The organism is Streptomyces sp. NPDC086777, from assembly GCF_040702065.1.
Taxonomy (GTDB): domain Bacteria; phylum Actinomycetota; class Actinomycetes; order Streptomycetales; family Streptomycetaceae; genus Streptomyces.
In genome coordinates, this window is the sequence record NZ_JBFBJI010000024.1 from 84530 (window position 1) to 131763 (window position 47234).

At 73.1% G+C, this 47234-nt stretch carries 49 protein-coding genes; 31 read left to right on the forward strand and 18 right to left on the reverse strand.

Going from position 1 to position 47234, the window contains the following annotated elements:
* Window positions 1–49: 49 nt before the first annotated feature.
* Both AB0472_RS29975 and AB0472_RS29980 read right to left on the reverse strand, forming a co-directional pair.
* Window positions 50–460 (reverse strand): rodlin, encoded by a 411-nt coding sequence (locus AB0472_RS29975; protein WP_366360888.1) that lies wholly within the window; start codon window positions 458–460, stop codon window positions 50–52.
* Between the two features lie 155 nt (window positions 461–615).
* On the reverse strand, window positions 616–1029 hold the full coding sequence (locus AB0472_RS29980; protein WP_362582709.1) for a rodlin: 414 nt from the start codon (window positions 1027–1029) through the stop codon (window positions 616–618).
* Window positions 1030–1295: 266 nt separating this feature from the next.
* Between AB0472_RS29980 and AB0472_RS29985 the strand changes: the two genes are divergently transcribed.
* The gene (locus tag AB0472_RS29985) at window positions 1296–1712 is read left to right on the forward strand and encodes a rodlin (protein ID WP_366360890.1); all 417 of its coding nucleotides are present in this window, start codon (window positions 1296–1298) and stop codon (window positions 1710–1712) included.
* Window positions 1713–1993: 281 nt separating this feature from the next.
* Window positions 1994–2221 (forward strand): chaplin, encoded by a 228-nt coding sequence (locus tag AB0472_RS29990; RefSeq protein WP_366360991.1) that lies wholly within the window; start codon window positions 1994–1996, stop codon window positions 2219–2221.
* A gap of 146 nt (window positions 2222–2367) precedes the next feature.
* Here AB0472_RS29990 and AB0472_RS29995 read toward each other — a convergent pair whose 3' ends face one another.
* Both AB0472_RS29995 and AB0472_RS30000 read right to left on the reverse strand, forming a co-directional pair.
* Window positions 2368–3624 (reverse strand): FAD-dependent oxidoreductase, encoded by a 1257-nt coding sequence (locus AB0472_RS29995; RefSeq protein WP_366360993.1) that lies wholly within the window; start codon window positions 3622–3624, stop codon window positions 2368–2370.
* Window positions 3624–4979: an ATP-grasp domain-containing protein gene (locus tag AB0472_RS30000; RefSeq protein WP_366360892.1), complete on the reverse strand. Its 1356-nt coding sequence runs from the start codon at window positions 4977–4979 to the stop codon at window positions 3624–3626. Before AB0472_RS30000 ends, AB0472_RS29995 begins: the two co-directional genes overlap by 1 nt.
* Window positions 4980–5140: 161 nt before the next feature.
* Here AB0472_RS30000 and AB0472_RS30005 point away from each other — a divergent pair, with 161 nt between their 5' ends.
* Window positions 5141–6466, forward strand: coding sequence for a glycosyl hydrolase (locus AB0472_RS30005; protein WP_366360894.1), 1326 nt, complete (start codon window positions 5141–5143; stop codon window positions 6464–6466).
* A 23-nt stretch (window positions 6467–6489) separates the two neighbouring features.
* On the opposite strand, the gene AB0472_RS30010 is transcribed toward AB0472_RS30005, so the two are convergent.
* The 9 genes from AB0472_RS30010 to AB0472_RS30050 all read right to left on the reverse strand — a co-directional run bounded on the left by AB0472_RS30010 (window position 6490) and on the right by AB0472_RS30050 (window position 16882).
* A complete protein-coding gene (locus AB0472_RS30010; RefSeq protein ID WP_366360896.1) occupies window positions 6490–7608 on the reverse strand; it encodes a GNAT family N-acetyltransferase in 1119 nt (372 codons plus the stop codon).
* A complete protein-coding gene (locus tag AB0472_RS30015; RefSeq protein WP_366360898.1) occupies window positions 7605–8246 on the reverse strand; it encodes a lipopolysaccharide biosynthesis protein in 642 nt (213 codons plus the stop codon). Before AB0472_RS30015 ends, AB0472_RS30010 begins: the two co-directional genes overlap by 4 nt.
* A complete protein-coding gene (locus tag AB0472_RS30020; RefSeq protein WP_366360899.1) occupies window positions 8243–9382 on the reverse strand; it encodes a glycosyltransferase in 1140 nt (379 codons plus the stop codon). Before AB0472_RS30020 ends, AB0472_RS30015 begins: the two co-directional genes overlap by 4 nt.
* A gap of 1 nt (window position 9383) precedes the next feature.
* Entirely contained in the window at window positions 9384–10139 is a 756-nt protein-coding gene (locus tag AB0472_RS30025; RefSeq protein WP_366360901.1) for a polysaccharide deacetylase family protein, read from the reverse strand.
* Window positions 10123–11718 (reverse strand): lipid II flippase MurJ, encoded by a 1596-nt coding sequence (locus tag AB0472_RS30030; RefSeq protein WP_366360903.1) that lies wholly within the window; start codon window positions 11716–11718, stop codon window positions 10123–10125. Before AB0472_RS30030 ends, AB0472_RS30025 begins: the two co-directional genes overlap by 17 nt.
* A gap of 92 nt (window positions 11719–11810) precedes the next feature.
* Window positions 11811–13121, reverse strand: coding sequence for an O-antigen ligase family protein (locus AB0472_RS30035; RefSeq protein WP_366360905.1), 1311 nt, complete (start codon window positions 13119–13121; stop codon window positions 11811–11813).
* A 2-nt stretch (window positions 13122–13123) separates the two neighbouring features.
* A complete protein-coding gene (locus tag AB0472_RS30040) occupies window positions 13124–14545 on the reverse strand; it encodes an exopolysaccharide biosynthesis polyprenyl glycosylphosphotransferase (RefSeq protein ID WP_366360907.1) in 1422 nt (473 codons plus the stop codon).
* Complete coding sequence (locus AB0472_RS30045) at window positions 14542–15720, reverse strand: glycosyltransferase (protein WP_366360909.1); 1179 nt, start codon at window positions 15718–15720, stop codon at window positions 14542–14544. The genes AB0472_RS30040 and AB0472_RS30045 overlap by 4 nt, the downstream gene beginning before the upstream one ends.
* 58 nt (window positions 15721–15778) lie before the next feature.
* Window positions 15779–16882 carry a DUF3344 domain-containing protein gene (locus AB0472_RS30050; RefSeq protein WP_366360911.1) on the reverse strand — a complete coding sequence of 368 codons (1104 nt, stop codon included), beginning with the start codon at window positions 16880–16882 and terminating at the stop codon, window positions 15779–15781.
* 268 nt (window positions 16883–17150) lie between these two features.
* On the opposite strand from AB0472_RS30050, the gene AB0472_RS30055 reads away from it, so the two are divergent.
* The 7 genes from AB0472_RS30055 to AB0472_RS30085 all read left to right on the forward strand — a co-directional run bounded on the left by AB0472_RS30055 (window position 17151) and on the right by AB0472_RS30085 (window position 21351).
* Window positions 17151–17390 (forward strand): chaplin, encoded by a 240-nt coding sequence (locus tag AB0472_RS30055; RefSeq protein ID WP_366360913.1) that lies wholly within the window; start codon window positions 17151–17153, stop codon window positions 17388–17390.
* 234 nt (window positions 17391–17624) lie between these two features.
* Window positions 17625–17915: a hypothetical protein gene (locus AB0472_RS30060; protein WP_366360995.1), complete on the forward strand. Its 291-nt coding sequence runs from the start codon at window positions 17625–17627 to the stop codon at window positions 17913–17915.
* 140 nt (window positions 17916–18055) lie between these two features.
* The gene (locus AB0472_RS30065) at window positions 18056–18556 is read left to right on the forward strand and encodes a DUF5949 family protein (RefSeq protein WP_366360915.1); all 501 of its coding nucleotides are present in this window, start codon (window positions 18056–18058) and stop codon (window positions 18554–18556) included.
* Window positions 18556–19140 (forward strand): vitamin K epoxide reductase family protein, encoded by a 585-nt coding sequence (locus tag AB0472_RS30070; RefSeq protein WP_366360917.1) that lies wholly within the window; start codon window positions 18556–18558, stop codon window positions 19138–19140. The genes AB0472_RS30065 and AB0472_RS30070 overlap by 1 nt, the downstream gene beginning before the upstream one ends.
* A gap of 236 nt (window positions 19141–19376) precedes the next feature.
* Window positions 19377–19898, forward strand: coding sequence for a hypothetical protein (locus AB0472_RS30075; protein WP_366360919.1), 522 nt, complete (start codon window positions 19377–19379; stop codon window positions 19896–19898).
* Between the two features lie 123 nt (window positions 19899–20021).
* Entirely contained in the window at window positions 20022–20501 is a 480-nt protein-coding gene (locus AB0472_RS30080) for a tyrosinase cofactor (RefSeq protein WP_366360921.1), read from the forward strand.
* Entirely contained in the window at window positions 20485–21351 is an 867-nt protein-coding gene (locus tag AB0472_RS30085) for a tyrosinase family protein (RefSeq protein WP_366360923.1), read from the forward strand. The genes AB0472_RS30080 and AB0472_RS30085 overlap by 17 nt, the downstream gene beginning before the upstream one ends.
* A gap of 66 nt (window positions 21352–21417) precedes the next feature.
* On the opposite strand, the gene AB0472_RS30090 is transcribed toward AB0472_RS30085, so the two are convergent.
* The 4 genes from AB0472_RS30090 to AB0472_RS30105 form a co-directional block, all read right to left on the reverse strand.
* A complete protein-coding gene (locus AB0472_RS30090) occupies window positions 21418–21702 on the reverse strand; it encodes a chaplin (RefSeq protein WP_366360925.1) in 285 nt (94 codons plus the stop codon).
* A gap of 104 nt (window positions 21703–21806) precedes the next feature.
* Window positions 21807–22796, reverse strand: coding sequence for a D-2-hydroxyacid dehydrogenase family protein (locus tag AB0472_RS30095; RefSeq protein ID WP_366360927.1), 990 nt, complete (start codon window positions 22794–22796; stop codon window positions 21807–21809).
* Between the two features lie 252 nt (window positions 22797–23048).
* Window positions 23049–23978, reverse strand: a complete 930-nt coding sequence (locus tag AB0472_RS30100; protein WP_366360929.1) for an NAD-dependent epimerase/dehydratase family protein — start codon at window positions 23976–23978, stop codon at window positions 23049–23051.
* A gap of 26 nt (window positions 23979–24004) precedes the next feature.
* A complete protein-coding gene (locus AB0472_RS30105) occupies window positions 24005–24961 on the reverse strand; it encodes a ScbA/BarX family gamma-butyrolactone biosynthesis protein (protein ID WP_366360931.1) in 957 nt (318 codons plus the stop codon).
* Window positions 24962–25426: 465 nt separating this feature from the next.
* Here AB0472_RS30105 and AB0472_RS30110 point away from each other — a divergent pair, with 465 nt between their 5' ends.
* Window positions 25427–26248: a response regulator transcription factor gene (locus AB0472_RS30110; RefSeq protein WP_366360933.1), complete on the forward strand. Its 822-nt coding sequence runs from the start codon at window positions 25427–25429 to the stop codon at window positions 26246–26248.
* A 157-nt stretch (window positions 26249–26405) separates the two neighbouring features.
* Window positions 26406–27014, forward strand: a complete 609-nt coding sequence (locus AB0472_RS30115) for a ScbR family autoregulator-binding transcription factor (RefSeq protein WP_366360935.1) — start codon at window positions 26406–26408, stop codon at window positions 27012–27014.
* A 23-nt stretch (window positions 27015–27037) separates the two neighbouring features.
* Here the strand turns inward: AB0472_RS30115 and AB0472_RS30120 are convergent, their stop codons facing one another.
* Window positions 27038–27622 (reverse strand): TetR/AcrR family transcriptional regulator, encoded by a 585-nt coding sequence (locus AB0472_RS30120; protein ID WP_366360936.1) that lies wholly within the window; start codon window positions 27620–27622, stop codon window positions 27038–27040.
* Window positions 27623–28021: 399 nt separating this feature from the next.
* On the opposite strand from AB0472_RS30120, the gene AB0472_RS30125 reads away from it, so the two are divergent.
* The 19 genes from AB0472_RS30125 to AB0472_RS30215 all read left to right on the forward strand — a co-directional run bounded on the left by AB0472_RS30125 (window position 28022) and on the right by AB0472_RS30215 (window position 47138).
* Entirely contained in the window at window positions 28022–28651 is a 630-nt protein-coding gene (locus tag AB0472_RS30125) for an OvmZ protein (RefSeq protein WP_366360938.1), read from the forward strand.
* Complete coding sequence (locus tag AB0472_RS30130; RefSeq protein WP_366360940.1) at window positions 28648–28860, forward strand: hypothetical protein; 213 nt, start codon at window positions 28648–28650, stop codon at window positions 28858–28860. The genes AB0472_RS30125 and AB0472_RS30130 overlap by 4 nt, the downstream gene beginning before the upstream one ends.
* Window positions 28861–29234: 374 nt before the next feature.
* On the forward strand, window positions 29235–29606 hold the full coding sequence (locus AB0472_RS30135) for a dehydrogenase (RefSeq protein ID WP_220214763.1): 372 nt from the start codon (window positions 29235–29237) through the stop codon (window positions 29604–29606).
* Window positions 29603–30613, forward strand: coding sequence for an ester cyclase (locus tag AB0472_RS30140; RefSeq protein ID WP_366360941.1), 1011 nt, complete (start codon window positions 29603–29605; stop codon window positions 30611–30613). The genes AB0472_RS30135 and AB0472_RS30140 overlap by 4 nt, the downstream gene beginning before the upstream one ends.
* A gap of 97 nt (window positions 30614–30710) precedes the next feature.
* On the forward strand, window positions 30711–31121 hold the full coding sequence (locus AB0472_RS30145) for a nitroreductase family deazaflavin-dependent oxidoreductase (protein ID WP_366360942.1): 411 nt from the start codon (window positions 30711–30713) through the stop codon (window positions 31119–31121).
* On the forward strand, window positions 31118–31708 hold the full coding sequence (locus AB0472_RS30150; RefSeq protein ID WP_366360943.1) for an NAD(P)H-dependent oxidoreductase: 591 nt from the start codon (window positions 31118–31120) through the stop codon (window positions 31706–31708). Before AB0472_RS30145 ends, AB0472_RS30150 begins: the two co-directional genes overlap by 4 nt.
* Window positions 31709–31927: 219 nt before the next feature.
* The gene (locus tag AB0472_RS30155) at window positions 31928–33232 is read left to right on the forward strand and encodes a cation:proton antiporter (protein ID WP_366360944.1); all 1305 of its coding nucleotides are present in this window, start codon (window positions 31928–31930) and stop codon (window positions 33230–33232) included.
* Window positions 33233–33388: 156 nt separating this feature from the next.
* Window positions 33389–34048: a hemerythrin domain-containing protein gene (locus AB0472_RS30160; RefSeq protein WP_366360946.1), complete on the forward strand. Its 660-nt coding sequence runs from the start codon at window positions 33389–33391 to the stop codon at window positions 34046–34048.
* 65 nt (window positions 34049–34113) lie between these two features.
* On the forward strand, window positions 34114–35583 hold the full coding sequence (locus AB0472_RS30165; protein WP_366360948.1) for an MFS transporter: 1470 nt from the start codon (window positions 34114–34116) through the stop codon (window positions 35581–35583).
* A 154-nt stretch (window positions 35584–35737) separates the two neighbouring features.
* Complete coding sequence (locus AB0472_RS30170) at window positions 35738–36658, forward strand: MarR family transcriptional regulator (RefSeq protein WP_366360996.1); 921 nt, start codon at window positions 35738–35740, stop codon at window positions 36656–36658.
* 184 nt (window positions 36659–36842) lie between these two features.
* Window positions 36843–38558 carry an FAD-dependent monooxygenase gene (locus tag AB0472_RS30175; RefSeq protein WP_366360950.1) on the forward strand — a complete coding sequence of 572 codons (1716 nt, stop codon included), beginning with the start codon at window positions 36843–36845 and terminating at the stop codon, window positions 38556–38558.
* A 30-nt stretch (window positions 38559–38588) separates the two neighbouring features.
* Window positions 38589–39158, forward strand: a complete 570-nt coding sequence (locus AB0472_RS30180; protein WP_366360951.1) for a flavin reductase family protein — start codon at window positions 38589–38591, stop codon at window positions 39156–39158.
* A gap of 1 nt (window position 39159) precedes the next feature.
* Window positions 39160–40923: a biotin carboxylase N-terminal domain-containing protein gene (locus tag AB0472_RS30185; RefSeq protein WP_366360953.1), complete on the forward strand. Its 1764-nt coding sequence runs from the start codon at window positions 39160–39162 to the stop codon at window positions 40921–40923.
* 27 nt (window positions 40924–40950) lie between these two features.
* Window positions 40951–41910, forward strand: coding sequence for a hypothetical protein (locus AB0472_RS30190; RefSeq protein WP_366360955.1), 960 nt, complete (start codon window positions 40951–40953; stop codon window positions 41908–41910).
* Between the two features lie 62 nt (window positions 41911–41972).
* Window positions 41973–43430, forward strand: coding sequence for an FAD-dependent monooxygenase (locus AB0472_RS30195; RefSeq protein ID WP_366360956.1), 1458 nt, complete (start codon window positions 41973–41975; stop codon window positions 43428–43430).
* A gap of 173 nt (window positions 43431–43603) precedes the next feature.
* Window positions 43604–43933, forward strand: coding sequence for a TcmI family type II polyketide cyclase (locus AB0472_RS30200; protein ID WP_366360958.1), 330 nt, complete (start codon window positions 43604–43606; stop codon window positions 43931–43933).
* Window positions 43930–45204, forward strand: a complete 1275-nt coding sequence (locus tag AB0472_RS30205) for a beta-ketoacyl-[acyl-carrier-protein] synthase family protein (RefSeq protein WP_366360960.1) — start codon at window positions 43930–43932, stop codon at window positions 45202–45204. Before AB0472_RS30200 ends, AB0472_RS30205 begins: the two co-directional genes overlap by 4 nt.
* Window positions 45201–46409 carry a ketosynthase chain-length factor gene (locus AB0472_RS30210; protein ID WP_366360961.1) on the forward strand — a complete coding sequence of 403 codons (1209 nt, stop codon included), beginning with the start codon at window positions 45201–45203 and terminating at the stop codon, window positions 46407–46409. Before AB0472_RS30205 ends, AB0472_RS30210 begins: the two co-directional genes overlap by 4 nt.
* A 456-nt stretch (window positions 46410–46865) precedes the next feature.
* The gene (locus AB0472_RS30215) at window positions 46866–47138 is read left to right on the forward strand and encodes an acyl carrier protein (protein WP_366360963.1); all 273 of its coding nucleotides are present in this window, start codon (window positions 46866–46868) and stop codon (window positions 47136–47138) included.
* The last annotated feature ends 96 nt before the right edge of the window (window positions 47139–47234 follow it).

The following is a 47234-nucleotide window of genomic DNA, read 5'->3' on the forward strand; positions in this document are numbered from 1 at the left end:
CGCAGTGTCTCGGGAGAACCGGTGGCCCGCCGCCCGCGGCGTCCGAGGACTACTGGTTCGCGGTGCCGTTCGCCGACAGCGCGGAGATGTCGTCCAGGATGTGCGACAGCGGCTCGTCGCCCTTGGCCTGGGTGGAGTTCTCCACGCACTGCTGGTTCTGCGGCGCGGACAGGATCGGCACGTCCTGGGCGACGCCCACGGCGACCGCACCGACGAGACCCTGCAGGTTCGCCTTGAGCGGAAGGCCGACGCACGGCTTGTTCAGCGATCCCTGGACCAGCGAGAGCTGCGGGCTCATGTCGCCGAACGTGGCCGAGTTGCCGAACTCGGACTTGGCATCGTTGCCGCTGGCCGAGGTGGTGCCGTTGTCGTTACCGGTGGCCAGGGCCTGGGGAGCGGCCGTGGCAGCGAAACCGGCGACGGTGACGGCGACAGCCGCGGTTGCCCACAGCTTCTTCATGTTTGTTCCCTTTCGAAAGGCGGACTCCGGGGAGGAGCTGCGTGATCGTCAACTTACCCGGATTCGCCAAGGTTGCGAGATATGCCCCGATTGGCGGAGCGCAGTCCGATCAGTCGACCGGCGCGCCCCGAACCGGATCCCGGAGTGCTTCCGGACTACTTGTTGCCGGTACCGTTCGCCGACAGCGCGGAGATGTCGTCCAGGATGTGCGACAGCGGCTCGTCGCCCTTGGCCTGGGTGGAGTTCTCGACGCACTGCTGGTTCTGCGGCGCGGACAGGATCGGCACGTCCTGCAGGACGCCGACGGCGCCCAGGCCGACCAGGCCCTGGAGGTTCAGCTTCGCCGGGAGGCCGATGCAGGGCTTGTTGAAGGAGCCCTGGATGAGCGCCAGCTGGGGGCTCATGTTGCCGTACGTGGCGGAGTTGCCGAACGCCTGCTGGGCACCGTTGCCGCTGGCGGAGGTGGTGCCGTGGTCGTTGCCGGTGGCCAGGGCCGGCGAGGCGGCGGCAGCGGAGGCGCCGACGACGGAGGCGGCGACTGCGGCGGCGGCCAGAACCTTCTTGATCACTTGTCAGTTCCCTTCTGAGGACACCCCGTCCACCGGAGCGCACTGGTCAACTGCGTCCGCCCGGGTTGGTTGCTCCGCTTCACTCCAACGGCCCACAGCCGGGAAATCCCCGAGGGGGGAGAGGCCCGGAGTTTTCGGGGAATTCCGCGAGACCGTCGGTCCGAACGGGTGACATGGCGCGCGGTGCCGGAACCATTCCGGATGCGGGCGGTTGATGCCGGGCAGGAACGTCCGTCTTGGCCTGAGAGCCGGGAAAGGAAAGCGAAATGCTGAAGAAGGCAATGGCCGCGGCGGCGGTCGCCGTGTCCGTCGTAGGCGTGTCGGCGGCGGCCGCCCCCCAGGCGCTTGCCACCGGGAACGACCACGGCACCACCTCCGTCAGTGGCAACGGGGCCCACGAGACGTTCGGCAACCAGGTGACCAAGGGCAAGATGAGCCCGCAGGCGACCCTGGTCCAGGGCTCGCTCAACAAGCTCTGCGTCGGCCTGCCCGCGAAGGCGAACGCCCAGGGCATCCTCGGTCTCATCGCCGCCGTCGGGGTGGCTCAGGACATCCCGGTCCTGTCCGCGCCGCAGAACCAGCAGTGCGCCGAGAACTCCACCCAGGCCAAGGGTGACGAGCCGGTGTCGCACGTCCTGGACGACATCGCGGTCCTCGCGGCCAACGGCGTCGCCAACCAGTGACCCCGGTCCTGTGAAAGCCCGCCCGGGCGGTGCGCGTTTCTGCGCCACCCGGGCGGGCTTTGTTGTGCTCCCGAAATTCCCGCCGCAAGGCGAAGCGTTTCCTCTCTCCGTGTCAATTCTGGGCGGGCGTTCGAGTGAATTGATCGACGATGCACGTTCCGTAGTTTCTTCGACCGTCTATTCCTCGTTCTACAGCCTGCCGGTCATGGTGCGAGCCGTTCATGCTGTGCTCGCTCGGTTTCGGCCGACATACGGGCATGACCGCAGAGAAGGGAAAGTTCATGAAGAAGACCGCTGCTGTGGTCGCCGGCGCGCTTCTGGCGCTGGGCGGTGCCGTCCCCGCTTTCGCCTCCGCCGGTGCGGAGGGCGCCGCCGCCAACTCCCCGGGCGTCGTCTCCGGCAACGTGATCGAGGTCCCGGTGCACGTCCCGGTCAGCGCCTGCGGCGACACCGTCGACGTCATCGGGCTGCTGAACCCGGCGTTCGCCGGCACCTGCGCCAACGGCTGACGACCTCGCACGGCGCACCAGCCCTCCCGGCTGTGGCACGGCCGGCCCCGGACCGCAGATCCTTCGCATCCGCGTTCCGGGGCCGGCCCTTGTGCTCCTCGGCCGGGAGAGCGGGGCCGGACGCCGCCAGGCCCGGCACCCGGCCGTCAGCCGCGCACCACGTCCGGCGCGGACTCCCGCCGCCCGGCCGGGACCCCCCAGCCGGCCGGCCCCGAGCGCAGCCGCCGCCGTACCCCGCGCACCAGCGTCCCGGCGGTGAAGCCGGCCCCGTGCACGAAGCGCATCGCCGGACCGAAGCCCGCGGCCGTGACCAGACCGGCCAGGAACAGCCCGGGATACGACGACTCGAAGTCCCGGCCCACCTCGGGCGCCCCGTCGGCCCCGGTCACCAGGTTCGTCCGCAGGTCCTCGGCGAGCGGCGCGAGCCGACCGCGGGTCGCCCTGAACCCCGTTGCCGCGATGACGTGTCCGGTCTCCAGGACGGCCGACCCGCCACCGCGCACCGCGGTCTCCAGGCGCACCCCGCCCGCCGTCGCGCGCGCCGCCGTCACCTCGCGGCCCAGCAGCACCTCCACCCCGGACTCCACCCGCTCCCGCACCCACCAGGCGCCGGCCGGGCCGAGGGCGGTCGCCGCGATCCGGGTCCGGGTGGGCTCCGCGAGCCGCCGGTACAGGCCGGGACGCTCGGAGTAGAACCAGTTCCGCCAGCCGGGGCCGAGCCCGCTGTGCGGGGCGCGGACCGACTGCCACCAGGGGCGCTGCCGGGGCGGCGGCACCGCGTTCCAGAACAGTTCGTCCGCGCGCACCAGCACCCGTACCCGGCTGCCCAGTTCGGCCAGGAGCGCGGCCGTCTCCAGGGCCGCCTGGCCGCCGCCGATCACCGTGACGTCCCGGCCCCGGAAGCGGCCCAGGTCGGCGTGGTGGCTGCTGTGCGTGACCAGGTCGGGGGAGAGGCCGCGCAGGGCCGCCGGGATCTCCACGAAGGGCAGCACCCCGACGGCGAGGGCGACCGTCCGGCCGCGCAGCACCTCGCCGTCCGCCGTCGTCGCCTCGAAGCCGCCGGTGCCCGGCGCCACCCGGGTGACCATGCGCTCGTCGACGGGCGGCGCGGCGTTGCGGGCGAACCACAGGCCGTACTCGGCGAACATGTCCAGCGGGATCGGCTGCCCGTGCCGGGCGGCCACCCCGCGGCCCGCGCAGTACACGTCCAGCCGCCAACGCGCCTCGGGGTCCGACAGGTTGGAGGCCGAGGGCTCGGACTTGAGGAACATCCCGCGGGGCATGTGGTCGCGCCAGGACGCCATCGGGCGGCCGAAGACCCGCACGTTCAGGCCCGCCGCGGCGGCGTGGGACGCGATGGACAGGCCGTACGGGCCCGCTCCCACCACCAGCAGGTCGTACATCAGCAACTGCTCGCTTTCTCGTCGTCGGACCGGTCGGGCCGACCGGAGAGGCTGGAGACGCCGGGTGCGGCGGGGACCCCGGCCACGCCGGGGTGTTCCTCGTCCCGGGCGGCGGGCACGAGGGGCTCCCCGGCCTGGCGGACCACGGGCGTGCGCGGGTGCGGCGCCCGGTCGGCGGTCCCGTCACGCAGCCGGTCCAGGAGCCGGCCCGCCACGTGCCGGCCCCACAGCGCCCACATCGCGACGCCCGGCCCCCGGTCGTCCGGTGCCGACCAGGCCAGCTCCCGGCCACGCGGCGCCGGGCGCAGCACGCTCAGCGGCGCGTAGTTCTCCACCACGAACTCCCGTCCGGCCAGCGGCACCCCGTCCGGCAGCGGACGGTGGGTCAGGTCCAGGTGCAGGGCGCGTACGACGTCCAGCCCGGCGCTGTCGGCGAAGAGCCGGAACTGGGCGCCCGGACGGGGGTTGAAGTCGAGGAGGTGGTAGCGGCCGGTGTCGCCGCAGCGCCGGAAGTCCAGGTCGAAGATGCCCCGGAAGCCCAGCTCGCCGGTGAGCCGCTCGGCCAGCGCCTGCACCTGCGGGTTGGGCGTCCACCGGCCGACCGCGGTCAGCCCGGCGCCGCGCGGCCAGGCCTGCTGCTTGCGGCCGGGGCCGCCCGCGCGCACCTGCCCGGTGCGGTCGGCGTAACCGTGGAAGAACCAGTCGCGGTCCCGCCCCGGCGGCAGGAACTCCTGCAGCAGCAGCCTGCTGCCCGCCTCCTCGCTGTGCAGGTACAGCTCCACCGCCTCCCGCGCCGAGCGCACCACGACCGTGCTGCGCAGCCCGGACCCGGCCGGCAGCAGCCAGGGCCGGCTCCACTTGGCGATCACCGGCAGCCCGAGCCGCCGGACCGCGGCAGCGGCCTCCTCGGTGCCGTCCGGGACCAGCGTCGTCGGGTGCGGGATCCCGGCCGCCGCGCACACCCCGGCCAGCTCGGCCTTGTCGGCGACGCGTTCGGGCAGGGTGCCGGGCTGCTGCGGGAGCAGGTAGGCGGGCACGAGGTCCGCGCGGAACCGGCCGGCCGCGACGGCGCTCGCGTCGTCCATCGGGATCAGCACCGCGGGGCGGGCGATCCGCGCCGCCACCCGGCGCAGCACGCCGACGATCTCGGCGGGCGACGCGTCCGGCGCCGGCGGCGGGTGCAGCCGCCGTACGTACCGGGACCTGCGGACCGGGCTGCCCGCGGAGTCGGCGACCACGTGGACCTCCACCCCGGCCCTGCCGAGCGAGCGCACGGCTCCCAGGGTGCCGTGGTGAAAGGGATTCCGGTCGATCCGCAGCAGAACCGCGGGAACCCGGATGTCTAGCAGCGACACGGACCTTTTCCTTTGCGTCGGTTCACCCGTGCGGTCGTCCGGGGCACCCGAAAGCCGCAGCCGCACTGGCGAAATTCATATTGATATGACTGAGTGTCAGTAATTGGCACTTTCTCAGGAGTGCTGCGAACGGACGAGCACAGGCGGAGAAAGGAGCGGGCATGACCCCACAGCGGCGAGAGCGATCGCGGTTCCGGTGGTACCGGCCGGCCGTGGCCGCGGCGGCCGTCGCCGTCGCCTCGGCGACCCTGGCGACCGGCCCGGGATTCGCCGCGGGTGCGGGGGCGGCGCGGGTCACCGGCCCACCGGCTCCGGCACCCGCGACAGCCGTCCCGGCACCCACGACGGCCGCCCCGACGCCCACGACGTCCGTCCCGGCATCGGCGGCACCCCTGCCCACCCCGACCCTGGCCGCCGACGCGCCCGCGGTCGGCGCGCCGGCCAGGGCGACGCCCCCCGCCTTCGGTGCGTTCCTCGACTCCGGCCCGCTCGGCGTCGCCCGCATGGCCCAGCTGAGCAGCTGGCTCGGCGGCACCGAACTGAAGGTCGCGCACACGTATCTGCCCGGCAACCGCTGGGCCGACATCGAGGGCGCCCCCGGCTTCCTGGACGTCTGGGCGCACTGGCGACGGGAGAAGGCCGACCGGACGCTCGTCCTGAACGTGCCCATGCAGGAGCGCAACGAGGAGGGCATCGGGGACGACGCGGTCCGCGCGCTGCTGCGGCAGGGCGCCGCCGGGGCGTTCGATCACCACTTCCGGGCCCTGGCCGAGCGGCTGGTGGACCTGCGGGTCCCGGACACGGTCATCGTGCTCGGCTGGGAGATGAACGGCACTACCTACACCCATCGTTGCGGGCCCGACCCGGAGGCCTGGAAGACGTACTGGAGACGGATCGTCACCACCATGCGCGCGGTGCCGGGCCAGAAATTCCGGTTCGACTTCACGTCGAGCCGGGGCCGCGACGCCGTTCCGTGGACGCAGTGCTATCCCGGGGACGACACGGTCGACATCATCGGTATGGATTCGTACGACCAGCCGACCGGACTCTCCTTCGACCAACAGGTGCGGGAACCCTATGGACTTCAGCAGCACGTCGATTTCGCGAAGGCCCACGGAAAGCCCATCTCCTATCCGGAATGGGGCCTTTTCCGCAACGGCGACAACGCCGAGTACATGCGGCGGATGCTGGCCTGGATGGACGAGCACAAGCCGCTGTACAACACGCTGACCGACTACTGCCCGCACGGCGTCTGGCAGTGCTCGGTCAACCCGCGCTCCGCGCACGTCTACCGCGAGGCGCTCTTCGGCCGCACCGACACCGCGACCCCGACGCCCGCCCCGACCCCGACGGCACCCGGCCCGACCCCGTCCCCGACCCCGGCCGTCACGCCGAGTGCCACGCCCACGTCCTCCTGCACGTCGATGGACCTGGGCGCCTGGATCGAGTACTGGCTCGGCGGGGAGCTCTGCTTCAGCCTCGACTGACGGACCCGTGCGCCCGGTGCCGCCTACTCCTGCCTGCGTTCCTTCCACCGCTGCCGCACCTCCCTGATCCGCTGCCGGGCGGCGGCGTCGCCGAGTGCCGCCGTCAGCAGCGGGGCGGTGCGCCGCCGGGCCAGCAGCAGCCGCTGGTTGACGACCGGCTCGGGCCGCCAGTGGTGCTTGTACGGCTCGTCACCGCGCAGCAGGCTCAGCGTGCCCCGCTCACCGGTGCGGGTGTGCTCGGTGCAGGCGTCCAGCAGCATCACCGCCACGTCCGCCTTGCGCTCCCGCAGCCGGGGATGCGCCCCGTACAGGTAGCCGCCGGCGAGACTCGGCGCCAGCAGGGTCAGGTCGACGGCGACCACCTCGTCGTCGAGCCGGAACTCGGTGACCACCGCGTCCCCGGACCGCACCATCGGCCCCACCGAGCGCACCAGATGCTCCTGGAACCGGGGCTGGAGGTGCTCGGTGGTCACCTTCCGCCCCTGCCACTGGAGCCGGTGCAGGTCGAGGAGGCGGCGCAGCGCCGCGTCCACCCCGTCGGGCGGCACGACGTCCCGGCGCACCCCCAGCGAGCCCAGCTTGCGCAGCTTGGCGCGGACCCGCTGGGCCTTGCTCGACGGCAGCCTGCCGACCAACTCGTCCATCGACACGGCCGGCAGCTCCAGGCAGACCGAGTCCGGCACCTTCCGGCACGGCCCGCGCCAGCGGTCGAAGACCCGCTCCGCCGCACCGCCCGGCCGCACCTCGCGGAAGTCGATCAGCGCCGTCCGGGCCGCCTCGGCCAGTTCCCGGGTGAGGGCGCCCGCCGCCCGGCCGTCGTCGGCGTCGGCGAGCAGCACGTCCGCGTAGTCCGAGATCGCCCCGCCGAGCGGCACCAGCGTGGGCAGCGGCCGGTGCACCAGCGTCAGCGGGGCCGCGCCGACCAGCTCACCGCCGTAGCGGACCAGGACCAGACGGAGCCGGCCGGGGGTTCCGTAGGAACGCCACCAGGAGTGCAGCCAGGCGTGGCTCTGGAACGGGGTGGCCGTGCCGCACCGCCGGTAGAGGCGGCCCCAGGCCGGGGCCAGCGCGGCGAAGGCGCCGTCGCCGGTGACGAGTTCGGTGGTGTACGCGGCGAGCGTCGGGGGGGCCGTCGTGGTCACAGCTGTCCGTGTACGTCGGCGGCGACGGCCGGACCGGGCACCGAGGCCTGCAGGGCGGTCTCCGCCACCCGGCGCCGGGGCCGGACCAGGAGCACCAGACCGCCCAGCAGCCCGCCCGCGCTCGCGCCGACCAGGCCGGTCACTTTCGAGGACGCGGAGGTCGGCGTGGTCGGCTTCGGCGCCCGGGAGAACTGCAGGAGCTCGACGTTCGTGTCGCTCTTGGTGTCGTTGGCGTGCTGGATGAGCGAGCGGGCCACCGCGTTCGCCATGTCGGTGGCCTGGAGGGCGTGCGGCGAGCTGGCCGAGACGGCGACCATCGGCGCGTCCGGCGAGGTCTCCGCCTGCACACTGCTCTGCAGCGTCTTCAGCGGCACCCCGGCCCACATCTGCGCGTCCCCGAGCACCGCGAGCTGGGTGGCGACCCGGCCGTAGGCCTGTGCGAAGCCCTGCGCGGACGCGGTGTCGGACTTGTCGGCGGTGACGGCGATGACGTAGGCGGTCGCCGTGTAGCTCGGCGGCGTCAGCACGCCGTAGGCGCCGCCCAGCAGCCCGCCGGCCAGGACCCCGGCCGCCAGCAGCGACCAGGGAGGGATGGCGCGCGGGAACGGACGGGGTGCTCGGACGGTGTTGTCGGTCATGGCGTACTGGCTCCCTGTGGTGTGGTGGCGAGTGCGGCCGCGTAGACGTCCATGAGCTGGGCGGCGCTGCGGGTGATGCTGTAGTGACGGGCGGCGTCCGGCGCGCCGCGCGGGCCGGGGCCGGCGGCGCGGGCGGCGGCCAGCGCCTCGGTGTAGGCGGCGGCACCGCCCGTGACGCGGCGCGCGCCGGGGGCGGCGGCGGGCGGCAGGTCCTCGACGGCCGGGCAGGCGCTGTAGAGCACGGGCAGCCCCGCGGCCAGCGCCTCGACGACCGCGAGCCCGAAGGCCTCCTCGGCGGAGGGCGAGGCGAACACGTCCATGGCGGCGGCGAGGGCGGGCAGGTCGGGGTCCTGGTCGTCGTCGGAGGCGTAGGGCCGCTCGCCGGCGAACAGCACCCGGCCGGCGACCCCGGCCGCCCGCGCGGTGCGGCGCAGGGCGTCCTCCTCCGGGCCGCCGCCCACCAGCAGCAGCCTGCAGTCGGCGGGGAGACCGGCGAGGGCCTCGACCAGGACGCCGAACCGCTTGCCGGGCGCGAGCCGCCCGACGGCACCGACGACCCAGGCGTCCTGCGGGATGCCCAGGCGGTCGCGGACGCGCCGGCGCCGGGCCGGGTCGAAGCGGAACCGGTCCAGGTCGATGCCGTTCGGGACGACCTCGATCCGCGGCCCCGGCACCCCCCACCGGCGCAGCCGCTCGGCGACGGTCGGCGAGACGGCCACCGTGGCCCGTCCTAGCCGCTCACCCGCCAGGTACAGCGCCCGCACCCCCGGGGTCAGTTCGCGCCCCTCCAGCTGCGAGTCGCCGAGCGAGTGCTCGGTGGCGACCACGGCCCGCACCCCCGCGAGGCGCGCCGCGATCCGGCCGTACAGGCAGGCCCGGTAGAGATGCGTGTGGACGAGGTCGTAGCGGCCCCGGCGGATCAGCCGCACCAGGCGGGGCAGCGCGCCCAGGTCCCGGTTCCCGGCCATCCCCAGGTGGACCACCCGTACCCCGTCCGCGGCCAGCCCGTCCGCGACCGGTCCCGGGTTGGTGAGCGTGACGACGTCGCAGGCGACCGGCAGGTGCCGCAGCAGCAGCCGCAGTTGCTGCTCCGCGCCGCCGGTCCCGAGGCCCGTGATGACGTGGAGGGCCTTCATGTCACAGCCCCTGGACGGGACGGCGGCGCAGCCGGTGCAGCCGGTACTTCAGGAAGAGGCGCCCGGCGTGGTCGTTCTCCCCGATGTGCACCCGGGGCAGGGCGTGCGGACCGCCCAGCGGGCCCGGGTCGATGGCGCAGCCGTAGCCGTACCCGGCGTCCCGGACGGCGTCGACGGCCCGCTGGTCGACGCTGCCGTAGGGGTAGCAGAAGCCCTCGACGGGGGACTGGACCAGCTCCTCCAGCCGCGCCCGGCTGTCGGCGGTCTCGGCCCGCAGGGTCTGCGCGTCGGCCTTCGTCAGGTCGACGTGGGTGAGCCCGTGGGAGCCGATCTCCACCCCGCTGCCGGCGGCCCGCCGGACGCCGTCCGCGGTGAGCAGCGGTTTGCGCGGGCCCAGCGGGTCCCAGGCGTTGTCGCCGCCGAACCGTCCGGGCAGCACGAAGAGGGTGGCGCCGCAGCCCCAGCGGTCCAGCAGAGGCAGGGCGTGGTCGAGGAAGTCGGCGTACCCGTCGTCGAAGGTCAGCGCCACCAGCCGGCGCCCCTCGCCGCGGGCCCGGGCGGAGAGCAGCCCGGCCACCGACACCCCGCGCAGCCCCCGCCGGCGCAGCCAGCCGAGCTGCTTCTCCAGCCGTCCGGGGGAGACGGTGACGCGGTACGGATCGTCGGAACAGTCGCCGACGGAGTGGTACATGGCGACCCAGGGGACCGGACCGGTGAGGCGTCCGGTCCTCGCGGCGGACTCAATGGAAGACGGCATGCGCGAGCCTTCGGGTGACGGTGGCTACGGAACGGAGTGCGGGTGCGACGCCCTGGGCGCCCAGGGCCCAGCCGAGCAGGACGAAGACGACGGTGACGGCCGTGGCGCCGGCGGCCAGACCGGTGAACGGGTCCGCCGGCCGCGCGGCGGCGAAGAGCCCGACGGCGGTCGCGGCGACCGCCGCCCGCACCGGCCGGCTCAGCTCGACGAGCACCCGCCGGGTACGGATCGGGACGCTGCGCGGGCCCGTCCCGGCCAGCAGCAGCACGGCGGTTGCGGTGATGCCGACGGCGTTGGCGGCCGCGATGCCGGTGACGCCGTACGGGCCGACCGTCAGGGCGCCGATCCAGGAGGTCACCACGATCCCGGCGGCCATGGCGCCCACCGGGTACCAGGAGGCGCGGCCCGCCGAGAAGTAGGAGCGGACCAGCACCCCGACCAGGGTCTGCCCGAGCAGCCCGAGCGCGTACACCCGCATCACCTCGGCCGTGGCGGCGGTGTCCACGGCGGTGAACGCGCCGCGCTGGAACAGCAGCCGGATGAGTTGCGGCGCGCAGGCCACGACCATGGCGGTGCCGAGCAGCACCACGCTCGCGGCCACCGACAGGTCCCGCTCGACCCGGCTCCGGGCCCGCTCGGTGTCGCCCTCGGCCAGCGCCCGGGCCACCACCGGGAAGGTGACCGTGCACAGCATCATCGACATCGTCATCGGGATCTGCGCGACCTTCTGCGCGTAGTTGAGGTGCGAGATGGCCCCGGAGTGCAGGTGCGAGGCGAGGAACCGCTCGATCAGCACCTGCGACTGCCGGCACAGCGCGAACAGCAGCACCGTCGCCATCAGCGCCACGTTCAGCGGCCGCTCCTCGGTGCCGGCCACGCCCTCCTCCCGCGCCTTGGGCCGGTGCCGCAGCTGCCGCAGCAGCGACGGCACCTGCAGGCCGACCATCAGGGCGCCCCCGGCCGCCACCCCGAACGCCGCCGACCGCACCCCCCAGTGGCCGCCGAGCGCGAACATCGCCGCGATGATCCCGGCGTTGTAGGCGACGTAGATCGCGGCCGGGGCGAGGAACCGCCGGTGCGCGCGCAGGGCGGCGCTGCAGTACCCGGCCAGCCCGAAGGTCAGCACGCAGGTGGCGGTGAGCCGGGTGCAGCCGACGGCAAGCCCGGGGTCCCGCAGCCCCGGCGCGAGCACCTCGACGAGCTGCGGGGCCCCGCCGATCAGCAGGGCGCCGACGCCGGCGAAGGCCAGCGCCAGCTTGGGCAGAGTCCCGGCGACCAGGGCCCGGACGGGATCGCCGGGCGCCCCCTGCGTCCGCCGGGCGAGGGCCACGCTGAACGCGGGCACGAGGGCGAACGCCAGCCCGTCCTCGATGAGCAGCGTCGCCGCGAACTCGGGCACGGTCCACGCGACCAGAAACGCGTCGGTGTCCCGCCCGGCCCCGAACAGCCGCGCCAGCGACTGGTCCCGGATCAGCCCGAGCAGCGACCCGAGCACCGAGAACGCGGCGGTGCCGAGAGCGGCCCTGGCGAGGAAACTCCGTGAGGGAGGCGCCCCGTCAGCGGGGTTGGGCTCCGACACCTGCGGCTCCGCCGCAGGGGCGCGACCAGCCGCCTCGGCCCCGCCGTCGACATCCGGAGCCTCCACCCCCGAAGCCCGGGAAGGCGTCACCGTCACCGCTCCGCAGCCTTCGCGTCCCGCTCCGCCCCCACCAACGCCCACCAGCCCACCGCCCCGAACACCACCGCCGTGAGAACCGTCGACGGCCCCCCGATGTCGGCGTACGCGAAGTCGACGAGCTGCCAGATCAGCAGCCCGCACCCCACCAGCGCGCAGTCCAGCCCGTCACCGGCCCGCACCAGCCACAGCCCCCGCAGCCCGCAGGCCAGCAGCGCCAGCCAGCTGCCCGCCAGGGCGAGCAGCCCGAGCAGCCCCTGCTCGCTGAGGACCAGCAGGTACATGTTGTGCGGCGACAGCAGCGGCTGCTTGCGGTACGCCGCCCCCGCCCCCTCCGTGTCGCTCCCGGACGACAGCGCCAGCGAGGCGTGCGAGTCCCGGTACGCGGGGAAGTTCTTCAGGCCGACCCCGGTCACCGGGTGCTCCCGCCACATCCCCGTCGCCGCCGACCAGAGCGTGTACCGGTCGACCACCGACTGGTCCGGCGCGTCCGTGACCTGCCCGATGCTGCTGAGCCGCTCCTGGAGCATCGCCGTACCCACTCCGAAGCCGCCCACCAGCACCACGCCGGCCGCGACCGCGACCGCCGCCACCTTCAGCGCCCGCCGCAGCCCGGCAAGGGCGAGCTGCACACCGCAGGTCAGGACCGTGGCGATCCAGGCGCCCCGGCTGAAGGAGACGGCCAGCGGCAGCAGCAGTCCGAGCGCGCACGCGCCCGCCGCCACCCGCTGCCGTACCGGGGAACGCCCGAGCGCGAGCCCCAGCGCGCAGACCAGACCGAACGACACCACGGTCGCCATGCCCATCACGTCCTGCGGCCCGAAGGTGCCGACCGCGCGGATCTCCTCGCCCTGGTACGACGCCCCGGTGCCGGTGACGTACTGGTGCACCCCGACCGCGCCCTGCCAGACCGCGAGCCCCACGAACGACCAGGCGAGGAGCCGGAAGTCGGCGCGGTCCCGGACCAGCAGCACGACGGCGGCGGGGACCAGGACGAACACCTGGAGGTAGCGGCCGAGGCCGGTCAGCCCGGCGCCCGGCGAGGCCGCGCCCATCGCCGCGACGGCCAGGCCCACCACCGGCGTGCCGAGCACCGCCACGGCCGTGGCGGACAGCGGGCGCCGCCGCTCCCGCAGCGTGCGCAGCGCGGCGTACAGCACCACGAGGGCGGACACCGCGTCGGCGGGTCCCGCACCGCCCTCCTCACCGCCCGGCGCGAGCGGCAGCGCGAGGACCGCGAGCACGGCGACCGCGGCCAGCACCGGCGGCAGCCGCAGCGGCCTGGCCGGTGACAGTGCGAAGCTCATCCTCAGCTCCCCGTCGAGCGCACGAGCGCGGCCGCGGTGCGCAGCAGGATGCAGACGTCCTGCCACAGCGACCAGTTGTCGATGTAGGCGTTGTCGAAGCGGGCCCGGTCCTCGATGGAGGTGTCGCCGCGCAGTCCGTTGATCTGGGCGAGTCCGGTGATGCCGGTCTGCATCCGGTGGCGGGCCGCGTAGCCCGGGTAGGTCTGGCTGAACTGGCCGACGAAGTAAGGCCGTTCGGGGCGCGGGCCGACCAGGCTCATGTCGCCCCAGAGCACGTTCCAGAGCTGGAGCAGCTCGTCCAGGGACGTCTGGCGCAGGAAGCGGCAGAAGCGGCTCATCTGGATCTCGCCGGCCACGCTCCAGCGGGTGGCGGCCTCGTGCGCGTCGACCGGGCGGTGGGTGCGCAGCTTCAGCAGGGTGAAGGGGCGGCCGTCCTTGCCGATCCGCTCCTGCCGGAAGACGACCCCGGGTCCGTCGGTGAGCCGCAGCACCGTCGCGCAGACCAGCAGCAGCGGCCCGGCCAGCACCAGCGCCGCCCCGGAGACGGCGATGTCCAGGACCCGCTTGCCGACGCTGCCGCGCCGCCGCGAGCCCATCTCCAGGCGGCGGCAGGAGAACCCGGCGAGCTGGTCGCGCGTCTCGTACGCCGGGGAGTCCGCGTCGACCTCCCACACCACGCAGCCGGACTCGGCCAGCGCCCGCAGCAGCGGGCCCTGTTCGGTGCGGACGGCGGGGTGGACGGTGAGCACGGCCCGCACCCCGTTCTGGATGAGGGCCCGTTCGACCTCCTCGCCGGTGGTCAGCACCGGCAGGCCCTCGGCGCCCTCGGGGTGTTCGGCGACGACGCCCACCGGGCGCACTCCGCAGGACGGGTGGCGCAGCACGGCGGCGGCGACCCGCTGGGCGGTGGCGGCCGGGCCGACGACGAGGGCGGCGCGCGGCCGGCGCAGCAGGGCGAGGCGGCGGCGCCAGTGCACCAGGCCGCGGCCCGCGCCGGCGGCCGCCGCGTGCAGGGCGAAGCCGAACAGCAGGACGCGGACGGACAGCGCGCGGTCCGGGGCCCAGGCGGCGACGGCCGCTGCCAGCCCCAGCCAGACGACGGCGATCCGGCCGCAGACGGCCGGGAGTTCGTCGAGGATCCCGGTCATCCGCCGGACGGTCTGCGGGCGCAGCAGTATCGCCCCGGCCACCAGCACTGCGACCAGGACGGGCCGGCGGGCGGCCTCGTCGAGCGCGGCCGCGCCGAGCAGCGCCGCACCCAGGTCGGCGGCGAGCAGCGGCATCGGGGAGGCGGGCCGCGCGGGCGGCCGCCGCAGCGGGAACCGGAAGCCGCCGGCGATGCGCGGCGGCAGCACGGAGACGGGCGAGAGTCCGTGGTCCCGGGGCTTTGCGCCGGGGGAGGGGACGGTGCTTTCCGCGGTCACGAGTGGATGGACTCCCTGCGCTCGAAGGACACCAGCGGCCGCCCGCCGAGGAGTTCGCGGTACAGCTCCGCGACCGCCTCCGCCGTGCGCCGCACATCGTGCGTGGACAGGACGTGGCGGCGCCCCCGGCCGCCCAGCGAGGCGCGCAGCTCCGGGGCGAGGAGCAGCGCGGCGACGGCACCGGCCAGCGCGCCGGGCCGGCCGGGCGGGACCAGGCAGCGCGCCGCGTGGCCGGGCGGCAGGCTCTCCCGGGCGCCGTCGACATCGGTGACCAGCACCGGCCGCCCGCAGGCCAGCGCCTCCAGCGGGGCGAGCGCCATGCCCTCCCAGCGCGAGGGCAACACCACCAGGTCGGCGGCCCGGTACCAGGGGCGGACGTCCGCGACCGGGCCCACGAACTCGACGGAGCCCGGCGCGAGCCGGCGCAGCGCGTCCCGGTCGGGTCCGTCGCCGACCAGGGCGAGCCGCGCGTCCGGCACCCGGCGCAGCACCTCGGGCCAGGCCCGCAGCAGCACGTCCTGGCCCTTCTGCCGGCACAGCCGCCCGACACAGACGACCAGGGGAGCCCCCGCGGTCCGCTCACCCGCGCCGGCCGGGCCGACCGGGCCGGCCGGGTGTTCCGGGCCTGCCGGGGTGAAGTGCCCGGTGTCGATGCCGTTCGGGACGACCGTGTACCGGGCGCGGATCCCGGCGCGCATGCCGGTCGTGCGCTCGGCCTCGCTGACGCACACCACCCGGTGTGCCCAGCGCGCGCCCCACCGCTCCCACCGCAGCGCCAGCGCGGCGGTGGCGCCGCCGACCGCCTCGAAGGACCAGGCGTGCGGCTGGAACAGGGTAGGGACGCGCCCGCGCACGGCGAGCCGGCCGGCGAGGCCCGCCTTCGCGCTGTGCGCGTGCACCAGTGCGGGCCGTACGTCGTCGAGCAGCCGGCCCAGGCGGCATACCTCGTCCGGGAGACCGGCGCCCGGGGAACGGTCGGCGTGCCATCCGCGCACCTCGGCGCCCAGTTCCCGCGCACGCTCGGCCAGTTCGCCACCGGGGCAGGCCACCATGACCCGCAGTCCGGCCGTGAGCTGGGCCTTCGCCAGATCCAGGACGACCCGGGCCACTCCGCCCTCGACGGGCTGTGCCAGGTGGAGGACCCGTGGCCGAGGGTCGGTGGCTGATCGGTGCATACGCGGATTCCTCGCTCACGGGGGGCGCGCTCGGGACTGCGGGCGTGGACGGGGCGTACTACCGCGCGTCCACGGCGGCGAAGAGCGCGCCCGCCCACGCCGCGTCGCGCTGGGAAACGAGCCGGAAGGTCAGCCGGTCACCACCGTGGGCGAGACCGGTGCCCAGATCGAACACATCCGAGTCGTGGCCGAGCGTGTTGGCGTACGCGGGCTCACGCCGGGCGCGTACCGGGCCGGGTTCGTTGATCGTGGAGTTGACTACGTCGTCGGCCGGGTCGGCGGGGCCCTGGAGCGGGACGGGCGCGTGGCCGGCGGTGGTGTGGATGAGCGAGTCGCCGGTGGTGCCCCGGTCGCCGTTGTACGCCACCTGCCCCACCCGGCCCTCGGCGCCACGCGGGACGGGTAGCCCGTTCAGCCGTACCTCGGCCGGCGTGCCGAGGGAGTCGAAGCCGTCCCGGAGGGAGAGCGTACGCAGTGGCTGCGCCGGGTCCTCGTACGCCACGACCAGTGTCCAGCCGCCCCAGGCACCCGCCCCGGACCGTCCCGCGGCCGCGTTCACCTGGCCGACCGTCCGCGGTCCTGGGCCGCCGGCGCGGACCGGTCCGGTCACGTCCTCCGAGGCCTGGAAGGCGTCGGCGCCACGGCCCACGCGGTGGCCCACGATCGTGTCGGCGAGCAACTCCTGGTAGGAGCAGCCGGGTTCGGCGATCAGCACCCGGCCGTCGTCCGCGGCCGGCTTCTGCTCGCCGGCCGGCAGGTTGCCGCCCCGGTACAGCCGCGCGTACCTCACCCGGGAGCCCGCCGGCAGCCGGAGCTCGGCGCGGGAGGAGTTGTACGTGCCGGGGTCGTCGACGACGACGTCGACGACGACGATGTAGAACCTGTCGAAGTCCCCGTTCACCGCGGGGACTTCGCCCTCCCGGGCGGCCTGGCAGGGCGGCTCGGACGGCTCGCCGGGCGTCGTGCGACAGCTGACGGACGTGTTGGTCACGCGGGCGAAACCGCCGCGCGGCAGCCCGTGGTGGCGCTCGGCGAAGGGGATGCGCGGAGCCTCGGGGGCGGGCGGCGCCGTCGCCCGGGTGATGCCCGGCGCCCGGGCCGAGGCGAGGACGAGCGCGCTCGCCGACGCACGGCACGGCAGCGGGCCCAGGAGATTGCGCATGACCGGCTTCGTTCTTTCAGGGAGGGGGGAGGGTGCGGGGAGGGCGGCGGGAAGAGTCCGATGTGATGCCAATACGGGTAAGTCGGGAGGATCGCAACTCTAGTCGCTATCCGTATTAATCCGTCAAAACCGGGCATGTGTGTCGGAGTCGTGAAGGCGGCTCCCCGGAGATCACCCCGATGGCCGCACAACCCGGGGCGGTGCCACGCGTTGACACAGCGCTGGGCATCCGCCCGTATGTTTGTTTCGACCCCAAGGAGACCTCTCCATGTCGCGTATCGCGAAGGGCCTGGTCCTGTCCACCGCCGCCGTCGCGGCCGTCGCCGGCGGTGCCGCTGCGGCTGCCGCCGACAGCGGCGCGAGCGCCGCCGCCGCCCACTCGCCGGGCGTGCTGTCGGGCAACGTCATCGAGGTTCCGATCCACGTGCCGGTCAACCTCTGCGGCGACACCGTCGACGTCATCGGCCTGCTGAACCCCGGCTTCGGCAGCACCTGCGTCAACGACTGACGCAGCGGCTGTTCTCCACGGCCGGCCGTCCGCCCACGCACCCCGCGGGCGGACGGCCGGTCCGTGTTTTTCCCCGGCTGTTCGCCGGTCCGTGCCCGGTCGGCCCGGTGCCTCCGGGATCTCATATGTATTCCGGAAACGGGGTTTCCGGCCCGCCGGGACGTCGTTGGACATGACGTCCGAATTCCCCCCGTGCGGCTTGCCTTGCCGAAAGTCGCCGAAGAAAGGAACATGATGAAGTCGCTGAAGGCCGTCGCCGTCGCCGCCGGTTCCGTGGCCCTGGTCGGCGTCGCCGCACCCGCGTTCGCCCACAACACCGCCGACCTCACGCCCACCAGTCTCAACGGCGCCGTGAACACGATCACCAAGGACGGCCTGGACCTGAACCAGGCGATGCCGCTGCGGCACCAGTCGAACGCCCTCGACACCGAGAACAAGCGCTCCCCGCTCAACACGGTCAAGACCGCGGCCGGCGCCCTCAACCAGCACAACCCGCTGCTGGGCGGCCTGCCGCTGCAGGGCTGAGGCCGCCGGGACGGGCCGGGCCGGGAGTGTTCGAGGGACACCGAGGGGTGTCCCTCGTTCGTGTGGCCCGGCCGGTGGGCGTCCGCCGACCGGGTGAGCGGGCACCCGGCCGCCGCGAGGCCCGTCGGTAGGGTCGCGCGGTGACCTCAACCCCAAGCGAAACCCGCCCGTTCCGCCTCGCCGACCTCGGCACGCTCGTCGTGCTGGCCTGGAGCGGCGAGGCCCCCGACGGCGGCGACATGCCCTATCTGCTGGCCTACTCCCTCGGTGACGCCGAGGGCGGTCCCGGGGCCACCGCGGCCGCGATCGAGGCGCTGCTGGCGAACAACGGGCTGCCGGTCGGCGGCGACCTCGTCGACGGCACCGCCCGGCCCGGGCTGCCCGCCACCCTGCTCGTCGAGGCCGGCCAGGCCGTCCTCAGCCTGGCCCCGCTCAACGCCCAGTGCCCCGCGCCCGCGGAGTGGCTCGCCGCGGTCGGCGAACGCGGCTACGCCTACCTGGTGTTCACCACCCGCCCGTGGCCCGAGGGCGAACCCGGCAAGCCCGTCGACCCCGAGGTGCTGCGGGACTTCGCCGGGGCCGAGGAGACCCTGACCGCCGCCGCGCACGTCGTCCTGCCGGCCCGCAGCCTGCGCGGCTGATGGCCCGGACCGCGGGGGCCGGGCGGGGGTTCGCGCTGCTGACGGTGATCGCGGGGGCGGCCGGACTGCTGGCCTCCTGGGTCATCACCCTCGACAAGTTCAAGCTGCTGGAGAACCCGCGCTTCGTGCCCGGCTGCAGCCTCAACCCGGTGGTGTCCTGCGGCAGCGTGATGAAGAGCGCCCAGGCCTCGGCGTTCGGGTTCCCCAACCCGATGCTGGGCCTGGTGGCCTACGCCGTGGTGATCTGCGCGGGCACCGGGCTGCTGACCGGCGCCCGCTTCCCCGCCTGGTACTGGCTGGCCTTCGACGCCGGCTGCGCCTTCGGTATCGGCTTCGTGTCCTGGCTGCAGTTCCAGTCGCTGTACCGGATCGGCGCGCTGTGCCTGTGGTGCTGCCTGGCCTGGGTCGCCACCATCGTCCTGTTCTGGTACGTCACCTCCTTCGCCGTGGGCCACCGGTTCCTGCCGGCGCCGCGCCCGCTGCGGGAGTTCCTCGGCGAGTTCACCTGGGTGCTGCCGGTGCTGCACACCGGCGTCGTCGGCATGCTGATCCTGACCCGATGGTGGGACTTCTGGACGAGCTGAACAACGGAACTCCTGAACTCGTGAATTCCTGAACTCCTGCATTTCCGAACTTCCGAACTTCCGAACTTCCGAAATCCATGATCTCGGGGGAGCGGAATTCCGGAGGGGCGGGTGGGTGCGGATGGCGTACAGCCGACTAATGCTGCACCCGGGCGAATTGTGAACTGATGCCGATTCCGGCTCGTTACCCGGTACGGACGTCGCTCCTCTCGTATCCCGAAAGGCCCGTACCTGACATGAAGCCGACCACCCGAGGAACCCTTGCCGTCGTCGTCGCGGGCGTCGCCGTCGCCATGGGCGCCGCCGCCGCGCCCGCCGCCGCGACCGGCGGGGTCCCCGTCCCCGTGCCCCTGGACGGGGCCGAGAAGTCCCTCGGCATCGAGATGCCCAAGCTCGGCATGGAACTGCCGCTGCTGATCCCCGGTGTCCCCGAGGGGCCCCGCTATGTCGAGGGCCGGCTCATCCCGGAGGGCGCGCTGCCGCAGGTCCCGATGAACGGCCGGCTGCCGGGCGTCAGCCTGAGCGTGCCGCTCCCGCGCGTCCTCGGCGCCGGCTTCGACCACGTCGGCGTCGACCTCCCCGCCTCCGACCTGCGCACCCTCACCCCCGGTGTGGCACTGGACGCGCCCCTCAGCGCGCCCGACCCGCAGCACTACGGCGTGCCGCACCTGAAGATGCCCGAGGTCGGGGTGCTCGGCCCGGTGCTGCAGACGGTCGTCGGCGGCAACCTGGGCGCCGGCTCCGGCACCGGCCGGTAACCCTCCTCGGGCACGGCCCTTTCGGCCCGGCCGCGCGCCGGACGGCAGCGTGGCGGTGACCGGGCGCCCCTTCGGACGGTTACCGGTACCGACAGTGGTCGGTGAACCGCACGAGGAGTGAGCATGGTCGTCGGAATCGGTGGTGCGGCGGTGGGCGCGGAGCCGGGAGCCGGGCAGCCGGGCAGAGCAGGGGCGGGCAGACCGACGCGGCGCGAGCTGACCCGGGGGCTGTTCGCCTCCGTGGTCGCCCTGGTGTTCGCCCCGGTCGTCGCCGCCTCCCGCCCCTCGCCCGCGGCCGACGGGCCCGCGGGCACCTCCTTCGACGAGACCTACCGGGGCCGCCGCATCAGGGGCGCCCTGCTGCCGGCGGCGGGGCGGGCCGTCGACGAAGGGGAGTGGCAGGTCACCGTGGACGGCCGGCCGCTGCACCTGATGCGGCGGGCCGACGGCAGCTGGCTCAGCATGGTCGACCACTACAGCTCGTACCCGACCCCGCTGGCGGCGACCCGCGGGGCCGTCGACGAGATGGGACCCGGGCAGCGGCTGCGCGATCCGGCGCCGGAACGCATGCACATGGGGGGAGACCATGGCGTACGTGCGTAAGGACGTCAGCAGGCTGACGGCCGCCGAGCGGGGGCGGCTCGTCAAGGCGTTCCTGGAGGTCAAACGGCGCGGCGAGTACGACGAGTTCGTGCGGACGCACATCGAGTACTACACCCCCGACGGGGAGGACGGACTGCGCGCCGCCCACATGGCGCCCTCCTTCCTGCCCTGGCACCGTCGCTTCCTGCTCGACCTGGAGCAGGCCCTGCGCCGGGTCGACGGGTCGGTGACGGTGCCGTACTGGGACTGGACGAGGGACCGTTCGGCGTCCGGTGTGCCGTGGACGAAGGATCTGCTCGGCGGCAACGGCCGGGCCCGCGACCAGCAGGTGATGACCGGCCCGTTCGCCTATGCGGCAGGGCACTGGACCATCACCGAAGGGGTCACCGACGGCGAGTTCCTCGCCCGGGACCTGGGCCGGGCCCGCGATCCGATCGACCTGCCCACCGGGGCCGAACTCGACCGGGCGCTGGCCGACCCCGCCTACGACGTCCCGCCGTGGGACTCGACGGTCACCCGGGGGTTCCGCAACCTGCTGGAGGGCTGGGGGACCGGCAGCGGCAAGGCGTCCTGGCACAACCACAACCGGGTGCACCGCTGGGTCGGCGGGGCCATGCTCGGCGGCGCCTCCGTCAACGACCCCGTCTTCTGGTTCCACCACGCCTTCCTCGACCTCCAGTGGGAGCGCTGGAGGTCCCGGCACCGCGGGCAGCGCTACCTGCCGGCGAAGCCGCCGGGCCCCGGCGACCCGCAGCGCGACCGGGTCGTCGCCCGCGGCGGGAAGCTGCCGCCGTGGGACGTCACCCCCGAGTCGCTGGAGGACGTGAGCCGGACCTACCGGTACGCCTGAGCCGCCGGCCCGGACACGGGAAGAGCCCCGGCGCCCTGGCGCCGGGGCTCCTTCGCGGGCGGTGGCTCAGGAGCCGTAGCCGCCGTTCTTGCCGTCACCGGCCTTGAGGTGGCCTTCGTTGCCGCAGGTGCTGCCGAACGCCGGGTTCAGCAGACCGATCACGTCGATGGTGTCGCCGCACACGTTCACCGGGATGTTGACCGGGACCTGGATGGTGTTGCCGGACACCACACCGGGCGAGCTGACGGCCTCGCCGTTGGCACCCGCGTCGGCCAGGGCCAGACCGGCCCCGCCCATCACCACAGCGCCGGTGCCGAGGGCTACGACGGTGGCCTTCGCGATGCGAGACATCACGTTCTCCTTCTTGTTGCTCGGGGAGTGCGGCGGCAGGACCAGCCGCCGCACTCCCCGTTCAACGCCGCGACCTGCGGCTGGTCACGCCGATCACCGGACGATCACTCCAAGGGCCGGAGCCGGGACGCCCCCTGGGGCAGCCGCCGTACCGGGGCCCCCGCCAGGAAGCCCCGGATGTTCTCCACGGCCTGGCCGTAGTACGTCGTGTAGTTGGCGTAGGAGACGTAACCGAGGTGCGGGGTGGCCAGCAGCCGGGGCGCGGTGCGCATCGGGTGGCCGGCGGGCAGCGGCTCGATGTCGAAGACGTCGACACCGGCGCCCGCGATCCGGCCCTCGTGCAGCGCGGCGAGCAGCGCGTCCTGGTCCACGATCGCCGCGCGGGAGGTGTTGACGAGGTAGGCGGTGGGCTTCAGGAGGGCGAGTTCGGCGGCGCCGAGCAGCCCCCGGGTGCGGTCGCCGAGCGCCAGGTGGACGGAGACGAAGTCGCTGGTGGCGAGCAGCTCCTCCTTGCTCGGCGCGAGCGCGGCGCCGACCTCTTCGGCCCGCTCCTCGGTGAGGTTCTGGCTCCAGGCGCTGACGTGCATGCCGAAGGCGAGCCCGACCTGCGCGACCTTGCCGCCGATCTTCCCCAGGCCGAGCAGCCCGAGCCGGCGTCCGTGCAGATCCGCGCCGACGGTGGACTGCCAGGGCCCTCCGTCACGCAACGCCGTGCTCTCCTGGACCAGCCCCCGGGCCAGCCCCAGCAGCAGCGCCCAGGTCAGTTCGACCGGCGGTGCCGAGGAACTCTCGGTCCCGCACACCGTGATCCCGTGCGTCTCGGCGGCCGCGTAGTCGATGACGCTGTTGCGCATCCCGGAGGCGATCAGGAGCCGCAGCCGGGGCAGCCGCCCGAGCAGCGAACCGGGAAAGGCGACGCGCTCGCGCAGGGTGACGACGATGTCGAAGTCGGCCAGGACCGCGGCGAGTTCGTCCTCGTCGGCGACATGCTCCCGCAGCGACACCACCTCGACCCGGTCGGCGAGCGAGGCCCAGTCCCCGAACTCCCCGCCCACCCCTTGGAAGTCGTCGATCACAGCACAACGAAGACGCATTGCCTCACCGTACCGGCCACCTGAACGCGCCCCTTCAGGGGCGCTGGGGGTACCCCGGTCGGCGGCCGGGGGGAACGGCGCGACCGGCCCCCACCCACCCGCAGCCGTCCGGCAACCCGTCCTGGCACCCCCTTCGGCGCACAGCGGTTCCCCGCACGGAAAAGGCCGCCCGAAGACCAGGGCGGCGCAAAGGGGTCCGGTGGGTGGGGCCACCGGACCCGGTACCGGGCGCAGCGGGTGCCGGGCGGAACGTCAGGTCGTCGCGAGGACGGAGCGGTACCACGGTTCGGCACGGCCGAACCACGTGTCGAAGCCACCCCCCGGGCGCTGACCGAGATCCGCCCAGAGCGCGTCGGCCGCGAAGAAGTGGTCCGTCGTGAGGATGTCGAGCGTGCCCGGCGCGACGCCCTTCGCCGCGAGGATCGCCCTGGCCCCCTCGACGGTGAGGTTGTCACGCGGCCAGTCGATCCCCGCACAGCCGGCCACCGCCCGCAGCGCACTGCCCACGGTGACCGGCGCCGGATCCGCGGCGTGGTACACCCGCGAGGTCAGCACCCCGTCCGGCGCCAGCGCGGTGGCGACCAGCAGCCGGGCCAGGTCCGGCGCGCCGATGACGGACGCCCGTGCCGGCCAGCCGGCCACCACTCCCGGCAGGGCCCGCAGCAGCCGTGCCAGGGTCGGACCGACCCACAAGTCCCCCACTCCGAAGACCAGATGGGGCCGGAGCACCACGCCGCCGGCCGCGAGGACCGCGTCCTCGGCCGCCGCGCGGGTGCGCGAGGTGACGGAGCCCGGATTGCGGGCGAGCTCCTCGGGCCGGTGACCGCGGAAGGTGCCGCGGCCGTACACCGAGGCCGTGCTGAGCTGGACGATCCGGCGCACCCCGGCCCGCCGTGCCTCGGCGACCAGCGCAGCCGTGCCACGCGCGTTGACCGCCTCGTTGGCCGCGGCGCTGCCGCCGATCTGCGCCGCGCAGTGCAGGAGCACGTCGACCCCGTCGCACACCCCGCGCAGCGAGCGCGGGTCGGTGAGATCGGCGTGCACGGTCCGGGCCCCGGAACAGGACCGCGGCAGGGACCGGCGGTGGCTCATGAGCCTGAGGTCGGCCCGGCGGCGCTGTGCCTCACGGGTCACGTGGGTCCCGACGAACCCGGACGCGCCGGTGACGAGAAGGATGGGCAAGGGGATCCTCCCGGGGGCGGTCGGGGTCAGCGGACACGGGGCCGCAGGACGAGTTCGGCGGTGAAGACCGTCTCCTCCCGCTGGCTGCCGCGCACCCGTACCAGCAGGTCGCCGCGGTCGCCGTACGGTTCGGGGTCGGCCGTGATCCAGCAGGGCGCGTCGAGTTCGGCGTACCGGGTGAACTCGCTGCGCGCGCCGAGCAGCAGGGCGCAGGGTGCCCCGGTGCGGGCGTGCGCGGCCTGCCGGGCGGCCTCCAGGAGGAACATGCCGGGTATGTGGTCGACCGGGTGGTCGAAGTAGGTCGGGTGCGCGGTGTCGACCCGCAGTTCCCATCTGCCCCGGGTGCCGGGCGCGGGTTCGCACAGGGCGACGTGCCGGGCGGTGGCGTGGCCCACGGCGGCCGGGTCGAGGGCCGCCGGCGGGATGCGGTCGGTGCTGGTGGGGCGTTCCCCGCGCATGCGCCGGTACACGTCCGGGCTCATGCAGCGGAACGCGGCCGAGGCGGTGGCGCGGGCCCCGTTCTCCCGGACCACGGTGACGTCGTAGCGCATCTCCCGCAGCCGGCCCGCGCGGCGGACGACGTCCCGGCAGACCGCGTGCATCTCGACGTCGGTGGGGACCGCGTCCGCGACGAGCAGGTCGGGCTCGGCGGTCACGGACATGTCAGACATGAGGAACTGGTAGCCGAACGGCACGTCGAACTCGGCGTGCGCGAGCAGGGACCCGATCTGGCGGATCGACTCGATCAGCAGCATCGGGTCCTGGTAGCCGCCGTCGGGGGCGAACAGCGCGTGGCTGCGCGGCCACTGGGCCCGGACGACGAAGCCGTCGAAGCCGCCGGCGGCCGGGGACTCGTCGCGCTCCCAGCCGGTGAGCAGGACTTCGGAGACCGCCGCGCGGTGGACGTACTCACGCGGCACAGTGGTGGTCAGTCCGGGAAGCAGGTGCTTCGGGGCGATGGCCCGGTCGGTGAGGTGCGGCATGTGCAGCGCTCCTGTGTCGGTGTGACGGGAAGGAGGGGGCAACAAGCCGTACGCCGGCTGTCACCCCCCGTGGCCGACGTTCTGCCCCACAAGATACAGACAGGTCGGTCCGGTTCTGCAAGAGGCGAGGCGATTTCTTGGGCGAGTCGGAAGCACTTGGGGGCTTGCCATCGATGTCAGCCGTCCGTTATGCCGGTATTGCAACTGTGAAACGTACAAGGTTGTATGGTTTGCCGGAGGGGTGCCGGTCTTGGTCAACTCTTTCCGTGGGGCGACTTAACGGAGTACGACCTCCCACTTGTCCGGTATTCCGATGAAATCGCAGCTCAAGATAGGGGTGTTAGGGGCTGGACTGAGCGCCGCGCCCCTCTGCCTGGGCAGTTGACAATCAGACAAGTCTGTTTGGTACGGTCTGGTCGTGAACCCGCAGTCCGAGATGACGTGGATGTGCCTCAGGGGGAGCAGATGAACCGCCAGTACGCGGACCTCGTGGCGCCGTCGCCGCGGCGCCACCGCTCGCACGGCCCGCTCGTCCCGGCCGGTCACCCGGCCGGCCACTCGGCAGCGCACCCGGCCCAACCGGCCCCCGCGTACGGCGCGCCCGGCGCGGGAGCGCTGCACGTCCTGGTCGTCGAGAACGACCCACGGGCCGCCGACCCCCTCCTGCAGGGGCTGGCCCGGCACGGCTACGCCACCCACGGCGCGACCACCGGCGCCCAGGCGCTGCGCGGCCACCGTGAGGCCGACCTGGTCCTGCTCGACCTCGACCTGCCCGACCTCGACGGGCTCGAGGTGTGCCGCGGCATCCGGGCGGTCAGCGACCTGCCCATCATCGCGGTGACCGCGCGCGGCTCGGAACTCGACTGCGTGCTCTGCCTGCAGGCGGGTTCGGACGACTACCTCGTCAAGCCGTACGGCTTCCGGGAGCTGCTGGCCCGGATGGAGGCGGTGCTGCGCCGGGTGCGGGTCCGGCCGGCGGACGAGCCGGCGGCCGGCCGGGTCGTCAGCCACGGGCCGCTGCGCATCGACCCGGGCGCCCGCACGGCCGTCCTCGACGGCCGGCCCCTCGACCTGACCCGCAAGGAGTTCGACCTCCTCCACCTGCTGGCCGCACAGCCCGGCACGGTGATCCCGCGCCGTCAGATCATGGCCCAGGTGTGGGACGACGCGTGGTCGCCGCGCGGCCGTACGGTCGACACCCACGTGGGCACCCTGCGCGGCAAACTGGGCTCCAGTGCCTGGATCGTCACCGTCCGGGGGGTCGGTTTCCGGATCGGCAGTCCCTAGCCCTCTCCTGCGTTCTCCCAGGTCACGCCCGGTCCCGGCGCGCGGCCGGTGAACCGCTTTCTGACAACTCCCGCCGCGGTACTGACCGTGGGCCGCCCGCACGGCTTACGATACAGACCAGTCTGTTGAATTCGGTGGGAGAGCGTAAGGATCTGGCATGGCTCAGCAGGAACGCGGCAAGCGGTCACGGCGGTCGATCCTGGAGGCGGCGGCCCAGGTCTTCGACGAGCGCGGCTACGACGCCGCCAGCACCAACGAGATCCTGGCCCGCACCGGACTCACCCGGGGGTCCCTCTACCACCACTTCCCCTCCAAGGAAGCCATCGCGCTGGCCCTGGTGCAGGCCCACGCCGAGGCCCTGGAAGTGCCCGAACGGCCGATCAGGCTGCAGTCGGTGATCGACCTGACCCTGGAGTTCGCCCGGCGCCTGCAGCACGACGCGGTGCTGCGCGCGAGCGTGCGGCTGACGACGGAGCAGACGTCGTTCGACTGCCCGCCGCAGACCACCTACGAACAGTCCATGGACACCATCCTGACGCTGCTCCAGGAGGCCGAGAAGCGGGACGAGATCCTGCCGGGGGTGGACGTGCGCGAGGTGACCTCGCTGATCGTCGGCTCCTTCACCGGTCTGCAGATCATGTCCCAGGCCTACACCGGCCGGGCCGACCTGCCCGACCGCACCAGCGTCCTGTGGAAGTTCCTGCTGCCCGGCCTCGCCACGCCGGGCCTGGTCGGGCGGCTGCGCACGACGCCGCCCGAGGACTGACCGGCCCGCTCCCGGATCCTGTCTCAGATCCTGCGCTCGCCGCCCCGGCCCGGCGGCCGGTCCCGGTCGAACAGCGGGCGCAGCAGCCGCCACAGGCGCTGGGTGATCTCGCCGTCCCACCAGCCCGGGTCGGTGTGCCCGAGGGTCTCGATGCCGGCGGCCATCACCACCGCCAGGTCGGCGAGGTCCCCGGCCTGGTCCGCGGACTCCTTCTGGGTCTCCGTCACCCGCTCGTGGACCGCGGCGAGCAGGTCGTCGCGGAGCCGGGGCGGCCCGGCCGAGCCGTCCGCGGCCAGCTGCATGCCCGCCCGGACGACCTTCTCGGTGCGCATGGCCTCGCCGAGCGCGAACAGGAAGCGCTTGGGCGCGTCCGCCGCCGGCCCCGCGAAGGCCTCCTCGGTCAGCGCCTCCACCCGGGCTCTCGCCTCCTCGTACACCGCCGCGGTCAGCGCGGTGGTGGAGGCGAAGTGGTGGTAGAGCGCCCCCCGGCTGACCCCGGCCCGGCGGCAGATGTTGACCAGTCCCGCGTCGGAGAGCCGACCGTCCGCGATGAGCTCGGCGGTGGCATGGACGAGAGCCTGACGCGTGTGCTCGGATCGCGCCTGCATCAGCTCGTACCCGCCTTCCCTGCCAGCAGTGTGCCCGGTACATGCACTGCCTGCGGGCACCGGTGCCAATGGTGGTAAGAATCATACAACCATGCCTGTTTCAAGGTAGGACCCCGGTGGTGGTCCACCTCCTCATGATCTCCACAGGATCCCAACTTCCCAGGCAACAGGGGTTGCTGTCCTAAAATGTGTGCGGTGAGCGCGATCGCGGAAGAGTCCTCAATCAGACAGGTCTGTTTGTAAAAGGGCTCAAATCTGGCCAGTTGACACAGGTTTGACACTCCGCTGACAGAGCTGCGGAGGATTGTGGGAAGCCTGAACCGCCGTGCGTTGAAGCGGGCCCCCGCCCCCGTGAGACTGGACGCAGTTCCACACGGACCGAGGATTCGGGGGATCCGAATGGAAGAGCCGGAGCGACTCACGGACGACCACGTCAGCCGCGACTGCGGCAGGCGCTGCGGCCGGATCTGCGTCCGCTGCCTGGACCGGATCGACGGCGGCCTGCGCAGCCTGCTCGACCTGTACCGGGAGAGCGACCAGGCACTGGTGCCCGGGGCGCCGGTGCTGCGCGAGCGGGTGAGCGGCAGCCGTGCCACCGTCGGCATCGTGCTCGACGAGCGGGCGCTCGCCGTACGGACCCGGGCGGCCGAGGTCATGGCGCTGTGGGCGCGGCTCGTCGTGGACGAGCGCACCGGCGCCCGGCCCGCCGGCCGCGGGGTGCCCGCGCTGGTCGGGTTCCTGCGCGGGCAGCTGCCCTGGTTCGCCGGGCACCCGGCGGGCGCCGACCTCGACGAGGAACTCGCCGAACTCCTCACGGACTTCCGCCACCTGCTCGGCCCCGGCCCGGTACGCCGGTTCGCCCTCGGCGCCTGCACCCGGCCGGAGTGCGCCGGGACGCTCTACGGCGTGCTGCCGGCGGACGGCGGCGGCCGGGTGCCGGACCAGGTCACCTGCGACGCCGGGCACGCACTGCCGCCGCGCCAGTGGCTGCTGGTCGCGAACCGGGCGCAGGAGGCGGTGGCGACATGACGGGCACGGGAGGCGGTGACGGGACGACCGGGCCGGCGAAGCCGCGCACGGTCCCGACGGAACTGGCGGCCCTCGCGATGGGCGTCACCCAGGCGACCATCCGCAAATGGGCCAGCCGCGGCAAACTCACCCGTCACGGCGGCCCCCGGCGGGCCGAGTACGACCTCGACGAACTGTTCGCGCTGGCGCGCAGGAACGAGACCGAATAGCCGGCGCGAGACCCTGCGGCGGCAGTGAATTCGGGTAACTCCGCGCTGCCGCAAGGAATTCACCGACCACCACCCGAAAGAATGCCGGATCCGTGCGGGGATCCGGTGCGAAGCAGCCCCCGCGGCCCGTCCCCCCTGCCGCGGGGGCTTCTTCGGTTACCCGCGCTGATTATCAACTCGCTTCATTTAAAGGAAAGTTGACGCATCCGAACAGAGGTGTCACACTCTTTTCGGCGCCCCCATGCCCTGACGGCGGCGGCGCTTCTCCCGGGCTTCTGTATGCGAGCCCGTGGCAGCCATACCGAAATCCGTGCCCCGACCCGGGGCGCGGATTTTTTGTTTTCCCTCCGCCCCGACTTGAGGAAGTGTGGTCGATGCCTGTTTCCACCTGGACACCCGTCGGTCAATGGACGGGTACGGTCACGCACGACGGCGAGGTGGACGAGTACACCGTCGCCTTCGCCCCGGACGGCTCGCTCTCGGTCACCACGCGCAAGAGCAGCGGAACCGGCGCCTGGACCGTCACCGGCGACGACTCGCTGGAGTTCTCCCTGCGCGAGGACTTCAACCTCGACGTCACCCAGATCAGCCCCAACGGCCACCGGGCCGCGTACATCCAGATCGACATCACCGCGCGGCACGACGGTGACGCGCTCACCGGCGAGGGCAAGGCCGTCGTGCACGGCCCCGACGACGTCGTGATCTACGCGACGGACGCCCGGACCGAAGCGCGCCGGGTGTCATGACGGCCGAGGTCGCCCGGCTCACCGACGTGCTGAACCTCCGGGACCTGGCCGGGCGCTATCTGGCCGGCCTCGACGAGGGCGGCTTCGACGAGACCTGGGCGAGGTCCCTGTTCACCGAGGACATCGAGATGACGTTCCCGGTGGGCAGCCACCAGGGCCTCGCCGGGGTGGCCGGCTTCACCACCGAGATCATGGCGCGCTGGGGCCGTACCCACCACCACGGCTCGGAGACCCAGGTCGACGTCGACGGCGACCGGGCCGAACTGAGCTGGAGCCTGATCGCCTCCCACGTGCACCACGGTTCGCCGCTGCCGCCGGATCCCACCCGGTACTTCCAGCTCGGCGGCCGCTTCACCGGCACGGCCCGGCGCACCCCCGGCGGCTGGCGGTTCGACCGGCTGCGGCTGCGGATCGTGTGGACGACCGGCGCCGTGCCCAGGGGCGTGACCCAGGTCGACCGGAAGACCCTCGACACCCGGGGAAACCCGCCCACTTCGGCGGCCGCTCCGGCGGCCACATCAGCAGAGGAGAACGCACACATGCCGACCACGCTCACCGCGGACCAGCAGAAGGAACTGATCGAGAAGGTCTTCCACGAGGGCCTGGACCTCGGCGACCTGTCGGCCGCCGACCGCTACCTCACCGCCGACTTCCGCAACCACGGCAGCCACGACGACTCCATGCGCGGCCCGGAGGCGTTCAAGCACACCATCCGGATCCAGCAGTCCGCGTTCAGCGACATCAAGTACGAGATCCTCGACTTCATATCGATGGGCGACAAGGCCGCCATCCGCTGGGTCATGCACGGCCGCCACACCGGCCCGTTCATCGGCATCCAGCCGACCGGGCTGCAGGTGCAGCACCAGGCGATCATCTGGTTCCGCTTCGAGGGCGACCGGATCGCCGAGCGCTGGGGCATCGTCGACAACTTCGCCCTGCAGAAGTTCCTCCAGTCCGGCGGCAAGCCGGTCGGCCCGCTGACTCCGGCGGGCAAGCCCGCGGCCTGAGCCGCGCCCGGCCCGCGTGGCCCGGCCCCCGTCGACGGCGGCGGGGGCCGGGCCACGCGGCCATGGAATCGACGTGCCCCACGGAGGGATCTGAGACATGCCGATCGACAGGAAAGTCGCCCGCTTCAACCGGCGGTTCGCCAACCACTTCGTCGGGCCGCTGTTCAGTCGGCTGCCCGGCTTCGGGAAGGTGCACCACCGCGGCCGCAGGTCGGGGCGTGAGTTCGCCACCCCCGTCAAGCTGTTCCGGCGCGGCGCGGACATCGTCATCACGCTGCCGTACGGGCCCGGCTCCGACTGGGTCAAGAACGTGCTGGCGGCGGGCGGTTGCGAGATCACCACACGTGGCCGCCGGATCCGGGTCACCGCGCCGGTGGTCTTCACCGACGACGGTACGACGAAGATGCCCGCCCTGACCCGGCGGATCCTCTCCCGGGTCGAGGCCACCGAGTTCCTCGCCCTGACGCCGGTCGGGGAACCGGCGCGGCCGCGGGCGGCCCGGCCGTGACCGCCGCCGGTCTGGTCACCCGGCCGGTCCGGGTGGCGGTGCTGGTCGGCTCCGCCCGCGACGGGCGGCTCGCCCCGGACGTCGCGGGCTGGTTCGCGCGGGTCGCCGCCCGCCGCGACGACCTGGTCCTGGACGTCGTCGACGTGGCCGAGCACCTGCTGCCGGCGAGCCTCGACGAGAGCGACCCGCGGGCGGCCGCGCTGCGGCCGCGGCTGGGCGGGGCGGAGGCGTACGTGGTCGTCGTACCGGAGTACAACCGGAGCGTTCCGGGCCCGCTGAAGACCCTCATCGACAGCTTCCAGGCCGAGTGGCAGGCCAAGCCGGTCGGCTTCGTCGGCTACGGCCTCGGCATGGCCGGCGGGGTGCGGGCGATCGAGCATCTGCGGCAGATCTTCGCCGAGTTCCACTGCGTGGGGATGAAGGACGTCGTGACGTTCCCGCGGGTGCTGGAGCACTACGACGCGGAGGGCCGCTTCGCGGCCGATGCCGACGGGGCCGAAGCCGCGGCCAAGCTGATGCTGGACCAGCTGAACTGGTGGGCCCACGCGTTGCGCGAGGCCAAGGCGGCCCGTCCGTACGGGACGTGAAAGTTCCGGCGCCGACAGCGCGCCCCGTCAGGGGCGCGGGGAACTGCGCGATCAGCCACATCGGACCTGTGGCCGGTCCATCACGGCTCGCGGCACTTCCTGCGCATCGCAGTGCCCCGCCTGGTTGTCGGGCCGCGCCCTCGGCGCCGTCGTGGCTGATCGCGCAGTTCCCCGCGCCCCCAAGAAATGAAACCTGGCCCCTCTTTACAGGAGAACGCCATGGCTGCCGCCGCCCCCGATCCGCTCACCCCGCTTCTCGTCGCCGTGCCCGTGGTGATCCTCGCCTGCAGGGCCGGGGCCCAGGTGCTCGGACGGCTCGGGCAACCCCCGGTCGTCGGCGAGATAGTCGTCGGCATCTTGTTCGGCCCGTCCCTGCTGGGCTGGCTCTGGCCCGGCGCCCAGGCGTGGCTGTTCCCGCAGTCGGCACTGCCGTACATCGGCGTGCTCGGGAACATCGGCCTGCTCGTGTTCATGTTCCTCGTCGGACTCGAACTCGACCTGAAGTCCCTGCGCGGCCACAGCAGAACGGCCGTCGCCGTCTCCCAGGCCGGGATCGCGCTGCCGCTGCTGCTGGGCACGCTGCTCGCCCTCGGCATGTACGGCGACTTCGCGCCGTCCGGCACCGCGAGGCTGCCGTTCGTGCTGTTCATCGCGGTGTCGATGAGCATCACCGCGTTCCCGGTGCTGGCCCGGATCCTGACCGACCGGGGCCTGTACCGGACCCGCGTCGGCGCGCTCGCCATGGCCAGCGCGGCCGTGGACGACGTCAGCGCCTGGTGCCTGCTGGCCGCGGTGGTGGCGGTGACGAAGAGCCACTCGCCCCTGGAGGCCCTGACCACCGCCGGGTACGCGCTCGTCTTCGCCGCCGTGATGTTCCTCGTCGTACGGCCGCTGCTGGCCAGGTGGGCCGCGCGGGCGGAGCGCCGGTACGCCGACGCGGTCGTGCTGGTGGTGCTGTTCAGCGGGCTGAGCCTGGCCGCGTTCGCCACCGACCGGATCGGGGTGCACGCGCTGTTCGGCGCGTTCCTGTTCGGCGTGGTCACCCCGCGCGGCAGCCGGCGGATCGAGGCCACCGCGGCTCGGATGCGGGCCTTCGCGGTGCCGGTGCTGCTGCCGCTGTTCTTCGTCAGCACCGGTCTGAAGACCGACGTGGGGCTGCTCGGCGGCAGCGGTACGCAGTGGCTGTGGGCGGGGGCCGTGCTCGCGGTCGCCGTGGCCGGCAAGTGGGGCGGTGGCACGCTCGCAGCCCGGCTCTCCGGCCGGGACTGGCGGGACTCCATGTCGCTGGGCGCGCTGATGAACTGCCGTGGCCTGACCGAGCTGATCGTGCTCAACATCGGGCTGGGGCTGGGTGTCATCGGGCCGGAGCTGTTCACCGTCCTGGTGCTGATGGCGCTGCTCACCACGGCCATGACCACGCCCGCGCTGACCTGGATCCGCAAGGGGATCGACGAGGAGACCGGGCGGGAGGCGGCCGGAACCGGCCAGGACGAGCCCGCCCTGGAGATCGCGAGAACCCGCTGACCTGCGCCTGCGGGCGGGGCAGCGGCGTCAGCCGCCGACCGGCGAACAGTTCCGGCCCTGATGGTTGGAAGATTGCTAGTTGGAAGCTTGATGGATAAGCAGGTTGACGATACTCTCGCAGTACGACGAAGCAGTGAGGCAGTGAGGGAGAGAGCGATGAGCCAGGACTTCAAGAACCTCGACATGACGATGATGTTCGCCATCCACGACGCGCTCCGCCGCGAGCTGGAGCGGATCGCCCGGATCACCGCGCGGGTCGACGAGGACCCCCGGCACGTACTGAGCACGGCGGTCGGCTGGGAGCTCTTCAAGAAGTTCCTGACCGTCCACCACATCTCCGAGGACGTGAAGATCTGGCCGGTCATGGAGACCGCGCTGGCCGGCCAGGGCTCCGAACTGGCCCTGCTCGCCGACATGGAGGCCGAGCACGGCGTCATCGACCCGCTGCTCGCCGACATCGACGCCGCCCTCGCCGACCGCGACTCGGGCCTGGAGCGCCTGACCGGCCTGACCGACACCCTCTACACCAAGCTCGGCGCCCACCTCGACCACGAGGAGCGGGACGCCCTGCAGCTGATGGACATCACGCTCTCCCAGCAGCAGTGGCAGGACTTCTCCGCCGAACAGCGCACCCGGATCGGCGACGACTCCGCCCGCTACCTGCCCTGGATGCTCGACGACATCGACGCCGCGAAGGTCGCGAACATCCTCGGCAAGATGCCCGAGCCGCTGCGCAACGCCTACGAGAACGACTGGCGCAAGGCCTACGAGGACCTCGCCATCTGGACCCCCAGGACCGCCACCACCAGCCGCTGACCGGATCCCGCGGGTTCCGCTCCGCGCGACACCCCCCAACCCTGAGACAGACACGGAGACATCTCATGTCGCTGCAAGACCGCACTCAGGCCGTCCCCAAGGCCGCGGCCCCGCCGCAGCAGGACGGCAGGCTCGGACTCGCGTTACTCGTGATCGCCGCGGCCCAGCTCATGCTCGTCCTCGACAACACGATCGTCGCCGTCGCCCTGCCCAGCATGCAGAGCGCCCTCGGGCTCAGCGAGTCCGGCCTCGGCTGGATCGTCACCGCCTACGCCCTGGCCTTCGGTGGTCTGCTGCTGGCCGGCGGCCGCGCCGGTGACCTCTTCGGCCGCCGCCGGGTCTTCCGCACCGGACTGGTCCTGTTCACCGCCGCCTCGCTGCTCGGCGGCCTCGCCCAGAGCGGCGAACTGCTCATCGCCGCCCGCGTGATCCAGGGCGCGGGCGCCGCCATCGCCGCCCCCACCGCCCTGTCCCTGCTGGCCACCACCTTCCCGGCCGGCCCCGCCCGCAACAAGGCGCTCGGCGTCTACGGCGCGATGGGCGGCCTCGGCTCGGTCGTCGGCCTGCTGCTCGGCGGCGCGCTCACCGAGTACCTGAGCTGGCGCTGGGTGATGTTCGTGAACATCCCGATCGCCCTGGCCGTCCTGTTCGGCACCGGCGTCCTCGTCGAGGGCGAGCGCGAGCGCGGCAAGGTCGACGTGCCCGGCGCGCTCACCGCCACCCTGGGCTTCGGCTCGCTCGTCTACGCCATCAACCGCGCCGGCGACAAGGGCTTCGGCGACAGCGTCACCCTGACCGGCCTGGGCGCCGCGCTCGTCCTGATCCTCGCCTTCGTCCTGATCCAGCGCGCGAGCAGGGCGCCGATGATCCCGCGCGGGGTGCTCGCCGACCGGAGCCGCGTCGGCGCCAACGTGATCATGTTCCTGGTCGGCGCGGGCATGCTCGCCACCTTCTACTTCCTGACCCTCTACATGCAGCTCGTCAAGGGCTACGCCCCGATGGTCACCGGCGTCGCCTACCTGCCCTTCGCCCTCGGCATGGGCATCGCGGCCGGCGGCGTCGGCCCGCAGCTGCTCGCCAAGCTGCCCGAGCGCAACGTGATCGCCCTCGGTCTGCTGATCGGCACCGCCGGCATGGTCTGGTTCAGCTTCATCGAGCCCGGCCAGACGCCGTGGGCCGCGCTGCTGCCGGCCCAGCTGGTCGCCGGTCTCGGCCTCGGCATGGTCTTCGTGGCCGTCACCATCGTCAGCGTCCGCGGCGTCGCCCCGCAGGCCACCGGCGCGGCCTCCGGCCTGGTCAACACCGCCCAGCAGATCGGCGGCGCCATCGGCCTCGCCGCCCTCGCCGCGGCGGCCACCGCCATCACCGACCACGAGCTGCCGGGCAGCCTCCCGCACGCCCTCACCACCGGCTACTCCTACGGGTTCCTGCTCGGCGGCGGCCTCTACCTGCTGGCCCTGATCGTGGCCCTGGCCACCCTCCCGGGCACCCGCCCCCAGCAGCAGGACGCCGAGCACCCGCCCGTCGCCCTGTGACCGACCCCGGCGGCCCCGCCCTGACCACTGCGGGCGGGGCCGCCGGTTCCCCGGTACCGGCGCCGCGCCGGTACCGGTGCCGGTCGGGGGCCGTCGATATACTCGGGCAGGAGGTGCTGTCTTGCGGTACGAGAGCGACGACGATCGCGGTCCGGTGACCCGGACCGAGCAGACCGCGGAGGTCCCCGGCGTCCTCCCGGACGCGCTCACCGACTTCATCGGATACCTCCTGCGCCGCGTCTACGCGCAGTTCGCCGCCACCGACGACGGCGGTGACAGCGACCCCCGCGACTTCCTGGTCCTCGACGCGCTCACCGGCCGCGACTGGGAGTCCCAGCTCGACCTCGCGGAACGGCTCGGTATCAACCGCACCATCATGGTCGGCGTCATCGACCGCCTGGAGGCCCGCGACGAGGTCCGGCGCACCCGCAACCCCGACAACCGGCGCCAGTACGTGCTCTCCCTGACCGACCGGGGCCGCGAGGCCGTCGAGGCCAGCCGGCGGGCGGTCGCCGAGCGGGACGCCCGGCTCACCGCCGTGCTGACGGACGAGGAGACCGCCCGGCTCGACGAGCTGCTGGCCCGGCTGCTGCCCGAGTCCGCGCAGCCCCTCGTGCAGGGCACCGAGTACCTGGTCGGACAGGCCCACCACCGGCTGCGCAAGCACGGCGACGACAAGCTGGCCGGCACCGGCCTGCGGGTGCGGCACTACGGCCCGCTGTCCGCCCTCGACGTGCTCGGCCCCATCGCCCAGCAGCGGCTCGCCGAACTGCTCGCCATCACCGGGCCCGCCGCCTCCCAGCTCGTCGACGAACTCGTCAGGCTGGGCCTGGTGCGCCGCGGCCGCGACCCGCACGACCGGCGCCGCTACGCCCTCGAAGTCACCGACCTCGGCCGCGAGCAGCTCGGTGTCGTGGCCCGGGCCGTCGCGGGGCTCGCCGCGGACGTCTCCGCCATGCTCGGCCCCGGCGGCGAGGACGAACTGCGGGAACTCCTGCTGAAACTCCTGGCTCCGACGCATTCCGGTCCGGCATTCTCCGACACCGCCAAGTCATCCGTCCCCGCCAGGGGTTGACCCTCTGGCCAAAGGATGTCACGCTTAATTCAGCGGATACTCCGTGCCGTTTTCCAGATCCTTTTCCAGATCTTTTTCCAGGCTCTTCGTACCGCCCTTCCGAATTTCCTCCGGAAGGGCCGCGAGGGGCCTTTTTTCATGCTGATTTCCCGTTGCGCACCGCCCCTCGACGAAGGAGACAGTCATGGTCGCCCAGAAGACCGACGGCGCGCCGGAACCGGCGCGCATACCCGAGGACATGACTTTCGACGTCATCATCCTCGGCTCCGGCCTCGCCGGCTCCGTCACCGGTGCCGTCCTGGCCAGGCACGGCGCCAAGGTGCTGCTGGTCGACGCCGCCGCGCACCCGCGCTTCGCCATCGGCGAGTCCATGACCCCGCAGCTCGTGGAATGGATCCACATCCTCGCCGAACGCCACGACATTCCCGAGCTGAAAAGCCTGGCGAGTGTCGAGGCCTCCACCCGTGACATCGGCCCGACCTTCGGCACGAAGGCCCACTTCGGCTTCATGAAGCACGAGGTCGGAAAGGAGCCGAATCCGCGCGAGGCCACTCAGCTCGCGCTGCCGAAGATATTCCACCAGAACAGCCACATGTTCCGGCAGGACAGCGACTCCTTCATGTTCCACGTGGCCGTCAAGTACGGCTGCACCCCCCGTCAGAACTGGCGTGCGAACGAGGTCGACTTCGACGACGACGGTGTCACCGTCCTCGGCCGCAGCGCCGCCCCCGGCGCCGAGCCCGAGCGGTACCGGGCGAAGTACCTGGTGGACGCCTCCGGGTTCCGCTCCCCGCTCGCCGACAAGTTCGACCTGCGGGACAAGCCCACCGCCCGCTTCAAGCACCACTCCCGCTCGATGTTCACGCACTACGTCGGCATCAAGCGGTTCGACGACGTCAGCGGCCACCCCCAGGACCTGCGCCCGCCGGCCGACTGGCACACCGGCACCATGCACCACCTCATCGAGCGCGGCTGGTTCTGGATCATCCCCTTCGACAACCACCCCAAGTCCCGCAACCCGCTGTGCAGCGTCGGCCTGACGATGGACGAGCGCACCTACCCCAAGCCCAAGGACCTCACCCCGGAGCAGGAGTTCCAGTCCTTCCTCGACAAGTACCCGGCGGTGAAGCGCCAGTTCGACGGCGCCACCCGGGTCCGCGAGTGGATCTCCACCGACCGGCTGCAGTACTCCTCCAAGCAGACCATCGGCGACCGCTGGTGCCTGATGTCCCACGCGGCCGGCTTCCTCGACCCGCTGTTCTCCCGCGGTCTGTCCAACACCATGGAGGTCGTCGACGCGCTCACCTCCCGGCTGATCCCCGCCCTCAAGGACGGCGACTTCTCCGCCGAGCGCTTCGCGTACGTCGAGCGCGTCGAGCAGGGCCTGCTCCAGTACAACGACGACCTGGTCAACAGCTCCTTCATCGCCTTCTCCCACTTCCGGCTCTGGAACGCGGTCTTCCGGGTCTGGGGCTCCTTCATCACCCCCGGCACCATGCGGCTGACCCGGGCCCGCCTCAAGCACTTCAAGGACCACGACACACGCCACTTCGACGAGCTGGAGAAGGTGGCCCACCCGGGGCTGTGGTGGCCGCAGAGCGACTCCTTCAAGCGGATCCTGGAGACCACCGCCGAGACCTGCGAGAAGTACGAGGCCGGTGCGCTCACCGGCGACGAGGCCGCCGACATCGTCTTCGGGCTGCTCAAGGAGTCCCCGGTCGTCAACCCGGTCTTCGGCTGGAAGGACGAGGAGCGGCGGTTCATCTACCCCTCCACGCTGACCATGGCCCGCTTCCTGTACTGGGCCTCCGTCGAGGCCCCCGCCGAGATGAACAGCGTCGGCCGCGAGTTCCTGCTCGGCATCCTCAAGGCCGGTGCGAAGGTCCGCAAGCTCCTCTGACCACTCCAGCCCAGCCAGAAAGGGATGCGCATGTCCGCAGCAGCGCGGTCGCTGACCCGCGCCGAAGAGACCCGGCCCGTCGAACCGCTGGATCTGCGCCGCGTGTGCGGCCTGTTCACGACCGGCGTCACGGTCATCACCACCGGCCCCGACGGCGACGCGGACGGCACCACCGTCAACTCGTTCACCTCGGTCTCGCTGGACCCCCCGCTGGTGCTGTTCTGTCTGCACCACCAGTCCCGGCTGCACACGCTCCTGGAGCGGAGCGGCGGGTTCACGGTCAACTTCCTGTCCGGACGGCAGCAGCCGCTGGCCCGGCACTTCGCCGGCCGCCGGGCCACCGCCGCCGCCGGTGTCTTCGAGGGCGTCCCGCACCACTTCACCGGGGACGGGCTGCCCGTGCTCAGCGAGGCCCTCGCCCACCTGACCTGTACCACGGTCGACGTGCACACCGCGGGCGACCACGACATCGTCATCGGCGAGGTGGTGGAACTGGGTGTCCCCGAGCACGGCCTGGAGCCGCTGATCTTCTTCGACGGCTCCCTGGGCCCGCTGGAGACCGGCACGGACCGCTTCCAGCACGCCCGGCAGGCGTCCTGACATGCGCAGGGTGCTCATCGCCAACCGTGGCGAGATAGCCGTACGCGTCGCCAGAGCCTGCCGGGACGCCGGGATCGCGAGCGTCGCCGTCTACGCGGAGCCGGACCGCGACGCCCTGCACGTCCGGGTCGCCGACGCCGCCTTCGCCCTGGGCGGTGACACCCCGGCCACCAGCTACCTGGACATCGGGAAGGTGCTGCGGGCCGCCCGGGAGACCGGCGCGGACGCCGTCCATCCGGGCTACGGGTTCCTCTCGGAGAACGCGGAGTTCGCGCAGGCGGTCCTGGACGCGGGCCTGACCTGGATCGGCCCGCCGCCGCAGGCGATCCGCGACCTGGGCGACAAGGTGGCGGCCCGGCACATCGCCCAGCGGGCCGGTGCCCCGCTGGTGGCCGGCACCCCGGACCCGGTCTCGGGTGCCGACGAGGTCGTGGCCTTCGCGGAGGAGCACGGCCTGCCGATCGCCATCAAGGCGGCCTTCGGCGGCGGCGGACGCGGCCTGAAGGTCGCCCGCACCCTGGAGGAGGTGCCGGAGCTCTATGAGTCGGCGGTGCGGGAGGCGGTGGCCGCCTTCGGGCGTGGGGAGTGCTTCGTGGAGCGCTACCTGGACCGGCCGCGGCACGTGGAGACGCAGTGCCTCGCGGACCGGTACGGCAACGTCGTGGTCGTATCGACCCGTGACTGCTCGCTGCAGCGCCGCCACCAGAAGCTGGTGGAGGAGGCTCCGGCACCGTTCCTGACCCCGGAGCAGACCGCCGAGCTGTACCGGGCGTCCAAGGCCATCCTCAAGGAGGCCGCCTACGAGGGCGCCGGCACCTGCGAGTTCCTGGTCGGCCAGGACGGCACGATCTCCTTCCTGGAGGTCAACACCCGCCTCCAGGTCGAGCACCCGGTGACCGAGGAGGTCGCCGGCATCGACCTGGTCCGCGAGATGTTCCGGATCGCCGACGGCGAGGAACTCGGCTACGACGACCCGGAGCTGCGCGGCCATTCCTTCGAGTTCCGGATCAACGGCGAGGACCCGGGCCGGGGTTTCCTGCCCGCCCCGGGCACGGTGACGGTCTTCGAGCCGCCGTCGGGTCCGGGCGTACGGCTGGACGCCGGTGTGGAGCCGGGCAGCGTGATCGGGCCGGCCTGGGACTCGCTCCTCGCCAAGCTGGTCGTCACCGGCCGCACCCGCGCCGAGGCGCTGGAACGGGCCGCGCGGGCGCTCGACGAGTTCCGTGTCGAGGGGATGGCCACGGCGATCCCCTTCCACCGCGCGGTCGTCAGGGACCCGGCCTTCACCGGGGACCCCTTCCGGATCCACACCCGGTGGATCGAGACCGAGTTCGTCAACGAGATCGAGGCCTTCGACGCGACACCGGCGGCCGGTTCCGCATCCGAGGAGACCGGTCGCGAGACGGTGGTCGTCGAGGTCGGCGGACACCGGCTGGAGGTCTCGCTGCCCGCGGTGCTGGGAAGGGTGCCGGACCGCACGCTCGTGGGGGCGGCCGCCGCGCCCCGGTCCCGCCGCCGCAACTCCGGCGGCGCCGCGCCCGCCGCCTCCGGGGACACGCTCACCTCTCCCATGCAGGGCACCGTCGTCAAGGTCGCCGTGGCCGAGGGACAGGCGGTCGAGAAGGGCGACCTGGTCGTCGTGATCGAGGCCATGAAGATGGAGCAGCCGCTCACCGCACACCGCTCCGGCACCGTGACCGGGATCGCCGCCGAGGTGGGCCGGGCTCTCGCCGCCGGCGCCGCGGTCTGCGACATCAAGGACTGATCCAGGACCCACCGAGGACTGATCGCTTTGGCAGCACTCACCTATTCCGACGCCGTGAACGGTGCCCTGGAGCGGCTGCGTTCCGTGGGGTACGAGCACGGGCGCAGCTTCGTCAACCACGCACCGATGGCCGCCGAGGCCCTGGCCCACATGGGGTACGCCGACGAGGTGCCCGGCTGGGTGGAGGGCCATCTGCGCAGCCACACCTTCCACGACGTGCCCGAGCGGCGGTTCACCCTCGACCCGGCCGACGAGGCCGACTGGCGGCAGGCGCTCGGCGAGTTCGGCCGGGTCGCCGACTGGACCGCCCTGTTCGAGCGCGAACTCGCCGAGGGCGAGTGGACCGATGTGCTGGCCCGCTGGTGGCCCCGGCTGCTGCCCGGCATGTCCGGGGTGCTCACGCACGGGGTGATCCGCGCCGCGCACGCGGTCCGGACGGTGGTGACCGCCGGCCCCGGCAACCGCCTGCAACTGGCCGAACTGGCCCAGGGGCTGGGGTACTGGGCGGCCCGGTACTCCGAGGGCGGGGTCGTGGTCCCGGACCATCCGGGCGACGGCGACGGCGGCGGGGACGGCGGCGGGGACGTCGTACGGGCACTGGACGAGCTCGTCGCCGAGTTCTCCGGGATCTACGCCACGCTCTCCCTCCCGCACCCGATCCCGCTGATCCACTCGGTCACCGGGCCCGCCGCCGTACGGCTGGTGGTGGAGCACCTGCCGGAGGAGCAGCGGTGGCCCTCGTACCGGGTGGCGCGGGCCGTCAGCCGAACGATGCTCGACTGGTTCCACGCCGTGCCCCGCCCCGCGGCCCAGCTGCCGGAGGTCCCCGACCCGGCCGCCCTGTTCGCCGAGGCCGTCCGGATCGGCGACGAGCACGCCATCAAGCTCGCCGAAGTCGCCGTACGGCACGAGGCGCTGGCGCCCGACCCGCGGCACGCGGCCGCCGCGTACGTGGCCAACCGGGCGATCGGCCGCCTGTACCGCTGACAGTTCGTCTTCGCCGACGGTCTCCCCGACGGGGCCGTACGGAACCGTTCCCGAGGAGTGTCATGGACGCACAAGTCATCGTCGTGGGCGCCGGTCCTGCCGGCATGATGCTCGCGGGCGAGCTACGGCTCGCGGGCGCCGACGTCATCGTCCTGGAGAAGCTGCCCGCGCGCACCGGAGAGTCGCGCGGCCTCGGCTTCACCGCCCGCACCATGGAGGTCTTCGACCAGCGCGGACTGCTGCCCCGCTTCGGCGACATCGAGGTCAGCAACGTGGGCCACTTCGGCGGCCTGCCCGTCGACTTCGGCGTCCTGGACGGCGCCCACCAGGCTGCCAAAACGATCCCGCAGTCGGTCACCGAGACCGTCCTGGAGGAGTGGGCCGGCCGGCTCGGCGCCGACATCCGGCGCCGGCACGAGGTGCTGTCCGTCAAGGAGAAGGAGGACAGCGTCGAGGTCGAGGTACGCGGCCCCGAGGGCGTGCACCGGCTGCGCGCCGAGTACCTGGTGGGCTGCGACGGCGGCCGCTCGACCATCCGCAAGGCCGCCGGGTTCGACTTCCCGGGGACGCCGTCGACGCTGGAGATGTACCTGGCCGACGTGCGCGGCATCGAGCTGGAGCCCCGGATGATCGGGGAGACCCTGCCCGGCGGGATGGTCATGGTCGGGCCGCTGCCCGGCGGCATCACCCGGCTGATCATCTGCGAGCGCGGCACCCCGCCGCAGCGCCGTGAGAAGCCGCCGACCTGGGCGGAGGCCGCGGCCGCCTGGCAGCGGCTGACCGGCGACGACATCTCGCACGCCGAGGCGGTGTGGGTGTCGTCGTTCGGCGACGGCACGCGGCTCGTCACCGAGTACCGGCGCGGCCGGATCCTGCTCGCCGGCGACTCCGCGCACATCCACCTGCCGGCCGGCGGCCAGGGCATGAACACCAGCATCCAGGACGCCGTGAACCTCGGCTGGAAGCTGGGCGCGGTGGTGCGGGGACGGGCGCCGGAGACGCTGCTCGACACGTACCACGACGAACGGCACCCGGTCGGTGAGCGGCTGATGATGAACACCCGGGCGCAGGGGCTGCTGTTCCTGTCCGGGCCCGAGGTGCAGCCGCTGCGCGATGTGCTGAACGAGCTGATCCGGTACCCGGAGGTCGGCAGGCACCTGGCGGCGATGGTGTCCGGCCTGGAGATCCACTACGACGTCGACGGGGGCGCTCACGCGCTGCTGGGCCGGCGGTTGCCGAACGTGCCGCTCGCCGGGCACCGGATGGTGGCCTCCAGCACCGAGGCGCTGCGCGCCGGGCGGGGTGTGCTGCTCGACCTCGCCGACAACGAGCGGCTGCGGGAGCGGGCGTGGGCCTGGCGGGACCGGGTGGACGTGGTGACGGCGGGCGCGGCCGACGGCTCGCTCGCGGGTACCACGGCGGTGCTGGTGCGGCCGGACGGGTACGTGGCGTGGGCGGCGCCGGGCAGTCACGCGGATCTGCCGATGGCCCTGGAGCGATGGTTCGGGCCCGCGCGCTGAGGCAGCGCCGCGATCCGTAGTCCATCGGCTGCAGCGCCGTCGTGGCCGGTCGCGCAGTTCCTCCCCCAGCCTCCGGCCGGGGGTACCCCCAGCGCCCCTGAAGGGGCGCTGTCGCGTGCGCCCATCGATACGTTCGCGCCCCCTGAAGGGGCGCTTTTCCTTGAGGAGTTCTCATGCACAGCACTTTGATCGTGGCCCGGATGGAACCGGGGAGCAGCGCGGACGTCGCACGGCTCTTCGGGGAGTTCGACCGGACCGAGATGCCGCACCTGATGGGCACCCGGCGCCGGGAGCTCTTCGCCTACCGCGGGCTGTACTTCCACCTCCAGCACTTCGACACCGACAACGGCGGTGAGCTGATCGAGGAGGCCAAGAGCGACGCGCGCTTCGTGCGGATCAGCGAGGACCTGAAGCCGTTCATCCAGGCGTACGACCCCGCCACCTGGCGGTCTCCCGCCGACGCGGTCGCCACGCGCTTCTACGACTGGGAGGGCCGGGCGTGAACGCCAGGCGAGTGGTCATCACCGGGGTCGGTGTCATCGCCCCCGGCGGTGTCGGCACCAAGAACTTCTGGAACCTGCTCAGCGAGGGCCGCACCGCGACCCGCGGCATCACCTTCTTCGACCCGTCATCCTTCCGGTCCCGGGTCGCCGCCGAGGTCGACTTCGACCCCGAGGAGCACGGGCTGAGCCCGCGGGAGATACGGCGGATGGACCGGGCGGCCCAGCTGGCCGTCGTCAGCGCCCGCGAGGCGCTCGCCGACAGCGGGCTCGACCTGTCCGGTGCCGACCCCTACCGGGTCGGGGTCACCATCGGCAGCGCGGTCGGCGCGACCATGGGGCTCGACCAGGAGTACCGGGTGGTCAGCGACGGCGGCCGGCTCGACCTCGTCGACCACACCTACGCCGTCCCGCACCTCTACAACTACCTGGTGCCCAGCTCGTTCGCGGCGGAGGTCGCCTGGGCGGTGGGTGCGGAAGGCGCCGCCACGGTGGTCTCCACCGGCTGCACCTCCGGGCTCGACTCCGTCGGGCACGCGGTGGAGCTGATCCGGGAGGGCTCGGCCTGCGCGATGATCGCCGGCGCCACCGACGCCCCGATCTCCCCGATCACCCTGGCCTGCTTCGACGCCATCAAGGCCACCACCCCGCGCAACGACGACCCCGAGCACGCCTCCCGCCCCTTCGACGGCACCCGCAACGGGTTCGTGCTGGGGGAGGGGTCGGCCGTGTTCGTCCTGGAGGAACTGGAGGGGGCGCGGGCGCGCGGGGCCCACATCTACGCCGAGATCGCCGGGTACGCCTCCCGCTGCAACGCCTTCCACATGACCGGGCTGCGGCCCGACGGCGCGGAGATGGCCGAGGCCATCACGGTCGCCCTCGACGAGGCGCGCCTCGCCCCCGAGGCGATCGACTACATCAACGCGCACGGCTCCGGCACCAAGCAGAACGACCGGCACGAGACCGCCGCGTTCAAGAAGAGCCTCGGCGACCACGCCTACCGGACCCCGGTCTCCTCGATCAAGTCGATGGTCGGGCACTCGCTCGGCGCGATCGGCTCCATCGAGATCGCCGCGTCCGTCCTCGCCATGGAGCACAACGTCGTGCCCCCGACGGCCAACCTGCACACCCCCGACCCCGAGTGCGACCTGGACTACGTCCCGCTCACCGCCCGTGAGCACCGCACCGACGCGGTGCTCACCGTGGGCAGCGGGTTCGGCGGCTTCCAGAGCGCGATGGTGCTCGCCCGACCGGAGAGGAGCGCGGCCGCATGAGCACGCGGACCGTGGTGACCGGGCTCGGCATCGCCGCGCCCAACGGCCTTGGCACGACCGACTACTGGGCGGCCGCGCGCGCCGGGAAGAGCGGGATCGGCCGCATCACGCGGTTCGACCCGTCCGGGTATCCGGCGAAGCTGGCGGGCGAGGTGCCCGGGTTCCGCGCCGCGGAGCATCTGCCGAACCGGCTGCTCGCCCAGACCGACCACATGACCCGGCTCGCGCTCGTCGCGACGGACTGGGCGCTGGCCGACGCGGAGGTCACTCCGGCCGACCTGCCCGCCTACGACATGGGCGTCGTGACCGCCAGCTCCTCCGGCGGCTTCGAGTTCGGACAGGGGGAGCTGCAGAAGCTGTGGAGCCAGGGCAGTCAGTTCGTCTCGGCATACCAGTCGTTCGCCTGGTTCTACGCCGTCAACAGCGGCCAGATCTCCATCCGCAACGGCATGAAGGGCCCGAGCGGGGTCGTCGTCTCCGACCAGGCGGGCGGCCTCGAGGCCCTCGCGCACGCGCGCCGGCAGATCCGCAAGGGGACGCGGCTCATCGTCTCCGGGGCGATCGACGCGTCCATCTGCCCGTGGGGGTGGGTGGCGCAGCTCGCCAGCGACCGGCTGTCCACGTCGGAGGAGCCGGACCGGTCGTACCTGCCGTTCGACTCCGCGGCGGCCGGGCACGTGGCCGGCGAGGGCGGCGCGATCCTGATCCTGGAGGCCGAGGAAACGGCCGTACGGCGCGGTGCCCGGGTGTACGGGGAGATCGCGGGGTACGGCGCGACGTTCGACCCGGCGCCGGGGAGCGGGCGGCCGCCGGGGCTGCGCAAGGCGATCGAGCTGGCCCTCGCCGACGCGGGCGCCGACGCCGCCGACGTGGACGTGGTGTTCGCCGACGCGGCGGCCGTGCCGGAGCTGGACCGGGTGGAGGCCGATGCGATCGCTGACGTGTTCGGGCCGCACGGGGTGCCGGTGACGGCGCCGAAGACGATGACCGGGCGGCTGTACTCGGGGGCTGCGCCGCTGGACGTCGCGACGGCGCTGCTCGCCGTCCGGGACGGGGTGGTACCGGCGACGGTGAACGTCTCGCCGGAGGCCGGCTACGACCTCGACCTGGTGGTGGGGGAGCCGCGCCGGACCGAGATCCGGACGGCGCTCGTGCTGGCCCGCGGGTACGCCGGCTTCAACTCGGCGATGGTCGTGCGCGCGTAGCTCCGCAGGGGCCGACGCCGTGTCGCGGCTGCGGCCCGGTGGGGGCTGGTCGCGCAGTTCCTTCTCCAGCCTCCGGGCGGGGGTACCCCCAGCGCCCCTGGCGGAGCGCTGCAGCCGGGGCTTCCAGTCGTGCCGCCCGTGCCCGCAGGGTCCGGCGCCGTGTCGCGGCTGCGGCCCGGTGGGGGCTGGTCGCGCAGTTCCTTCTCCGGCCTCCGGGCGGGGGTACCCCCAGCGCCCCTCACGGGGCTTTTTGGCCGCGGGCAGTCGTGCCGCTGGGGCGGCACGGGTGGGCGCGGGCGGCGCCCGGCAAGCGCCGGTGAGCGTCCCCACCCCCCGGCCCCAGCTTCCCCCCGCAAACAAAGAGACCCGCCCGTCCTCCCGGCCCCCTCCTTCTCTCCCACGTCCGGGGTCGGGAGGGCGGGCGTTTTCATCCGTAGTCGTGAAAGGAAGATCACCGTGGCCACCCAGTCCTTCACCCTCGACGACCTCAAGCGGATCCTGCTGGAGGCCGCCGGCGCCGACGAGGGCGTCGATCTCGACGGCGACATCCTCGACACCGACTTCGAGGAGCTCAGCTACGAGTCCCTCGCCATCCTGGAGACCTGCGGGCGCATCGAGCGGGAGTACGACATCACGCTGGACGACACCGTGGTGACCGAGGCCAAGACGCCCCGCGAGCTGCTCGCCGTCGTCAACACGCAGCTCGGTGACGTCACCGCCGCTGCCTGACCCCCCTCCGGCGCGGGGGCCGCCGCCCGCCCGCCCGGCCCCCCCGCCCCCCCCCCCCCCCCCACCCGGCCCCCGCCCCCCCCCCCCCCCCGCCCC

Excerpts from the sequence above, each read along its gene's own strand:
- AB0472_RS30070 (WP_366360917.1), top strand. The coding sequence starts at position 18,556 with ATGGCCCGGACCGCGGGGGCCGGGCGGGGGTTCGCGCTGCTGACGGTG.
- AB0472_RS30165 (WP_366360948.1), top strand. The coding sequence starts at position 34,114 with ATGTCGCTGCAAGACCGCACTCAGGCCGTCCCCAAGGCCGCGGCCCCG.
- AB0472_RS30160 (WP_366360946.1), top strand. The coding sequence starts at position 33,389 with ATGAGCCAGGACTTCAAGAACCTCGACATGACGATGATGTTCGCCATC.
- AB0472_RS29990 (WP_366360991.1), top strand. The coding sequence starts at position 1,994 with ATGAAGAAGACCGCTGCTGTGGTCGCCGGCGCGCTTCTGGCGCTGGGC.
- AB0472_RS30060 (WP_366360995.1), top strand. The coding sequence starts at position 17,625 with ATGAAGTCGCTGAAGGCCGTCGCCGTCGCCGCCGGTTCCGTGGCCCTG.
- AB0472_RS30015 (WP_366360898.1), bottom strand. The coding sequence starts at position 8,246 with ATGACCGACAACACCGTCCGAGCACCCCGTCCGTTCCCGCGCGCCATC.
- AB0472_RS30090 (WP_366360925.1), bottom strand. The coding sequence starts at position 21,702 with ATGTCTCGCATCGCGAAGGCCACCGTCGTAGCCCTCGGCACCGGCGCT.
- AB0472_RS30210 (WP_366360961.1), top strand. The coding sequence starts at position 45,201 with ATGAGCACGCGGACCGTGGTGACCGGGCTCGGCATCGCCGCGCCCAAC.
- AB0472_RS30115 (WP_366360935.1), top strand. The coding sequence starts at position 26,406 with ATGGCTCAGCAGGAACGCGGCAAGCGGTCACGGCGGTCGATCCTGGAG.
- AB0472_RS30045 (WP_366360909.1), bottom strand. The coding sequence starts at position 15,720 with ATGCACCGATCAGCCACCGACCCTCGGCCACGGGTCCTCCACCTGGCA.
- AB0472_RS30135 (WP_220214763.1), top strand. The coding sequence starts at position 29,235 with ATGCCTGTTTCCACCTGGACACCCGTCGGTCAATGGACGGGTACGGTC.
- AB0472_RS30120 (WP_366360936.1), bottom strand. The coding sequence starts at position 27,622 with ATGCAGGCGCGATCCGAGCACACGCGTCAGGCTCTCGTCCATGCCACC.
- AB0472_RS30035 (WP_366360905.1), bottom strand. The coding sequence starts at position 13,121 with ATGAGCTTCGCACTGTCACCGGCCAGGCCGCTGCGGCTGCCGCCGGTG.
- AB0472_RS29995 (WP_366360993.1), bottom strand. The coding sequence starts at position 3,624 with ATGTACGACCTGCTGGTGGTGGGAGCGGGCCCGTACGGCCTGTCCATC.
- AB0472_RS30195 (WP_366360956.1), top strand. The coding sequence starts at position 41,973 with ATGGACGCACAAGTCATCGTCGTGGGCGCCGGTCCTGCCGGCATGATG.
- AB0472_RS30020 (WP_366360899.1), bottom strand. The coding sequence starts at position 9,382 with ATGAAGGCCCTCCACGTCATCACGGGCCTCGGGACCGGCGGCGCGGAG.
- AB0472_RS30080 (WP_366360921.1), top strand. The coding sequence starts at position 20,022 with ATGGTCGTCGGAATCGGTGGTGCGGCGGTGGGCGCGGAGCCGGGAGCC.
- AB0472_RS30105 (WP_366360931.1), bottom strand. The coding sequence starts at position 24,961 with ATGCCGCACCTCACCGACCGGGCCATCGCCCCGAAGCACCTGCTTCCC.
- AB0472_RS30110 (WP_366360933.1), top strand. The coding sequence starts at position 25,427 with ATGAACCGCCAGTACGCGGACCTCGTGGCGCCGTCGCCGCGGCGCCAC.
- AB0472_RS30175 (WP_366360950.1), top strand. The coding sequence starts at position 36,843 with ATGGTCGCCCAGAAGACCGACGGCGCGCCGGAACCGGCGCGCATACCC.
- AB0472_RS30005 (WP_366360894.1), top strand. The coding sequence starts at position 5,141 with ATGACCCCACAGCGGCGAGAGCGATCGCGGTTCCGGTGGTACCGGCCG.
- AB0472_RS30145 (WP_366360942.1), top strand. The coding sequence starts at position 30,711 with ATGCCGATCGACAGGAAAGTCGCCCGCTTCAACCGGCGGTTCGCCAAC.
- AB0472_RS30095 (WP_366360927.1), bottom strand. The coding sequence starts at position 22,796 with ATGCGTCTTCGTTGTGCTGTGATCGACGACTTCCAAGGGGTGGGCGGG.
- AB0472_RS30180 (WP_366360951.1), top strand. The coding sequence starts at position 38,589 with ATGTCCGCAGCAGCGCGGTCGCTGACCCGCGCCGAAGAGACCCGGCCC.
- AB0472_RS30140 (WP_366360941.1), top strand. The coding sequence starts at position 29,603 with ATGACGGCCGAGGTCGCCCGGCTCACCGACGTGCTGAACCTCCGGGAC.
- AB0472_RS30155 (WP_366360944.1), top strand. The coding sequence starts at position 31,928 with ATGGCTGCCGCCGCCCCCGATCCGCTCACCCCGCTTCTCGTCGCCGTG.
- AB0472_RS30085 (WP_366360923.1), top strand. The coding sequence starts at position 20,485 with ATGGCGTACGTGCGTAAGGACGTCAGCAGGCTGACGGCCGCCGAGCGG.
- AB0472_RS30075 (WP_366360919.1), top strand. The coding sequence starts at position 19,377 with ATGAAGCCGACCACCCGAGGAACCCTTGCCGTCGTCGTCGCGGGCGTC.
- AB0472_RS30200 (WP_366360958.1), top strand. The coding sequence starts at position 43,604 with ATGCACAGCACTTTGATCGTGGCCCGGATGGAACCGGGGAGCAGCGCG.
- AB0472_RS30185 (WP_366360953.1), top strand. The coding sequence starts at position 39,160 with ATGCGCAGGGTGCTCATCGCCAACCGTGGCGAGATAGCCGTACGCGTC.
- AB0472_RS30050 (WP_366360911.1), bottom strand. The coding sequence starts at position 16,882 with ATGCGCAATCTCCTGGGCCCGCTGCCGTGCCGTGCGTCGGCGAGCGCG.
- AB0472_RS30055 (WP_366360913.1), top strand. The coding sequence starts at position 17,151 with ATGTCGCGTATCGCGAAGGGCCTGGTCCTGTCCACCGCCGCCGTCGCG.
- AB0472_RS29975 (WP_366360888.1), bottom strand. The coding sequence starts at position 460 with ATGAAGAAGCTGTGGGCAACCGCGGCTGTCGCCGTCACCGTCGCCGGT.
- AB0472_RS29985 (WP_366360890.1), top strand. The coding sequence starts at position 1,296 with ATGCTGAAGAAGGCAATGGCCGCGGCGGCGGTCGCCGTGTCCGTCGTA.
- AB0472_RS30025 (WP_366360901.1), bottom strand. The coding sequence starts at position 10,139 with ATGCCGTCTTCCATTGAGTCCGCCGCGAGGACCGGACGCCTCACCGGT.
- AB0472_RS30130 (WP_366360940.1), top strand. The coding sequence starts at position 28,648 with ATGACGGGCACGGGAGGCGGTGACGGGACGACCGGGCCGGCGAAGCCG.
- AB0472_RS30125 (WP_366360938.1), top strand. The coding sequence starts at position 28,022 with ATGGAAGAGCCGGAGCGACTCACGGACGACCACGTCAGCCGCGACTGC.